Genomic DNA, 57145 nt, shown 5'->3' on the forward strand with positions numbered 1-57145 from the left:
CTGTGCCGTAACGCTTCAGCCGGCGCTCTGTTCCTCGGCCAGGATGCGGTCCAGGGCCTCGTCGAGGTGCGCGTCGAAGTCGGCGAGTGAGCCCTCCTGGCCGAGCGGCACCAGCTTGTCCGTACGGTCGAGGAAGGCCACCAGCGGGGGTGCGGAGGACCGGAACACGGCCTGGTCACCGCCGACCTGAAGCCGGATCAGCACCTCGCCCAGCACCTCGGAATCGGCGGGCGCGATGTGCACATCACCCTCGCCGCACGGCCGCCCCACCCCGTCGATCAGCAGTTCCCGGCCGAAGGCCCAGGTCACCGGCGCGTCCCCGGGCAGATGAAAGGTGAGTCGCACGGCATAGGGATCACAGGTCTCGTAGCGCAACTCCACGGGGATGCGGAAGGAGAGCTCCTCGGAGACGAGAAAGCTCATCATGACTTCTGCTTGTACGGACTCGCGCATTGCCTACCCCGTCATATGACACCGACTGGCCGGGTTTTATCCCTTTGATGGTGGTCAAATCTTGCTGAAAGTACACGAGAGATCACAAGGAGTGAGTTTTCAGATACTGATAGCGATGGCCAGGGATCCCAGATGGCGCCCCACCTCGGCCTGCAACTGCCGGACGGCGGGCAGCAGCCGGTCGGCCTGGTGGAGAGGGAGGGAGATGGCGATCGTGGCGGCCGTGGTGCCGACGGTGAGGGGGATCGCCGCGCACACCGTCCCCAGCGCGTACTCCTGGCGCTCCACCACCGGCTCCATCCGCCGCGTCCGTTCCAGCCGTCGCAGCAGGGTCTGGTCGTCACGGACCGTGTACGGGGTGAGGGGCCGCACAGGGTGACGGCCGAGGTGGTCGCGGCGGGCGTCCTCGTCCAGCTGGGAGAGGAGACACTGGCCGATGGCGTGCGCATGTCCGGTCTCGCGGAAGCCGGCCCACTCCTCCACCGCCGGGGTACCCGGGGAGTCGGACACGCACATGACTTCGATCTCGCCGTCCCGGTACATGGCGTAGTACACCGGGACACCGATCGAATCCCGCCAGTGGGCAAGGGTGTCGACGACGGCGCTGCGACGTTTCTGCTGCGCTCCGCTGCTGCTCAGCCGCTCCGCCGCCTCACCGAGGAAGAACAGTCCCTTGTCGCGGCGCAGGTAGCCCTCGTGGACCAGGGTGCGCAGCAGATGGTAGGCGGTGGGCAGGGCGAGGCCGGTCTCCCGGGCCAGTTGTTTGGCGGGTGCGCCGTGTGCGTGTCCGGCGACGCACTCCAGCAGGCGCATGGCGCGCTGGACAGAGCCGATGAGGGTGGCCGGGTGCGGTGGTGCGGGGTCGGCCGGGGTGGCCGGCCGCTGCACGGGGGGTGTGCTGGAACGGCGTTGGACGGGGGGTGCTGGATGTTCCGTGGGTGCGGGGGCGGCGTCAAGCGTGGCCAAGGGTCACTCCCGGAGCGCGAGGGGGTCAGCGACTCTAACCGTCCGCCACCGCTCCCGGTCCGCCTGTGCGGGAAACTTCCCTCCCCCGAGGGAACCGGTGATTCCTGTTACCGGCCACCGATTCCCACGGTCCTCACCAGTCGCTCTTCGACGAGGAGTTCGACATGAACTTCCGCACGATGTAGATCAGTCCGCCGACCAGCGCCACGAAGATCAGCAACTTGAAGAGCAGGAAGACCACCCAGCTGATCACGGCCGTGATCAGACCGCCGAACACCACCAGCGCGATGACCGGCACCGCGATCCACTTCACCCACCACGGCAGACCTGTGAAGATCTCTCGCATTGCCCTGTCCTCCGCTTTCTCGTGCGTTCCGGCACGTACGGTCTCGTGCGTCCCGCACGATGCGATGTCCTGCATCCGATGCTAGAGCCGCGAGGGGGGCGTGCGGGGGTCCTGGATCCCTTGTCCTCCCCTGACCCTTCCCCTAGGGAACCCCGAGGACCGGGGTCAGGCCTCGGGGGGAGAGAAGACGACCAGAACCCTCAGATCCTCGCTGATGTGATGGAACTTGTGGGCCACCCCGGCCGGCACGTACACCACGCTGCCCCGCGCCACCTGCGTGGTCTCCAGGCCGACGGTGATCGCGGCGCGGCCGCTGACGACGAAGTAGACCTCGTCCTGGTGGTGCGGCTGCTGCGGGTCGTGCGAGCCCGCGTCGAGGGCGTAGAGACCGACCGACATGTTCCGCTCCCGCAGGAACTGCAGGTAGGCCCCGTCGTTGGCGGCGCGTTCCGCCTCCAGTTCGTCCAGCCGGAATGCCTTCATCGCCGTTGCCGCCCTCGCCTCACTATTTGCATCCGATCTCTTCTGTCACGATCAGACACATGAAGAATTTCGTAGTCAAGACGATCGCCAACGCGGGCGCTCTGGCGGTCGCCGTGTGGCTGCTCGACAAGATCACCCTGACCGGCGACAACACCGCCAAGAAGGTCTGGACGCTGATCCTGGTGGCCCTGGTCTTCGGTCTGGTGAACTTCCTGGTCAAGCCGATCGTGAAGGTCCTGACCTTCCCGCTGTTCATCCTCACTCTCGGCCTGATCACCCTGGTGGTCAACGCGCTGATGCTGCTGCTGACGTCATGGGTGTGCGACAAGCTGGACCTGAGCTTCCACGTGGAGGGGTTCTGGACCGCCGTCCTGGGCGGCCTGATCATCTCGATCGTGTCCTGGGCCCTCAACATGATCCTTCCCGACACGGACTGAGCATCCGATGACCTACCGCGTCTGCTTCGTCTGCACCGGCAACATCTGCCGTTCCCCGATGGCCGAATCCGTCTTCCGTGCCCGCACGGCCGAGGCCGGCCTCGACGACCGTGTCGAGGCCGACAGCGCCGGCACCGGCGGCTGGCACGAGGGCGACGGCGCCGACCCGCGCACCGTCCGCGTCCTCACGGAACACGGGTACGACGGCGACCACACCGCCCGCCAGTTCCAGGCGTCCTGGTTCGCCCGCCTCGACCTCGTGATCGCCCTCGACTCCGGCCACCTCAAGGCCCTGCGCCGGCTCGCCCCCACCGAGGAGGACGCGCGCAAGGTGCGCCTGCTGCGCTCGTACGACCCTGCGGCGGGCGACGACCTCGACGTACCGGATCCGTACTACGGGGGTCTGGACGGCTTCGAGGAGTGTCTTGAGATGGTGGAGGCGGCGAGCGAGGGGCTGCTCGCCGCGGTACGGACCGAAGTGGAGGGAACGGCGGCATGAGCGAGGCGGCCATGGGCGAGGGCACGCGCGCGGTGCGCGCGGGACTGCCCGAGCCGGTCAAGAACGAGCCGACCCTGCCCGGGCCGGTCTTCGCCGCGCACTTCCATCTGCCGGGCGAGGTGAGCGGGCCGTATGCCTACGGGCGCGACGAGAACCCGACCTGGACCCATCTGGAGCGGGCCATCGGCGAGTTGGAGGCGCCCGGGGAGGAGGTCGAGACCCTGGTGTTCGCCTCCGGTGTGGCGGCCGTCTCGGCGGTGCTCTTCTCCCAGCTGAGCGCCGGGGACGCGGTCGTCCTGCCCTCCGACGGCTACCAGGTGCTGCCCCTGGTCCGCGCCCAGCTGGAGGCGTACGGCATCGAGGTGCGCACCGCACCGACCGCCGGCGACGCCCAGCTCGACGTCCTGGACGGGGCGAAGCTGCTGCTGATCGAGTCTCCGTGCAACCCCGGGCTCGACGTCTGCGACATCCGGCGCCTCGCCGGGGCGGCACACGCGCGTGGCGCCCTCGTCGCCGTCGACAACACCCTCGCCACCCCGCTCGGCCAGCGGCCGCTGGCACTGGGCGCCGACTTCTCCATGGCCAGCGGCACCAAACAGCTCACCGGCCACGGGGACGTGCTGCTGGGGTACGTCGCCGGGCGCGACGCGGCGGCCATGGCCGCCGTACGCCGCTGGCGGAAGATCATCGGGGCGATCTCCGGGCCCATGGAGGCCTGGCTGGCCCATCGCTCCCTCGCCACCCTCCAGTTGCGGGTGGACCGGCAGAACGCGACCGCCCTGCTGCTCGCGGAGGCGCTGCGCGGGCGGCCCGAGGTGACCGCCCTGCGCTACCCGGGTCTGTCCGACGACCCCGCGCACAAGATCGCTTCGCAGCAGATGCGCCGCTACGGCTCGGTGATCTCCTTCACGCTGCCCACGCGCGCGCGTGCCGAGCGTTTCCTCCAGGCGCTGCGGCTGGTCGACGATGCGACGAGCTTCGGCGGGGTGCGTTCCACGGCCGAGCGGCGGCGGCGCTGGGGCGGGGACGACGTTCCAGAGGGCTTCATCCGGCTGTCGGTCGGGGCCGAGGATCCGGAAGATCTGGTGGCCGATGTGCTGCGCGCGCTCGACGAATCGGATCGGTGACCGGATTACGGACATCTCCATGGGTCCGGCTACGCATAACGGACGGTCCGAGCCTCCCCCCTCGTGGCTCGGACCGTCCCGGTTCCCGCGCGCCAAGAACCGCGCGACCAAGGCTAGTTGACTCTGCGTCAGTGTCCAATCACTGTAGCGACAGAGACCTATCGACTTATTTATAGTTGGGGACCTGCCCGGAGGCGGGAAGGGGCGGGGGGAGCGGGAGGGCGTGCGGTGGATCTGACCTTGCTGCGCACCTTCGTCACCGTGCACCGGGCCGGCTCCTTCACCCGCGCCGCCGCCCTGCTCGGCCTCTCACAGCCGGCGGTGACCTCCCAGATCCGGACCCTGGAACGACAGCTGGGCCGCCCGCTCTTCCTGCGCCAGGCCCGTGGGGTGACTCCCACGACCATCGGCGACGAACTCGCCCACAAGGCCGCCCCGCATCTCGACGCTCTCGTGGAGATAGCGGAACGCGGCCTCGACGACGACTCCTCGGTGCGCACCCTGCATCTCGCGGGCCCGCCCGAGTTCACCGCGGAACGCGCTCTTCCCGCCCTCACGGAGCTGGTCGGCGACGACGGCCTGGGCTTCGCACTGCGCGCCTCGTTCGGGAACGCCGAGGAGACCCTGGAGGGGCTCTCCGCCGGTCACCATGACCTGGCCATCAGTACGCTCCGGCCACGCGGCGCCCTGCTCACCGCCACCGCGCTCTGCGACGAGGAGCATGTACTGGTCGCCGCTCCGCGCTGGGCCGAGGAGATCGGCACCGGCGCGGTCCACGGCAAGGGCGCGGCCGCCCTGGAGAACCTGCCGGTCGTCGAGGTCCATGAGTCGCTGCCGTTCGTCTCGCGCTACTGGGGTTCCGTCTTCGACGCCCGGCCGGCCGCCTCGGGCACGGTCGTGGTGCCCGATCTGCGCGCGGTTCTCGCCTGTACGGTCGCAGGTGCCGGCCTCGCGGTACTGCCCCGGTATCTGTGCTCGGCCGCCCTGGAGCGCGGTGAGGTCGCGGCGCTGCACGATCCCGCGGTGCCCCCGCTGCGGACGTACTTCCTCGTGGTGCGCACCGGAACGCTCGCCATGCCGCATGTGGCACGGGCGCACGAGTGGCTCCAGCACGCGGCCGCGGACTGGTGCTGAGCGTGTTCTGCGGAGTTGACGCAATGCGGCCGTGCGGTGGCGCTTCGCGATGTTTCACGTGGAACCAGCTGGGCCACATTTCTTCCATGACCGTCCGACCCGTGGTCAAGCGCACCGCCCGTGCCGTTCTCCTGGACGGCGATGACCTGATTCTGATCAAGCGCACCAAGCCCGGTGTCGATCCCTACTGGCTCACTCCAGGTGGCGGGGTCGAGCCGGAGGACACCACCGTCGTCGAAGCCCTGCACCGCGAGGTGGACGAGGAACTCGGCGCCAAGATCACCGATGTGGTGCCGTGCTTCGTGGACACCGTGGAGCACATCGGCGACAACGGCAGCGCGACCGGCGTGAAGGTGCAGCACTTCTTCGTCTGCCGGCTGGAGTCCATGGACCCGGCCCTGCGGCACGGCCCCGAAGTCGACGAGCCCGCCGGCGAGTACGAGATCGTGCGCGTCCCCTTCACCCGTGTGGGGATCGCCTCCGTGCACCTCGTACCGCTGTCGCTGCGGCACTATCTGGACGGCAACATCGAGGGCGTGCGGGCCATGCACGCCCCGGATCTCGGTTGACGGGTCAGTCGCCGACGACGACCAGTTCCTCGACCGAGTCGTGCCGGATGCGGTGCGCGGGGATGCCGACGTCCCGCAGCGCGGTGATCCCGTTGCGGATCATGCCGGGCGGGCCGGAGAGATAGGCGTCGTACTCGATCCACGGGCCGTACCCGCGGATGGCGTCGGGAAGTTGGAGGTGCGCCTGCTGGTCGACGACCGCACGCACCGTGAGCCAGGGATGGCTCTGCTGGAGCCGGAGCAGCGTGTCGATGTCGTACAGGTCGTGGTCGGTGCGGGCGCCGTAGAACACCTCGACCGGGCGGCGTGAGCCGCGTTCGGCGATGTCCTCGACCATCGCCTTGATGGGTGCGATGCCGGTACCGCCGCCGAGGCAGAGCAGTCCGCTGTCCCTCGTGTGGTCGACGGTCATCGAACCTCCGGGCGGGCCGAGGCGGACGACGTCGCCGGGGCGGGCGCGGTGCACCAGTGAGTTGGAGACCCAGCCTGCCGGGACGGCCTTCACATGGAGCGTGAGCAGGCCGTCCGAGCGGGGCGCGGAGGCGAAGGAGTAGTGCCGCCACACCCGCGGCCACCAGGGTGTCTCGAGACTTGTGTACTGCCCGGCGAGGAAGGGGTACGGCTGGTCCGGACGGAGCGTGAGCACCGCGACGTCCGCGGTCCTGAGGTCGTGGGCGACGACTTCCGCGTGCCACCACGCCGGGGAGCGCAGCTCGTCCGTGGCCGCCGCGTCGATCATCACCTGGGACATCGTCGTGTACACCCGTACCCAGGCCGCCTCCGTCTCGGCATCCCAGATGCCCGTGGCGTACCTGCTCAGCGCGCCGATGAGGCACTCGCCGACGGCCGGGTAGTACTCGGCCCGGGTGCCGTACTTGCGGTGGCCACGACCCAGGTTCTGGAGGTACTCGACCAGGACGGGCGTGTTGTCGATGTGCTCGGCCGCGGTGAGCAGTGCCTTCAGCAGCCGGTCCCGTTGGGTGTCCATGGCCGCCGGGAACAGCGAACGCAGTTCGGGGTGGCGGACGAAGAGGAGTGCGTAGAAGTACGAGGTGACCTTGTCGGCGATCGGACCGACCTCGGCCATGGTGGCGCGGATACGGGTCGCGTCCGGGGAGGCCTGCTGTGTCTGCTGTGTGCTGCGCTGCGGCGGGACGCGCTGCTCGAAAGCGCCGGGTGCGGAGTGCTCGGCCGTGGACTCGAAGGAGCCGGGCGCCGCGTACGGCCCGCCGGGCGGGGCCTCAGCGGCGCCCTGAGCCCGTGGCGGCTCCGTCGACGGCCATATTCGCTCCGGGGGCTGTACGGGCGCGGGAGGGCGACTCTGAGGCGTTTCCTGCCCGCCACCCGGCGCCACGACCGGAGGCTCGGCGGAGGGGTCGAACGCGGGCCTGTCGTGGGGCGTGAACCAGTGGCCTCCACCGGCCCCGCCGTTGCCCGCCGACGTGGTGGTCGGAGCGTCCATGGTGTGCCCTCGCCTCGAACATCTTGCGGTCGGTCTGCGCACTTCACTCGGAAGGTGCTTGCTTTCCCCCGTTGACGGCTAGCTCTCCCCGGTCAGGCCCTGTGGCCGACACGACCACATTCAACCCGCGATTCCCCCGTGTACGGACAAGTAAGGCGAGAGTGTGACATGGGCCGCAATCACTCCGGCAGGAACGTCCGGACCCGGACATGAACCGGAGTCGACCCTACCGGCCGTCGCCATGCGCACAAGTCCCCCCTGTCCCGCCCGTGAAACTGGCAACGGGCGAACCATCGGTTCCCTCAATTACCGGGTGCCACGGGCCAATTCATAGGCATCCCATAGATCCCTGCCCGTGTAGGAGTACGTCGCGAGGCCGGCGAGGTGTCCGTCCGCATTGACCGCCACGGACACCGGAACAGCGGCGAACAAGTCCCTGTCCGACATCGAGTCACCATAGGCGACACAGTCCGCCCGACCGACCCCGAACTGCTCGCACAGGCGGTCCGCGATCGTCACCTTGGCGGCGGCGGTGAGCACTCCTGCCGGGTCCACCGGTTCGACGAACGGCACTGCTGGGAAGCGCGAGCCGAAGGCCGCGTGCACTCCCCAGTCCAGCAGACGTTCCACGAAGAAGGAGGGGGAGAGCGAGACCACCGCGCAGTAGTCCCCCGATCCCCTGATCTCGGCCCAGACGTCCCGGATGCGGGCCAGCCACGGCGCACCGTCGAATGCCGCCGTGACATGCGCCTCGGTCAGTTCGGCCCAGAGCGCGTGCACCCGTGTCGCATACTCCGGCGGATCTATCCGCCCCGCCGAAATCGCCCGGTCAAGCTCCATGGTCTGTGCTTCCAGCCCGAGTTGACGGGATATCTCGACGGGTGCGGAGGTACCGTGCAGCAGAGTGCCGTCAAGATCGAAGAGATGAAGTCTCGCCATGGACCCGAGGCTAACGGGAAGGGTCACACCTCCTCGGTACGGCCACGAACGACTCCCCTACGGCGATGTTTCACGTGAAACGACTCGGGTCTGTACAGGGGCTGTGCTGCGGACTACGACATGGCCAAAAGCGCGTGCGTCTCCCCTGAAACAGGTGGACGGCGGGGGTATCGGTCGGCAAGCCTGACCTGCGTGTCAACTCCTTCCGACGCCGCTCTGCCCATTCGCCGACTCACGCCACGCGATCTCAGCGCCTGCGCCGACTTGTCCGAGGACCGGGGGTGGCCCCGCGAGGAACACAAGTGGCGCTTGCTCCTCACGGCCGGGAAGGGATACGGCGTCGACGACCCCGGCGGAGGCCTGGTCGCCGCCTGTGTCGTCACGGAGTACGGCCCGGGGGAACGTCCGCATCTCGGTGCGGTCGGCATGGTTCTGGTCGCCGAACGGCACGCCCGCCAGGGCATCGGACGCCGGCTGATGCAGCACATCGTGTCGGCGATGGGGACGACTCCCCTGACCCTGTACGCGACGCCCTACGGCCGTCCGCTCTACGAGGAGCTGGGGTTCAAGGTCACGGGACAGTCGGAGATGCTGGCCGGGCCCTTCACTCCGGGCGGACCCGAGCCCCGGGTGGCGACCCGGGCGGCCTCCGCCGAGGATCTCGGTTCCATCCTCCGGCTGGACGAGGAGGTGTTCGGCGCCGACCGCACCCTCCTCATCACGCGGCTGCCCGCGTTCTCGGACCTGCTGCACGTCGCCGTGGACGACGGCCGGATCGTCGGGTACGCGGCCGCCTGGCCCAACATGGACACGCATGTCGTCGGGCCGCTGATCGCCCGTGACACCGAGACGGCGAAGTCCTTGATCTCCTCGCTCGCCGCCCGCACCGATCGCCGGCTCCGTACCGACGTCGACGTCCGCCACGAGGAGCTGCTGGCCTGGGCGAAGGGGCGTGGGATGGCTTCCGTCGCCATGAACTCCGTCATGACCTACGGCATCGCGGAGTCACCGGGGGACTGGACTCGGCGGTTCGCGCCGCTGACGGTCGCGGCGGGCTGAGAAGCCTTCGGCACGGCGAACGCCGGCTCCCTGAGGGGCCGGCGTTCACGTTGAGCGGGATGCGGTCAGGCGAGTGCCTGTACGGCGGCGGAGGCGAAGCCGTGGTCCTGGTCGGGGGCACCGCCGCCGACGCCGACAGCTCCGATGAGGCGGCCGTCCCGCTGGACAGGAACACCGCCCGCGATGAACAGCAGCGGCCGGTCGAGTGCCGTGGGCAGGGTGTGGAAGAGGCCGCCGGGCTGGACGGCGTCGACGAGGTCGGCGGTGGGGGTGTTCAGCTGGAGCGCCGTGTAGGCCTTGCGGGTGCTGGTCTCGCCGGAGATCAGCACGGCGCGGTCGTCCCGGCGGAAGGCCAGCAGATGGCCTCCGGCGTCCAGGACGGTGACGCTGACGGTGGCTCCGGCGGCCTCGGCGGCACGGCCGGCCTCAGCGATCAGGAACTCGGCGTCCTGGATGGTGAGCGGGGCGACGGTGGTGGTGCTCATGGGTCTCCTTGGATGGTGCTGACGTGCGGTGAGAAGCGCGGGCGGTCAGTGGTGGACCGACGCCCGCCGTCCGGCGGGCGTGCCACCGGCGACCACTGCGCTCGGGGCGCTGTCGCGGCGCTCCAGCGCGGCCGACAGGAAGGCGAGGACAAGGGCGGACGCGGCGAGGGCGGCGCCGACCCAGTTGGGGGAGGTGTAGCCGAAGCCGGCGGCGATCACGATGCCGCCGAGCCAGGCGGACAGGGCGTTGCCGAGGTTGAAGGCGCCGATGTTCACAGCCGAGGCCAGGGTGGGGGCACCGTGGGCCTGGTCGAGGACGCGCTTTTGGAGCGGCGGGACGGTGGCGAAGCCCAGGGCGCCGATCAGGGCGACGGTCACGGCGGCCGCGATCTTGCTGTGCGCGGTGAGCGTGAAGAGGGCGAGGACGACGGCCAGGGCGCCCAGGGACACGTACAGCATGGGCATCAGGGCGCGGTCGGCGAACTTGCCGCCGATGAGGTTGCCGCCGACCATGCCGAGGCCGAAGAGGACCAGCAGCCAGGTGACGGAGCCGTCGGCGAAGCCGGTGACGTGAGTCATCATCGGCGCGATGTAGGTGATGGCCGCGAAGACCCCGCCGAAGCCGAGAACGGTCATCGCCATGGCTAGCAGGACCTGGGTGTTCTTGAACGCGGCCAGCTCGTGCCGCAGGTGCACGCCCTGTGGCCTGGGCAGCTCGGGGACCAGCTTGGCGATACCGGCCAGGCCGACGACACCGAGGACGGCGACGATGCCGAAGGTGACGCGCCAGCCGACGTGCTGCCCCACGAGGGTGCCGAGCGGGACGCCGATGACGTTGGCGACGGTGAGGCCGGTGAACATCAGCGCGATGGCCCCGGCCTTCTTGCTCGGGGCGACCAGCTCGGACGCCACGACCGAGCCGATACCGAAGAAGGCGCCGTGGGCGAGGGAGGCGACCACCCGGCCGATCAGCACGACGGCGAAGGCGGGCGCCACGGCGGTGAGCAGATTGCCGGCGATGAAGAGGCCCATCAGCAGCATCAGCATCCGCTTGCGGGGGACCTTTGTGCCCAGCACGGTCATCAGCGGGGCGCCGATCACCACGCCGAGTGCGTAACCGGTGACGAGCAGGCCGGCGGTCGGGATGGAGACCCCGAAGTCTCCCGCGACCTCGGGCAGCAAGCCCATGATCACGAATTCGGTCGTTCCGATTCCGAAGGCCCCGATCGCGAGGGCCAGAAGCGCGAGAGGCATGGAGGTACGGCCTTCCCAGACGATTGCAGGTGCGCTTTGCGTGCGTTCACAATAGTTGCAGACGCGGGCTATGTGCAAGCGGGGGATATTGCATGCTTGCTCTATCCTGGGTTCAGCGGCTCCCGGACGGAGGAAAACGCCCATGACAGCGACGGACCCCGCGCTCACCGCCCTCGCCCAGGGCTGGTGCGCCCTCTCACTGCTGCACGGGAGGATCGAGGCGCATATCGAGCGCGCCCTTCAGGTCAAGCACGACCTGAGCGTGCGCGAGTACTCACTGCTCGACGTCCTCAGCCGACAGCACGACGGCGAAGGGGGCCATCTCCAGATGAAGCAGGTCGCCGACGCGGTCGTCCTCAGCCAGAGCGCCACCACCCGGCTGGTCACCCGCCTGGAGGACCGCGGCCTCCTGGAGCGCTACCTCTGCCCGACCGACCGCCGCGGTATCTACACGAACGTCACCGAGGCAGGGCTGCGACTGCTGGAAGAGGCACGTCCCACCAACGACAAGGCGCTGCGCGAGGCCCTCGACGAGGCGGCCAGGAACCCGGAACTGGCCCCCCTGGTCCGGGCCGTGGAGTCGTTGCACGTGCCCGCATAGGCTGCGGGTATGGGAGATCTTGAGATACGCGCCGCGGTCGCCGACGACATCCCGGCCATCGTCGGGATGCTCGCCGACGACCCGCTGGGCGCCCGACGGGAATCACCGGACGACCTGGCGCCCTATCTGAGCGCCCTGGAACGGCTCAGCGCGGATCCCAACCAGCACTTGGTCGTCGCCGTCCGCGAAGGCCGGGTCGTCGGCACCCTTCAGCTCACGGTCATTCCCGGGCTGTCGAGGCGCGGGGCCACCCGGTCGATCATCGAAGGCGTGCGTGTCCACGCCGACGAGCGCGGCAGCGGACTGGGCACCCGGTTCATCGAGTGGGCCATCGACGAATCCCGCCGCCAGGGCTGCCGGTTGGTCCAGCTGACCTCGGACGCGTCACGGATCGACGCCCATCGCTTCTACGAGCGGCTCGGTTTCGCCGCCTCGCATGTGGGCTTCAAGCTCGAAATCTGAACCTGAGCGGCTCACAGCCGGGCGAAGCTATCGCCCGGGGGGGTGTTTCACGTGAAACACCGCCCCCGCCTTCGAGTCCGCTAGCCGATCCCCCGCCATCCCTCGGGGTCCACCCCACCGGGGACGGGAGCCGTCTCGTCGTACGGCCGGCGCGTAAACATGAACGATCCGAGGTCCAGGTGGCTCAGGGTGCCGTCCGCCCGCCGTACGGGCCGCAGCAGCTCTCCGGCGTAGTAGCCCTCCATGCCGGTCCAGGTGCCGTCGCCGTTGGAGCGGAAACGGGCTCGGCGGCCGGCGCCCGTCAGCGGCCCCAGTGAGACGAGCCCGTCGGCCGTCACCCGCAGCACGAAGGCATGAGTGCCCCAGTACCACGGTCCCGCCAGCTCCAGCACGGACGGCTCGACTTGGGTCAGGGGGCGCCATGGCTCGGGAATGCGCGGCTCGGCCTCCGCGACGATACCGACGAGGTCGGCACCGGTGGCGGACAGCAGCGGGCCGGAGGTGCAGTTCGCCAGCACCACGGCCGCCACGTCGTCGGCCACGCTGATCGTGAGGTTGGCCAGGAAGCCGGGCAGCGAACCGGAGTGCCCGACGAGCAGCCTGCCCGCACGGCGCTGGATCTGCAGGCCGAGGCCGTAGGTAGCGCCGTCCAGTACGTCGGCTGACTCGGCGGGGGCGGCCGGGGTGCGCATCTCCCGCACCGACTCGGCACTCAGCACCCGGTCGTCCCCGGCCGCCAGGAACACGGCGAAGCGGGCCAGGTCGCCGGTGGTCGACCAGAGCTGCCCGGCCGGTGCCATCCGGCCGAGGTCCTCCGACGGCTCCGGGAGCATGGCGTCGGCCCAGGGGTGCACCGCCCAGCCGCCGGCGTGCGGAGCCTGCGGCTGGGCGCTCGTGCGGCCGAGGCCCAGCGGTTCGAGAACCTCCTGCCGTAGTACCTCTTCCCAGGGGGCACCGCGGAGTTCCTCGACCAGCGCGCCGAGCAGGGTGTAGCCGGGGTTGGAGTAGTGGTGGCGGCGGCCGACGGGGTGCAGCAGGGGCTGCTCGCCGAGGACGTCGCTCAGCTCCGGCCGCAGCGAGCCCGGGGTGCGCTCCCACCAGGGAGCCGGCGACTCTGCCGCCAGCCCGCCGGTGTGCGCGAGGAGTTCGGCGATGGTCGCCTCCCCCGCGCCGGTGCCCGGCAGGTGCTTCTCCAGTGGATCACCGAGATCGAGCAGCCCCTCGTCACGCAGCCTGAGCACCAGAACGGCCGTGAACGTCTTGGTGATCGAGCCGATCCGGTACTGCACATTCTCGTCCGGCCCGTGCCCGTCCACCGAGGTCCGCGCCCCGTGCCAGATGGCCCGCCCGCCTCGCACGACCGCCGCCACCAGTGACGGCGCCCGGCCTTCGGACTGGGCCAGTGCGATCCGGTGCAGCAGCGCCCGCCGGGTGGTGGGGAGCAGCTCTTCCTGGAGTGTCGTCATGTGCTCAGTCCACCTGGTGGGCGGACCGGCGTCGAGTACATTTCGGCGGCACTGGCCAGGTCAGCGCCGTTCTCCGGCACGGGTCAGGTCTGTGCCATGTCCACGAAGCGGGAGTAGTGGCCCTGGAAGGCCACGGTGATCGTCGCTGTCGGGCCGTTTCGGTGCTTGCCGACGATGATGTCCGCCTCGCCGGCGCGCGGGGATTCCTTCTCGTAGGCGTCCTCGCGGTGGAGCAGGATCACCATGTCGGCGTCCTGCTCGATGGAGCCGGACTCACGCAGGTCGGACACCATGGGCTTCTTGTCCGTGCGCTGTTCGGGACCACGGTTGAGCTGCGAGAGCGCGATCACCGGAACCTCCAGCTCCTTCGCCAGCAGCTTGAGGTTTCGCGACATGTCCGACACCTCCTGCTGGCGGCTCTCGGAGCGTTTGCCGCCGGACTGCATCAGCTGGAGATAGTCGATGATCACGAGCTTGATGTCGTTGCGCTGCTTGAGCCGACGGCACTTGGCGCGGATCTCCATCATCGATAGGTTCGGGGAGTCGTCGATGTAGAGCGGCGCGGCCGACACGTCGGGCATCCGGCGGGCCAGCCGGGTCCAGTCATCGTCGGTCATCGTGCCGGACCGCATGTGGTGCAGGGCGACCCGGGCCTCGGCGGACAGCAGACGCATCGCGATCTCGTTGCGGCCCATTTCGAGGGAGAAGATGACGCTGGGCAGGTTGTTCTTGATGGACGCGGCGCGGGCGAAGTCCAGGGCGAGGGTCGACTTGCCCATGGCGGGACGGGCCGCGATGACGATCATCTGGCCCGGGTGCAGGCCGTTGGTGAGCGAGTCCAGGTCGGTGAAGCCGGTGGGGACGCCGGTCATCTCGCCGGTGCGGGAGCCGATCGCCTCGATCTCGTCGAGGGCGCCCTCCATGATGTCGCCGAGCGGGAGGTAGTCCTCGCTGGTCCGCTGCTCGGTGACGGCGTAGATCTCGGCCTGGGCGCTGTTGACGATCTCGTCGATGTCACCGTCGGCCGCGTATCCCATCTGTGTGATGCGCGTGCCCGCCTCGACCAGCCGGCGCAGCACCGCCCGCTCGTGGACGATCTCCGCGTAGTACTCGGCGTTCGCCGCCGTCGGCACCGTCTGGACGAGGGTGTGCAGATAGGAAGCGCCGCCGACCTTGTTGATCTCGCCGCGTTTGGTGAGCTCGGCGGCGATGGTGATGGGGTCGGCCGGTTCGCCCTTCGCGTAGACGTCGAGGATCGCCTGGTAGATCGTCTCGTGGGCGGGCTTGTAGAAGTCGTGGCCCTTGAGGATCTCGACGACGTCGGCGATGGCGTCCTTGGAGAGCAGCATGCCGCCGAGCACGGACTGCTCGGCGTCCAGGTCCTGTGGGGGAACCCGCTCGAAGGTGGCACCCCCGCCGTCCCACTCCCCGCTGTCCCGGCCCCGGTCGTGCCGGTCGTCCCGGCCGCGGCCACCCTCGCCCCGTCGGCGGGAGGCGGGCAGACGATCACCGGGACCGGCATCGGCCCACGGATCGTCCAAGGGCTCGGAAATGCTCACCGAGCCACCTCCTCCCGTCCGCACCGCGGACCTCGCCATGCCCTCTTTTCTACGGCACGGCACTGACAACTAGGACGCCCCATTCCGGTTCTGGTCGCGTCGGTTTTGTGAGGTTTCCGAGGCCGTGACAAGGAGCGGGTGCCGCACCACGGTAGGCCCGCGGGCACCGTCAGCCAATCTGGTTATCCACAGGCCATGTGGACGACCGCCCGTATGCTGTGGAGAACCCGCCAAAACCTGTGCACGACGCGGTGGACAGCCCTGTGAACAAGCCCTCGATCTCTCTCCACAACAGCCTCTGACCTGCAACTTTCCCATCCACTGGCTGTGCAGAAGAAAAACTTTCCCAGTCGGACCAAGATCCCCTCGAACAGTGCGCGAGAGCGTGGCGCTAGCAACTATCGGTAATGGTCACATCCCGATTGCATCTCTTACCTGTGGACGATTAGATTAGCGCCCATGTCACAGGCTCCCGCGATCCCCAAGGCCACCCGGCGCCGGCACGACCGGGAGATCGTCGCACTGGCCGTCCCGGCCTTCGGTGCACTGGTCGCCGAGCCGCTTTTCGTCATGGCCGACAGCGCGATCGTCGGCCATCTCGGCACCGCACAGCTCGCCGGTCTCGGAGTCGCCTCCGCCCTTCTCACCACCGCCGTGAGCGTCTTCGTCTTCCTCGCCTACGCCACCACGGCCGCCGTCGCCCGCCGGGTCGGCGCCGGCGATCTCCAGGAGGCCGTCCGCCAAGGCATGGACGGCATCTGGCTGGCACTGCTGCTCGGTGCCGCGGTCATCGCCGTCGTCCTTCCTCTCGCCCCCGGCATCGTGGACGTCTTCGGCGCCTCGCACACCGCGGCTCCCTACGCGACCACCTATCTGAGAATCTCCTCTCTCGGCATCCCGGCCATGCTGGTCGTACTCGCCGCCACCGGCGTGCTACGCGGCCTCCAGGACACCCGGACGCCGCTGTATGTCGCCGTGGCGGGATTCATCACCAACGCCGGGCTCAATGCGGCGCTTGTCTACGGTGCCGGACTGGGCATCGCCGGCTCCGCCTGGGGCACGGTCATCGCCCAGTGCGGGATGGCGGCGGTCTATCTGACCGTCGTAGTGCGCGGTGCCCGCAGGCACGGAGCGTCACTGCGCCCCGACGTCGCCGGAATACGGGCCTCGGCGCAGGCCGGCGCACCGCTGCTCGTCCGGACGCTCTCGCTGCGGGCCGTCCTCATGATCGCCACCGCCGTGGCGGCCCGGCTGGGTGATGCGGACATCGCCGCCCATCAGATCGTGCTGTCCCTGTGGAGTCTGCTGGCCTTCGCCCTGGACGCGATCGCGATCGCCGGGCAGGCCGTCATTGGCCGCTATCTCGGGGCGGATGACCCGGTCGGCGCCCGCGAGGCCTGTCGTCGTATGGTCCAGTGGGGCATCGCCACCGGAGTGGTCCTGGGCCTGCTCGTGATCGCCGCCCGGCCACTCTTCCTTCCGCTGTTCACCGGCGACCCCGCCGTGAAGGACATCGCCCTGCCCGCGCTGCTCATCGTGGCGTTCTCCCAGCCGATCTCCGGCGTGGTCTTCGTCCTCGACGGCGTGCTGATGGGCGCCGGAGACGGGCCGTATCTCGCAGGGGCCATGGTTCTGACCCTGGCGGTCTTCACGCCGGTGGCGCTGCTCGTGCCCGCCCTCGGCGGCGGGCTCACGGCGCTCTGGGGAGCCATGACGCTGATGATGGCCACGCGGATGCTCACTCTCTGGCTGCGTGCCCGCTCCGGCCGGTGGATCGTGACCGGCGCGACGCGTTGACCGATGCGGCAGACCGCCGGTTTCACGTGAAACATCGCGGGCTGTCACGTTTCACGTGAAACACGCATGGCTCCGCATCCTCGTCGGCACAGCAAAAGGGGCCGCACCCTTCACGGGTGCAGCCCCTTTCCGCTACTGCTCAAGCCGAGCGCAGCGTCAGGCCGCGACGACCTCGATGTTGACCTTGGCGGCAACCTCGGGGTGCAGACGCACGGACGTCTCGTGGGCGCCCAGGGTCTTGATCGCCGAAGCGACCTCGATGCGGCGCTTGTCGACCTCGGGGCCACCGGCAGCCTTGATCGCCGAAGCGATGTCGGCCTGGGTGACGGAACCGAAGAGGCGACCGGCGTCGCCGGCACGGACGGCCAGACGGACCTTGACGCCCTCGAGCTGGGCCTTCACCTGGTTGGCCTGCTCGATGGTCTGGATCTCGTGGATCTTGCGAGCACGACGAATCTGCTCGACGTCCTTCTCGCCACCCTTGGTCCAGCGGATCGCGAACTTCCGCGGGATCAGGTAGTTGCGGGCGTAGCCGTCCTTGACGTCGACGACGTCGCCGGCGGCGCCGAGGCCAGAGACCTCGTGGGTGAGGATGATCTTCATGTTTCGGTCACCCTTCCCTTAGCGCGCAGTGGAGGTGTAGGGCAGCAGCGCCATCTCACGGCTGTTCTTGACGGCCGTGGCGACGTCACGCTGGTGCTGCGTGCAGTTGCCGGTCACGCGGCGGGCACGGATCTTGCCGCGGTCGGAAATGAACTTCCGCAGCATGTTCGTGTCCTTGTAGTCCACGTACGTGACCTTGTCCTTGCAGAAAGCGCAGACCTTCTTCTTAGGCTTGCGCACAGGCGGCTTCGCCATGGTGTTTCTCCTGTGTGATCAAGAAGTGGGGATGCGAGCCCTTGGCCCTTAGAAGGGGGGCTCGTCCGAGTAGCCGCCGCCACCACCGCTGCCGCCGGAGCCACCGCCCCAGCCGCCGCCACCCTGGTTGCCGCCACCGGCGGGAGCGCCGGAAGCCCAGGGGTCGTCGTTGGGAGCGCCGCCCTGGTTGCCGCCGCCGGAGCCACCGCCCCAGCCGCCGCCACCCTGGCCGCCACCGCCGCCGTAACCGCCCTGGCCACCGCGGCCGCCACCACCGGCGGTCTTGGTGACCTTGGCCGTGGCGCTCCGCAGGCTGGCGCCGACTTCCTCGACGTCCAGTTCGTAGACCGTGCGCTTGACACCCTCACGGTCCTCGTAGGACCGCTGCTTCAGCCGGCCCTGCACGATGACGCGCATGCCTCGCTGGAGCGACTCGGCGACGTTCTCCGCCGCCTGCCGCCAGACCGAGCAGGTGAGGAAGAGGCTTTCGCCGTCCTTCCACTCGTTCGTCTGGCGGTCGAAGGTGCGGGGAGTGGACGCGACGCGGAACTTCGCGACCGCCGCACCGGACGGGGTGAAGCGCAGCTCGGGGTCATCGACAAGATTGCCGACGACCGTGATGACGGTCTCGCCTGCCATGGGGGAACCTCTCGGCGGGTTTGCTGCTGGCTGCTTGCTGCTACTCGATGCCCGAGATCAGCTGAGCGGGAAGCTCAGTGGGTCTCGGGGCGGAGGACCTTGGTCCGGAGGACCGACTCGTTCAGGTTCATCTGGCGGTCGAGCTCCTTCACGACCGCAGGCTCGGCCTGCAGGTCGATGACCGAGTAGATGCCCTCAGGCTTCTTCTTGATCTCGTACGAGAGACGACGACGGCCCCAGGTGTCGACCTTCTCCACCTTGCCGTTGCCCTCGCGGACGACGGAGAGGAAGTTCTCGATCAGGGGGGAGACAGCGCGCTCCTCCAGATCGGGGTCGAGGATGACCATCACCTCGTAGTGACGCATGTGGAACCCACCTCCTTTGGACTCAGCGGCCACGGTCGTTCCGTGGCAGGAGGGTTGTGATGCGTACGCAACGGTATCGGCCGCCACTGACAATCGGGGCTCCCGCCGGGAGCCCCTGCCGCGGCCTGGGCAGACACCGGTGCAGACGGTACAGAGTACCCGCACACCTGCTTCCGGTTGAAATCCGGCCGCCCTGACCGTCAATCTGTACACATCGGGTGTGTACGGCGCTACGATGCGCCGCCTTCCGCAGGAGGTGCCCTATGGCACAGGCATTGCGACCCAACACCGCCGGATCCCTGTTCGCCACGGACGGCAAGACCCATGCGCTCCAGGACTCACTGATGGCAGTGACCCTGGCGCTCGGGTTGATCGCCTTCATCACGTCGTTCTTCCACGGCCTGCACCTGCTCAGCTCCTGGACCGGCCTGATCGGCCTCTTCACCGGCCTGTACGGGCAGTGGATCTCGATCACCACGCGCGAGCGCTTCGGTCTGATCCTGGGTCTCGGTGCCTCTGGCATCGGCTTCTTCATCGGCATGGCGAACGGCGGCCTGTTCGGCTGAGCCCGGCCCCCATCACCGTGGAACGCCCCGGCCGGACAGGTGCCGGGGCGTAGGTGCCGTACGCCCAGTCAGGCCGTGGGCAAGGCGCAGTAGGCTTCGGCGCGAGAGCCGGAGCCCCTGTACCCATGGGGACACACCAGCCCGAGGAGCGCCCCGACATGAGCCTGACCCTGCGGACCATCAGCCGCGAACAGCATCTGGCGTACATCCAGAGCCTGCCGGCGGCCAGCCACATGCAGGTGCCGGCCTGGGCCGATGTCAAGGCGGAGTGGCGTTCGGAGAGCCTCGGCTGGTTCGACGACCGCACCGGCGAGATGGTCGGCGCGGGCCTGGTGCTGTACCGCCAGCTGCCCAAGATCAAGCGTTACCTGGCCTACCTTCCCGAGGGCCCGGTCATCAACTGGTTCTCGCCGAATCTCGACGAGTGGATCCAGCCGATGCTGGCGCACCTCAAGCAGCAGGGCGCGTTCTCGGTGAAGATGGGCCCGCCGGTGATCATCCGGCGCTGGGAGGCCAACTCCATCAAGCAGGGCATCCAGAACCCGGACGTGAAGCGGCTGCGCGACATCGAGCCCGACTTCATCGAGCCGCGTGCCTTCGAGGTGGCCGACAAGCTGCGCCGGATGGGCTGGCAGCAGGGCGAGGACGGCGGCGCCGGCTTCGGCGATGTGCAGCCCCGCTACGTCTTCCAGGTGCCGCTGGCCAACCGCTCCCTGGAAGAGGTCCACAAGAACTTCAACCAGTTGTGGCGACGCAACATCAAGAAGGCCGAGAAGGCCGGCGTCGAGGTCGTCCAGGGGGGCTACCAGGACCTGGCGGAGTGGCAGCGGCTGTACGAGATCACGGCCGTGCGCGACCACTTCCGGCCGCGCCCGCTGTCGTACTTCCAGCGCATGTGGACGGCCCTCAACACCGAGGACCCCAACCGGATGCGGCTGTACTTCGCCCGCCACAACGGGGTCAACCTCTCCGCGGCGACCATGCTGATCGTCGGCGGGCACGTCTGGTACTCCTACGGCGCCTCGGACAACATCGGCCGCGAGGTGCGGCCCTCGAACGCCATGCAGTGGCGGATGCTGCGCGACGCCTACGCGCTCGGCGCCACCGTCTACGACCTGCGCGGCATCTCCGACTCGCTGGACGAGACGGACCACCTCTTCGGCCTGATCCAGTTCAAGGTGGGCACCGGCGGTGAGGCCGCCGAGTACCTCGGCGAGTGGGACTTCCCGCTGAACAAGCTGCTCCACAAGGCGCTCGACATCTACATGTCGCGCCGCTGACGTCACGCTCCGTGCTTCTATAGCCCTGACACACCGCACTCCTCTGGCACACCCCAGCCATTCAGAAAGGTCCCAGGTCCGGCCATGGCGCTCACGCTCTACGTCGACACCGCGCGCTGGCGTGCGCACCACAAGCGCGTGCAGGAGCAGTTCCCGGGCCTGGTCCCGGTCTGCAAGGGCAACGGCTACGGCTTCGGGCACGAACGGCTGGCGGAGGAGGCCACGCGACTCGGCTCGGACATCCTGGCCGTCGGCACGACGTACGAAGCCGCGCGCATCAAGGACTGGTTCGGCGGCGACCTGCTGGTCCTGACGCCGTACCGGCGCGGCGAGGAACCGGTTCCGCTGCCCGACCGGGTCATCCGCTCCGTGTCGTCCATCGACGGCGTGTACGGCCTGGTGGGCGCCCGCGTGGTCATCGAGGTCATGTCCTCGATGAAGCGGCACGGCATCAGCGAGCAGGACCTGCCGCAGCTGCACTCGGCCATAGAGAACGTCCGGCTGGAGGGCTTCGCCATCCATCTGCCGCTGGACCGCACCGACGGCTCGGATGCCGTCGAGGAGGTCATCGGCTGGATGGACCGGCTGCGTGCGGCCCGGCTGCCGCTGCACACGATGTTCGTCAGCCACCTCAAGGCCGACGAACTCGCCCGGCTGCAGCAGCAGTTCCCGCAGACCCGGTTCCGGGCCCGGATCGGCACCCGGCTGTGGCTGGGGGACCACGACGCCACCGAGTACCGCGGAGCGGTCCTGGACGTCACCCGCGTCGCCAAGGGCGACCGGTTCGGCTACCGGCAGCAGAAGGCGGCCTCGGACGGGTTCCTGGTGGTCGTGGCGGGCGGTACGTCGCACGGGGTGGGCCTGGAGGCCCCGAAGGCCCTGCACGGCGTCATGCCGCGCGCCAAGGGCGTCGCACGGGCCGGCCTGGCCACGGTGAACCGGAACCTCGCTCCGTTCGTCTGGGGCGGCAAGCAGCGCTGGTTCGCGGAGCCTCCGCACATGCAGGTGTCGATCCTCTTCGTGCCCTCGGACGCCCCGGAACCGAAGGTCGGCGAGGAGCTGGTGGCCCATCTGCGGCACACCACCACCCAGTTCGACCGTCTCGTGGACCGCTGACCGGCCGCGGGACGCGGAAGCGCACCGCCCGACCGCTCGCAGGACAGGGAAAAGGGCCGCACACGGAGTCCGTGTGCGGCCCTTTTCACGTCCAGGACCTGGGGTGTTCGCTCAGAGCGAACCGTCCTCGGAGGATCGGCTTCCCCATTCCACCTGCGGCCCCTCGAAGTGGACGGCATGGCGCGGGGGATGGGCCGCGGCGCCGAGCACGAAGACGTCCTCCGCACCGTCCAGCACCCCGCCCGAGGGATCGTCCTCCCCGGTGCGGCGCACCACGTCCCGCTCGGGCATGAGGATGTCGCGCACGACCATGGCGCACAGGTAGAGCGTGCCCAGCAGGTGCACGGCGATGGCCCAGTGATAGCCGTCGGTCGGCAGGCCCTTGTGGGCGTCTCCGCTGGTCGTGTACGCGAGGTACAGCCAGATCCCCAGGAAGTACGCCACCTCGCACGCCTGCCAGATCAGGAAGTCCCGCCACTTGGGCCGGGCGAGGACGGCCAGTGGCACCAGCCACAGCACGTACTGCGGGGAGTAGACCTTGTTGGTGAGGATGAAGGCCGCCACCACCAGGAAGGCCAGCTGGGCGAAGCGCGGCCGGCGCGGGGCGGTGAGGGCCAGAGCGGCGATGCCCAGGAAGCAGAGCAGCACCAGGACTGTGGCCGCGGTGTTCACGAACCCGGTGCTGGGCGGGGTGGTCGTGTTCTGCGCCCAGATCAGCCAGAAGGAACCGAAGTCGACGCCCCGCGACTGGCTGAACGTGTAGAACTTCGACCAGCCGTCGAAGGCGAAGATCATCACCGGCAGGTTCACGACGAGCCAGGCGGCCACCGCACCGCCCGTGGCGATGAAGAACTCCCGCCATTTGCCCGCGCGCCAGCACAGCAGGAACAGCGGCCCCAGCAGGAACACGGGATACAGCTTGGCGGCCGTGGCAAGCCCCAGGAGGACACCGAAGGCGAGGGGACGGCTCCGGGACCACATCAGCATCGCCGCGGCCGTCAGAGCGACGGCCAGAAGGTCCCAGTTGATGGTGGCGGTCAGAGCGAAGGCGGGTGCCAGGGCGACCAGCAGGCCGTCCCAGGGGCGCCGGCGGTGGGTACGGACCACGCACACCGCGATGACGGCGGCGCACAGCATCAGCATCCCGGCGTTGACGAACCAGTACACCTGCTCCTGGAGCATGATGCTGCCGCTGCCCGGCGTGAGCCATGCGGCCACCTCCATGAACACACCGGTCAGCACCGGGTATTCGAGGTAGTCCATGTCGCCCGGGAGCTTGTCGAAGTACGGCACCAGGCCGTCGGCGAAACCGCGCCCCTGATAGAGGTGCGGAATGTCCGAATAGCAGGCGTGGGTGTACTGGGTACTGGCGCCGAAGAACCAGCCGCTGTCGTAGCAGGGCAGCTTCTGCACCATGCCAAGGGCGAACATCCCGACCGCCACGATGACGACCACCCGTAGCGGCGTCCACCAGGACGTCCCGAGCAGGGCACGCCGCCCGATGGGGCCGCCGATCAGCTCACTACCGGCCGCGGCGACCTCGTCTTCCCTGGTCGGCCGCACCGGCTCCGGCTCGCGCACGCCCGCGGGCGTCGTCTCTGCACTGGGCATGGGGGCCATCCTGCCGTACCTCTCTAGGAATACGCCGAGGGCCGCCGCACCTCGCCGGGTGCGACGGCCCATGTTTCACGTGAAACAGACTTCGGCGGGTGAAATAGTCACCAACCGGTCAGGTACCGGCTAACCGGTTGCCCCACCGAAGAAGTTTCCACCGTTCTGGTTGCCTCTGGTGTCCTCTTCACCCGTACTTTCCGTCGCCGTGGGCGAGGACGTCGTACCCGAGGTGCTGCCGGTGTCTCCGCCGTCGGTCGAGCAGTTGAAGGCGAACTGGCAGGTCTCCGTCGCCGTGGGCGACGGGACGGTGGCCGTCTCGCTGGGCGTGGCGCTCGGCGTCTCGCTGGGCGTCTCACTCGGCGTGATGCTGACGGTCGGCGTCGGGGAGGGCGCCCCCGCCTCGTCGGCGATCTCGCCGACCTTGGTGGCGTCCGGGAAGCCCGGGTCGTTCTTGCCCTTCAGCGCGGACTTCATGTACTCGGTCCACACCGAGGTCGGGATGTCACCACCGTGGATGGACGCCACGCCGGCGGTGCCGTTCATGGAGAGCAGCTCGGCGTCCTTCGGGTTCTCGCGGAACATCGCCACCGAGGTCGCCAGCTGCTGGGTGTAGCCGACGAACCAGGCCGACTTGTTGCTGTCGGTGGTACCGGTCTTGCCCGCCGCCGTACGGCCCAGGGCCTTGGCGTTGGTACCCGTACCGTTCTGGATGACGTTCTCCAGGGTGTCCGTGACGTTGTTCGCGATGTTCTCGGGCATCGCCGTGGTCGCCTTCGGCTTGCCGAAGCCCTGCAGGTCGGTTCCGTCCTGCTTGACCTCGGTCACCGAGTACGGGTCCGTGTGCTGGCCGGACGCGGCGAACGTCGCGTAGGCGTCGGCCATGCGGATCGCGCTCGGAGTCGACGTACCGAGAGCGAAGGACGGGTTCAGACCCTGCAGCATGCTCTCCCGCAGGATTCCGGACGCCTGGGCGACATCCCTCACCTTCGACATACCGACGTCCCAGCCGAGCTGCACGTACGGCGTGTTGATCGACTGCTCCATCGCCTTGCGCAGGGTGATGTAGCCCCAGGGATAGGCGCTCTCGTTCCTCTGGTGGAAGACCGAGTTGTCCTTGTTGAGGACGAAGCTGCCGTCCTCGTTTCTGACCTTGAGGTTGTCGTCGCCGTTGTACTTGCTCAGCGGCGAGACCCCATCGGGAGCGGTCTTGTACGTGCCGTACTCCATGGCGGCGGCCAGGACGAAGGGCTTCCACGTCGAACCGACGGGGACACCGGAGGTGTCGGCGTTGTTGGTGAAGTGGTTGTTCTCGTAGCCGGCACCGCCGTACAGGGCGACGATCGCGCCGTCGTTGGGCACCACCGACGCGGCACCGAACTGGACGTACTTGTCCTTCTCACGGTTCTTCGGGTCCAGGCGCGCCTTCTGCACCTTCTCCACGGCCGCGCTCAGCGCGTTGACCTTGTCCTTCTGGAAGGTCGTGTAGATCTGGAAGCCGCCCTGGTCGAACTGCGTCTCCGTGATGTTGGAGTGCGCGAGGACGTACTTCTTGGCCGTGTCGGCGAGGTAGCTGATCTGACCGGTCATGCCCTTGACCGCCTTGCGGCCCTGGGGCATCGGGTACTTCTTGACGGCCGTCTGGTACTCGGCGTCGGTCAGGTGGTTGTCCTTGTGCATCTCCTCGAGGATCCACGCCCAGCGGTCGTGCGAGCGCTGGTAATTGGCCTTCTGGGAGGCCGCGAGGTCGATGTCCGGGTTGCCCGCGGGGTCGTAGTACGTCGCACCCTTGAGCAGAGCCGCCAGGACGGCACACTGGCTCGGGGTGAGGTCCTTCGCGTCCACGCCGTAGTAGGTCTGGGCGGCGGCCTGGATGCCGTACGCGCCACGGCCGAAGTAGGAGGTGTTCAGGTAGCCCTGGAGGATCTGCGGCTTGCTGAACTTGGTGCCCACCTTGATGGAGATGAACATCTCCTTGAACTTGCGGGTGAGCGTCTGGTCCTGGCTGAGGTAGGTGTTCTTGACGAACTGCTGGGTGATCGTCGAACCACCCTGCGTCTCACCGCCCTTGGCCATGTTGACGAGCGCGCGGGCGATGCCCTTGAAGTCGACGCCCGGGTCCGTGTAGAAGCTCTTGTTCTCCGCCGAGATCACGGCGTTCTGCATGGCTTCGGGGATCTGGGCGATGTTGACGTTCTGGCGGTTGACGCCGGTGCCCGTCGCGACCATCTGCTTGCCGTCGGCCCAGTAGTAGACGTTGTTCTGGGACTGGGCCGCCGTGTTCTCGTTCGGGACGCCCACCATGGCATAGCTGACGCCGACCAGCGCCACCAGGCTGCCGAAGAAGGTGATACACAGTCCGGAGACGAGCTTCCAGGAGGGCACCCAGCGGCGCCAGCCGAATCTGTTCGCCCTGGGGTAGTCGATGAGGCGCTTCTTACCGGGCGCCGTCGACGCCCGGCCTCTGCCACGCCCGGGCCCGGCAGGACCACCCGGACCGCGACTGCCGTTGTCGGCCGCTCTGCGGCGGCTGCCACCCGTGCTTCTCTGCGCCGCCCGGCGTGCCTCGGCACGGCTTCCGAACGGACGCTCCTCACCTCCCGAGCCCGAGTCCGACCCATAGGAACTGGACCCATAGGAGTCGGAAAGTGACCCGGTGGCGCCTCGCGGTGCCGCACGGCGGCCGGAGGACGGTTCGGACTGGCCGCGTCGGGCCGCGGCACGTCCGCCTCCCTGCGGCGGCGGCGGTTTGCGACGGTGCTCGCTCATCGAACGATTACTCCTCGGGCAGGCGCACCCGTGCGCGCCTGGAAACGGCGGCTGGTTTCCGGTCCCCCCGAAGTACGGATGTGGTCGGTCCTGCATTCACCCGTACTGCACCGAGGACGTCGACGCTCCCCAGGCGTCACTTGGTTCCCGGTGTTCTGCATGCCGCACAGACTACGCACCACCAAAACCCACCGAGCCCCGAAGTTCACCCCAAATCAGGCAAGTTGCCTCCAACGAATCGGTGATGTGATCCCGTTCACCGCCGTTCCTCTTGTCGCACGCGGAAGGCCGATCTATCGTCGGGATGTATCGAGTCGATACATCAGAGCGAGATAAGCAAGCTGCGGACGAGAGGAGGCGACCATGAGCCGGCGCTCCGGCATCCTTGAGTTCGCCGTCCTCGGCCTGCTCCGCGAGTCCCCGATGCACGGCTATGAGCTGCGGAAACGGCTCAACACGTCGCTCGGCGTCTTCCGTGCGTTCAGCTACGGGACGCTCTACCCCTGCCTCAAGACGCTGGTCGCCAGCGGCTGGTTGATCGAGGAGCCGGGGAACACCACCGAGGACGCTCTCGCCGCCCCGCTCGCCGGCCGCCGCGCCAAGATCGTCTACCGGTTGACAGCCGAAGGTAAGGAGCACTTCGAGGAGCTCCTGTCCCAGACCGGACCCGACGCGTACGAGGACGAGCACTTCGCGGCTCGGTTCGCCTTCTTCGGGCAGACCTCACGCGATGTGCGGATGCGCGTACTGGAGGGCCGACGCAGCCGGCTGGAGGAGCGCCTGGAGAAGATGCGCGCCTCGCTGGCACGCACCCGGGAGCGCCTCGACGACTACACGCTTGAGCTCCAGCGCCACGGAATGGAGTCCGTGGAGCGCGAAGTGCGCTGGCTGAACGAGCTCATCGAGAGCGAGCGGGCCGGACGGGACCTGAAAGGTCCTGTCTCAGGGGGGTCCGCTCAGCAGAACACCACCAATGGAGCGCCGGGCGTCCTGCCCCGGTCCGGGGACACCCCCCGGCCGGATTCGCCCGACGACACCGCCACGTGAGACCCGCTCAGGGCCTCACTCGTACACACAGGGAGCAACCGGAATGGGTTCGGTTCGCGTAGCCGTCGTCGGCGTGGGCAACTGCGCCGCGTCGCTGGTGCAGGGAGTCGAGTACTACAAGGACGCCGACCCGGCGTCCAAGGTCCCCGGACTGATGCACGTGCAGTTCGGCGAGTACCACGTCAAGGACATCGAGTTCGTCGCCGCGTTCGACGTGGACGCCAAGAAGGTCGGTCTCGACCTGGCGGACGCCATCGGCGCCTCCGAGAACAACACCATCAAGATCTGCGACGTGCCCAACACCGGGGTGACCGTCCAGCGCGGCCACACCCTCGACGGTCTCGGCAAGTACTACCGCCTGACCATCGAGGAGTCCGAGGCCGAGCCGGTCGACGTCGTCCAGATCCTCAAGGACAAGCAGGTCGACGTCCTCGTCTGCTACCTGCCCGTCGGCTCCGAGGACGCGGCGAAGTTCTACGCCCAGTGCGCCATCGACGCCAAGGTCGCCTTCGTCAACGCTCTCCCGGTCTTCATCGCCGGCACCAAGGAGTGGGCGGACAAGTTCACCGAGGCAGGTGTGCCGATCGTCGGTGACGACATCAAGTCGCAGGTCGGCGCCACCATCACGCACCGCGTCATGGCGAAGCTGTTCGAGGACCGGGGCGTCGTCCTGGACCGCACGATGCAGCTGAACGTCGGCGGCAACATGGACTTCAAGAACATGCTCGAGCGCGACCGCCTCGAGTCCAAGAAGATCTCCAAGACGCAGGCCGTCACCTCCCAGATCCCCGACCGGGACCTCGGCGAGAAGAACGTCCACATCGGCCCGTCCGACTACGTCGCATGGCTCGACGACCGCAAGTGGGCCTACGTCCGTCTGGAGGGCCGTGCCTTCGGTGACGTCCCGCTGAACCTGGAGTACAAGCTCGAGGTCTGGGACTCCCCGAACTCCGCGGGTGTCATCATCGACGCCCTGCGTGCGGCGAAGATCGCCAAGGACCGCGGTATCGGCGGCCCGATCCTCTCCGCGTCCAGCTACTTCATGAAGTCCCCGCCGGTCCAGTACTTCGACGACGAGGCCCGCGAGAACGTGGAGAAGTTCATCCGCGGCGACGTCGAGCGCTGACCCGGCGCATCGCCGGGCGCTGAGGCTCCCTAGTTCAAGCTCGCCAAAAATCGCTCCTGCCAGGGCTCAGAGGGTCCCCGGGTCATCCGATCCGGGGACCCTTCTCCTGTGCGCGGCCCCATATGTGAGGCTGTGCCCCATGTCCGTCGTCCGCGACCTGCGTGTCCTGCTGCGCCTGCGGAACTTCCGCCGTCTCCTCGTCATACGCCTGCTCTCCCAGGGAGCCGACGGCGTCTACCAGGTCGCCCTCGCCGCCTACGTCGTCTTCTCCCCGGAGAAGCAGACCTCGCCGGGCGCGATCGCCTCGGCCATGGCCGTCCTGCTCCTCCCCTACTCCCTCGTGGGCCCCTTCGCCGGCGTCCTCCTTGACCGCTGGCGCCGGCGCCAGATCTTCCTCTACGGCAATCTGGTACGCGCGCTGCTGGCGGCGGCCACCGCCGTCCTCATGGTCAGCCAGGTCCCCGACTGGCTCTTCTACGGTTCCGCTCTGTGCGTGACGGCCGTCAACCGCTTCGTCCTTTCGGGTCTGTCCGCGGCACTGCCACGGGTGGTCGACACCGACCGGCTGGTGCTCGCCAACTCCCTGTCCCCGACCGCCGGCACCCTTGCCGCGACCGCCGGCGGCGGCCTCGCCTTCGGCGTACGGCTGGTGGCCTCGGATTCCGATGCCGCGGTGGTGCTGTTGGGCGCCACGCTGTACCTGTGCGCGGCCCTCGCCTCCCTGACCATGGCCCCCGACCTCCTGGGCCCGGACCGGCATCCGGCACAGCCGAGCCTGAGAATCGCCGTGATCACCACCGCACGCGACCTGCGGGAGGCAATTCGGCATCTCGCCGCACCGCGACGCCGCGAGGCGGCCTGGGCGCTGATCAGCATGACGGCGATGCGCTTCTGCTACGGCGCGCTGCTCGTCCTGGTGCTGATGCTGTGCCGGTACGCCCTCTCCTCCGACCCCGACGCCGGACTGGGGCTACTGGGGCTGGCCCTGGGGATCTCCGGCGCAGGATTCTTCGCCGCGGCCGTGGTGACGCCGTGGGCCGCCGGGCGACTCGGTCCTGGCCGCTGGATCGTCGTGTGCGCCGCGTCCGCCGCCGTACTGGAGCCCGCCCTGGGTCTCCCGTTCACGACCGTCCCCATGTTGGTCGCCGCCTTCGTCCTGGGGCTCATCACCCAGGGCGCGAAAATCGCCACGGACACCATCGTGCAGTCGTCCGTCGACGACGGTTTCCGCGGCCGGATCTTCTCCGTGTACGACGTGCTCTTCAACGTCGCCTTCGTCGGGGCCGCCGCGGTAGCCGCGCTGATGCTCCCGCCGGACGGCCGCTCCGCGACCCTCGTCATCACGGTCGCCATCGTCTATACAGCGGTTGCTGCGGCCATGGCCCGTTTCGAGCGTGACCGCCGGCTACAGCCGGATCACCCAGGCCCGAAATGACGAGGGGCGATGTTTCACGTGAAACATCGCCCCTCGTCGCGTTCCGGCGCCGTCATGTTTCACGTGAAACATGACCCCGTTGCACTCTTCAGCCCTGCTCGGCCCACCACACCTTGAGCGCGGCCACCGCCGCGTCATACCCCATCGGTCCGTTCTCCAGCCGCAGCTCCAGCAGGTGCTTGTAGGCCTTGCCGACCTCCGGGCCGGGGCGGATACCCAGAATCTCCATGATCTGGTTGCCATCGAGGTCCGGGCGGATCGCGTCGAGCTCCTCCTTCTCCTGGAGCTCGGCGATGCGCTGCTCCAGGCCGTCATAGGCACGGGAGAGCGCCACAGCCTTCCGCTTGTTGCGGGTGGTGCAGTCGGACCGGGTGAGCTTGTGCAGCCGGTTCAGCAACGGGCCAGCGTCGCGGACGTAGCGGCGGACCGCCGAGTCCGTCCACTCCCCGGTGCCGTAGCCGTGGAAGCGCAAGTGCAGTTCGACCAGCTGCGAGACGTCCTTCACCAGTTCGTTGGAGTACTTCAACGACGTCATGCGCTTCTTGGTCATCTTCGCTCCGACCACCTCGTGGTGGTGGAACGAGACCCGGCCGTCCTTCTCGAAGCGACGGGTGCGCGGCTTCCCGATGTCATGGAGCAGCGCGGCGAGGCGGAGGGTGAGGTCGGGGCCGTTCTCCTCCAAGGCCATGGCCTGCTCCACGACGATCAGTGTGTGGTCGTAGACGTCCTTGTGCCGGTGGTGCTCGTCACTCTCCAGGCGCAGGGCCGGCAGCTCGGGCAGGACGTGGTCGGCGAGCCCCGTGTCGACGAGCAGGGTCAGCCCCTTGCGCGGGTGGGCGGAGAGGACCAGCTTGTTCAGCTCGTCCCGTACCCGCTCGGCCGAAACGATCTCCAGACGGCCGGCCATGTCCTTCATCGCCGCGACGACCTCGGGGGCCACCTCGAAGTCGAGCTGTGCGGCGAAGCGGGCGGCACGCATCATCCGCAGCGGGTCGTCCGAGAAGGAGTCCTCGGGAGTTCCCGGGGTACGCAGGACTCCCCGCGCCAGGTCTTCGAGGCCGCCGTGCGGGTCGATGAACTCCTTCTCCGGCAGTGCCACCGCCATCGCGTTGACCGTGAAGTCCCGGCGGACGAGGTCCTCCTCGATGGAGTCCCCGTACGACACCTCGGGCTTGCGCGAGGTGCGGTCGTAGGCCTCGGACCGGTAGGTGGTCACCTCGATCTGAAAGGACCTGACAGCGTCTCCGACGCGGGCGTCCTTCTGTACGCCGACGGTGCCGAAGGCGATCCCGACCTCCCAGACGGCGTCCGCCCAGGGCCGGACGATCTTGAGTACGTCCTCGGGGCGGGCGTCGGTCGTGAAGTCCAGGTCGTTGCCGAGCCGGCCCAGCAGCGCGTCCCGGACCGAGCCGCCGACCAGGGCAAGCGAGAACCCGGCCTCCTGGAATCGGCGGGCGAGGTCGTCGGCGACGGGCGCCACCCGCAGCAGTTCGCTCACCGCGCGCTGCTGCGCCTGGCTCAGGGCAGAGGAAGTGTCTTCATTGGCGTTCGGCACAACAGAACAGAGTACGTGCCCCAGACGGTCCGAAGCGCCTCCATATTCCGGCAGCGCCCCACGTAAAGCCCCTCTGCAGGGAGGGTGTGACATCTCACTCTTTAACCGAACAAGCGCCTCTATCGCCGTTTGACAGAACTTCCAGACGATGCTGGATATAGGGGACAGGACGATCTCGTCTTCCGATCTTGTGAAGCAGACCGCGGCACTTCCGTTCAGCGCACCTCGTTACCATGCGTGGACGCACATTCCGACGACCACTGACGATGACGAGGGACGGACGAGCGCGTGGCCGAGGCGGCAGACTTCCAGGGGACGCCCTCACCTGCCCGCCGCTGGCTGCGGCGCACCGGGGCACTGCTCGCGGGTGCGCCCCTGCTGGCCGGACTGATGCAGCTGCCCACGGCGGCACCGGCGCAGGCAGCGGGCTCGGACACCGTGTCCGTCGCCCTGGACTCGCTGAGTCCCAGCGCCCCCAGCGACGGCGACACGCTGACGGTCTCCGGCACGGTGACCAACAACGGCAAGCAGGCCGTCACGGACGCGCATGTGGACCTGCGAGTGGGTTCCCTGCTCGGCACACGCTCCGAGATCGACACGGCCGCCCGGCACTCCGACGACCTCCAGTCGAACCTGGGCACCGAGGTCGGCGACAAGTACACCGAGGACTTCGACTCGCTCGGCTCAGGGGTCGCCGAGCACTTCAGCATCTCCGTGCCGGTCGACAAGCTCGACCTCGGCCAGGACGGCGTGTACCAGTTCGGCGTCTCACTGTCCGGCAAGACCTCCGCTCAGCCGTGGGACCAGGTCCTCGGCATCCAGCGGACATTCCTGCCGTGGCAGTCCTCCGAGGCCGACACGAAGACCAGGACGACGTATCTGTGGCCGCTGATCTCCACCGTCCATGTGACGGCGAAGACGGGCGCGGGCGAATTGCAGACGCCCGTCTTCCAGAATGACGACCTCGCCGATGAGATCTCGCCAGGCGGCCGGCTGGCCCAGATGCTGTCCCTCGGCAAGGACCTGGACGTCACATGGGTGATCGACCCGGATCTGCTGGCCTCCGTGGACGCGATGACCCGCAACTACCGGGTCCAGGGCACCGACGGCACCACCACGGCCGGCACCCATCAGGCGGTGGCCAAGCAGTTCCTGGCCGACCTCCAGGACGCGGTGGCGGACAGGGAAGTGGTGGCCCTCCCCTTCGCCGACCCGGACCTGGCCTCCCTTGCCCACAACGGCACCAGCGTGACCGGTTCGCTGAGCCACCTCAAGGACGCCACCGACGTCGCCACCACCACCGTAGAGACTGTGCTCCACATCACACCGAGCACCGACTTCGCATGGCCCGTGGACGGTGCCGTCGATCCTTCGATCATCAAGGTCGCCACCTCTGCGGGTGCCGACAAGGTGATCGCCCGCAGCGACAGCCTCCAGGAGACCGGCGGGCTGACCTACACGCCTTCGGCGGCGCGACCGATCGGCGGCGGCACGACGGCGGTCGTCGCCGACGCGCGGCTGTCCACCGCGTTCGAGGGCGATCTGACGAAGGCCGACTCGGCCACGCTCGCGGTGCAGCAGTTCCTTGCCCAGAGCCTGGCGCTGAACACCCAGACGGGCAAGCAGCGCAGTATCGTCGTCGCTCCGCAGCGGATGCCCTCGCCGAGCCAGGCCCAGGCCATGGCGACGGCGCTCACCGCGCTGCAGGACAGCAACTGGTCGCAGTCCCAGGACCTCGAGGCAGCCGCCAAGGCCAAGCCCGACCCCGGTGCGACCACCAGGATCCCCTCGACGTCCGCGTACCCGTCCTCGTTGCGCAAGCAGGAGCTGCCCCGGACGGCCTTCGAACAGATCGCCCGTACCCAGGACAAGCTCGACAACTTCCAGGTGATCCTCGCCGACAAGTCCCGGGTCGTGACCCCCTTCGGGCGGGCCATAAACCGCGAGATGTCCACCTCGTGGCGGGGCCACGGCAGTGAGGCCGACAGCTTCCGCACGAGCGTGGAGTCCTGGCTCGACAATCTGATCAGCCAGGTCAAGCTGATCGACAAGTCCGAGACCAAGCTCTCCGGACGCAGCGCCACGATCCCGGTGACCGTCCAGAACAACCTGGTCCAGGGCGTCGGCCACCTCTTCCTGCGCCTCACCTCGACCATGCCGACCCGCTTGGAGATCAGCGGCAAGCCCTACTACGAGCAGCCCGTCGAGGTCTCCGGCGGCCACACCCAGTCCGTGAAGTTCTCCACCTCGGCCAACGCCAACGGCCGGGTGGAGGTCACCGCCCAGCTCTACACCGAGGACGGCCAGGAGTACGGCGCGCCCGTCAGCTTCTACGTGAAGGTCACCGAGGTCACGCCGACGGTGATGCTGGTGATCGGCGGCGGTGTGCTGCTGCTGGTGCTCGCCGGCTTCCGGATGTACACCCAGCGCAAGCGGGCGGCCGCCCGGCGGGCCGAGGAGGACGACGGCCCCGACGAGGCGGAGGAGGCGGAGGAGGACACCCCGGACGCTCCCGGCAGCCCGGAGACTCCCGGCACCCCGGATGACCCGGATGCCTCGGAGCCCGGCAGCCCGGGGGACACCGATGGGCCGGGGAACCCCGATCCCCATGGGGATCGTCTCCGGGAGGAGTCCGCCGCCCGGTCCCGGGCAGACGACCCGGAGCAGCCGAGTGACCCGACACCGGACACCGCACCGGAAAGCGCCGACCCGTCCGAGACGGGTGAGAGAGTGGACCGTTGAGCGATGTCGTGGCCGGTGGGCCCGGGACGATGAGGTGGGGTAACCATGAACGCGCCGTACGACGGTGAACGCGGCCAGGGCGCGGCCGGTTCGGGCTACCCCGAGCCACCGCCGGAGCCCGGCCAGGTCCCGCCGCAGCACGCGGCTGACATGTACCTCCAGGACGCCTACGACCAGGACCCCTACCGGGCCCGCGATCTCTCCGCCCAGGACCCGGTCGCCGAGGCGCTCTACGACCGTGCCGCGCACCCCCCGCCGGCTCCCGGCACCTACCCTCAGCAGCCGTTGTACGGACAGCCCGCCCAGTCTCCGTACGCCCCCGACCCGAACGTGTGGGCCCAGACCCCGGCGCCGGAGCCGGACGGTGCGAGCCAGTACCTGCCGTACGGCGACGACCCGCGCACGACCCAGTTCGTGGGCGTGGACGACCTGGTCTCGCACTCCGGTGAGGAGCGCCACGAGCCGGACGCCTTCGCGCATCTCTTCCGCGACCAGCAGCAGAGCGGCTACCGGGATCCGCAGCAGGGTGGCGGTCAGCTGCCGCCGGAGCCTCCGTCGGTGCCGGGCCCGACGGTCGCCCCGGGAGGACCGGCCCAGGTGCCGCAGTACCAGGTACCGACCGCTCCGGCTGCTGCCACCGCCGCGGCCGACCAGACGCTGAACCTCGGTGCCGTACCCGCCTCGGCCTCGGCGCCCGCCCCCGCGAAGAAGGGCGGGAAGGCCACGGGCCTGCTCAAGTCGAGCGCCGTGATGGCGGCGGGCACGATGGTCTCCCGCCTCACCGGCTTCGTGCGCTCGGCGCTGATCGTCTCCGCGCTCGGCGTCGGCCTGCTCGGCGACACCTTCCAGGTCGCCTACCAGCTGCCGACGATGATCTACATCCTGACCGTCGGCGGCGGCCTCAACTCGGTCTTCGTGCCGCAGCTGGTACGCGCCATGAAGGACGACGACGACGGCGGCGAGGCGTTCGCGAACCGTCTGCTGACCCTGGTGATGGTGGCGCTGGGCCTGCTCACCGCGGCCACCATCGCGGCCGCGCCCCTCCTCATCCGCCTCCTGTCCGACCCGGTCGCCAGCGACCCGGCGGCCAATGAGGTCGGCATCACCTTCGTCCGCTACTTCCTGCCCTCGATCTTCTTCATGGGCATCCACGTGGTGATGGGTCAGATCCTCAACGCGCGGGGCAAGTTCGGCGCGATGATGTGGACACCGGTCCTCAACAACATCGTCATCATCGTCACCCTCGGCCTGTTCATCTGGGTGTACGGCACCGCCGCGCACTCCGGCATGAAGGTCACCACGATCCCGCCGGAGGGCCAGCGGCTGCTGGGCCTCGGCGTGCTGCTCGGCCTCGTGGTCCAGGCCCTGGCGATGATCCCCTATCTGCGCGAGACCGGGTTCCGGCTGCGGCTGCGCTTCGACTGGAAGGGACACGGCCTCGGCAAGGCCGCCACGCTCGCCAAGTGGACCGTGCTGTTCGTCCTCGCCAACCAGGCGGGCGCGATTGTCGTCTCCCAGCTGTCGACCTCGGCGATCAAGAGGTCCCACATCGACGGCACCGGTTTCGCCGCCTACGCCAACGCGCAGCTGATCTGGGGCCTGCCGCAGGCCATCATCACGGTCTCCCTGATGGCCGCCCTGCTGCCGCGGATCTCCCGCTCGGCCGCCGAGAACGACACGGGTGCCGTCCGCGACGACATCTCCCAGGGCCTTCGGACGACCGCCGTCGCGATCGTCCCCATCTCCTTCGGGTTCCTGGCCCTCGGCATCCCGATGTGCACCCTGATCTTCGGCTCCTCGGGCACCGGCTCGGCCACCAACATGGGATACATGCTGATGGCCTTCGCCCTCGGCCTGATCCCCTACTCGGTGCAGTACGTCGTCCTGCGCGCCTTCTACGCGTACGAAGACACCCGCACGCCGTTCTACAACACGGTCATCGTCGCCGCGGTCAACGCAGGCGCCTCGCTGGCCTGTTACATGCTGCTCCCGGCCCGCTGGGCGGTGGCCGGCATGGCCGCCTCCTACGGCCTGGCTTACGCGATCGGCGTGGGTGTCGCCTGGCGGCGGCTGCGCAAGCGGCTCGGCGGCGACCTGGACGGCTCCCGGGTCACCCGCACCTACGCAAGGCTCTGCATCGCCTCCGTACCGGCCGCACTGCTCAGTGGTGCAACCTGCTACGGCATCGGCCACACTCTGGGGCAGGGTGTGATCGGTTCCCTCGCCGCACTGATGGCCGGCGGAGCCGTCCTGCTCGGCGTCTTCTACGTCGCCGCGCGCCGCATGCGCATCGAGGAGCTCAACTCCCTCGTGGGTATGGTGCGCGGGCGTCTGGGTCGCTGAGGCAGGGGTAAGCGCACAACCATCGTTCGCCGCCGCGTGTCGTGCATAGCGGGGGACTGTGGGCACAATTGGATTCGGCGTCGGACAGCGTGCAACGGATGGGGAGGCAGGGAACGACGGTGGCGGAACGGAGCACGGCTGCCGTCGACGTGGCAGACAACAGCGGTGACAAGCCGCTGGCCGCCAAGGCGGAGCAGTCCACGGCCGACGGGGTGGCCCAGAACCCGGAGCGGGACACGGACAGCGACCAGGGACAGGGAAGCGGCACAGCCGCGGGTGCTGAGAAGAAGGCCTCACCCCCGGAACTGCACAGCGGACACAAGCTGGCCAGACGCTACCGACTTGAGGAGTGCGTCACCCGTCTGGACGGATTCAGCAGTTGGCGTGCTGTGGACGAGAAACTCCGGCGTGCCGTCGGCGTCCACATCCTGCCCGCCGACCATGCGCGCACCCGGGCGGTGCTGGCCGCCGCCCGCTCCGCCGCGCTGCTCGGCGATCCCCGGTTCGTACAGGTCCTGGACGCCGTCGAGGAGAACGACCTCGCCTACGTCGTGCACGAGTGGCTCCCTGACGCCACCGAACTGACCGCGCTGCTCGCGGCCGGACCGCTGGAGCCGCACGACGCCTACCAGATGGTCAGTCAGATCGCCTCCGCCATGGCGGCCGCGCACCGCGAGGGACTGGCCCACCTCCGCCTCAACCCGAACGCCGTGCTGCGTACCTCCACCGGCCAGTGGCGCATCCGCGGTCTCGCGGTGAACGCGGCGCTGCGCGGCATCAGTTCCGACACTCCGCAGCGCGCCGACACCGAGGCGATCGGCGCCCTGCTGTACGCGGCGCTGACCCAGCGCTGGCCGTACGAGAGCGATGCCTACGGTCTGGCCGGTCTACCCAAGGACGTCGGCCTGATCGCCCCCGACCAGGTGCGTGCCGGTGTCCACCGGGGCCTGTCCGAGCTTTCCATGCGGGCTCTGGTCAACGACGGCGCGACCGCCTCCCGCCACGAGTCCGCGTGCACCACGCCGGAGGAGCTGGTGAAGGCGATCGGCGAGATGCCCCGCATCCGTCCGCCGGAGCCGGCGTTCACGGCACCGCCCGAGTACCAGCGCACCACCTACCAGCAGGGCACCTACGGCCGTCCCACGCCGCCCGGCCTGACGCAGCCGCTCCAGGCGCCGCCGCCCCCGCTCCAGAGCCGCACCGGCAAGGCCCTCAAGTGGGCGGTCTCCGCCCTCCTGATCGCCGCGCTGGGGCTGGGCAGCTGGCAGCTGGCGGAGGCCCTGATGGACCAGGGTGACAAGTCCGGCGACACCAACAACAACCAGCCTTCGGACGACGGGGACAAGAGCAGCGCAAGCCCCGCGCCCGCCGCCGCGATAAAGATCGAGAACGCTCAGGAGTACGTCGCCGGCGGCGGTGCCCAGCATCCGAACGACGTGAAGCTGACCTACGACAGCGACACCTCGACGTACTGGAAGACCAAGAGCTTCACAGGCGGTCCCGAGCTGGCCCCCTACAAGCCCGGCGTGGGCATCGTCTACGACCTCGGCTCCGCCAAGGAACTCGCCACGGGAACCGTCTCCCTTCGCTACGCTGGCGATCACACAACGGTTGACCTGTACGCGGCCGACTCGCTGTCCCCGGGGTCGATCAGCTCGATGACGAAGATCGGCAGCATCACCACCACCGGAAACACCGCCACGGTGAAGGTCAGCAAGAAGGTGAAGAGCCAGTACGTCCTCGTGTGGCTCACCGCCGTGCCGTACTCGGGCAACGACTCGGCCGCGTATGCCGGACCCGGCTTCAAGCAGGCCATCACCGAAGTGAAGTTCACCGGCTGACGTCTCACCGGCAGCACCGAAGGCGGAGGGGGCAGATGGCGGAAGGCGCCGGATACGGCGGAGTGAGCGACCAGGATCTGCTCGCCCGCCATGTGGAAGGCGACCCCGATGCCTTCGGTGAGATCGTGCGACGGCACCGGGACCGGCTCTGGGCGGTCGCCCTGCGGACCCTGGGGGACCGCGAGGAGGCCGCTGACGCCGTCCAGGACGCCCTGGTCTCCGCCTACCGGGCCGCCCACACCTTCCGGGGCCAGTCGGCCGTCACAACGTGGCTGCACCGGATCACGGTGAACGCGTGCCTCGACCGCGCCCGCAAGGCCGCCTCCCGCAAGACCTCCCCCGTCGATGACACCGAGCGGCTGGAGCAGCTGCTGGAGCCGCATGAATCGGCCTCCGCTCCGGCCGAGCGGAACGATCTGCACCGCCAGCTCCTGGAAGCCCTCGGCACCCTGCCCCACGACCAGCGGGCCGCGCTCGTCCTGGTCGACATGCAGGGCTACCCGGTCGCCGAGGCGGCCCGGATCCTCGATGTGCCCACAGGAACGGTGAAGAGCCGCTGCGCTCGCGGCAGAGCCAGACTCCTGCCGCTACTCACCCATCTGCGGCCGGAAAACAGCGGTGACGAAAACAACCCGGACCCGGCACGGAACCGGGCGGAGGGGACATCCGTCCCACCTGCAGCGGGGCCTCAGGCCGGGGGCCCGCAGAACACCGGGCCGAGTGATTCAGCCCCAGTGAAGGGCGGAGGTGGGCGAGCGTGACTTCGACGACAGACACGACCGGGCACCCGGACGTCGCGGAGATCTCCGACCTCACCGAGGACCTGCTGCCACCCGCCCGGACCGCGGAAGTACGACGGCACCTGGAAGAGTGTGAGCTCTGCGCCGACGTCCACGCCTCGCTGGCGGAGATCAGGGGCCTGCTCGGCGAGGTGCCGAGCCCGACGGCTATGCCGGCCGATGTCGCGGGCCGGATCGACGCGGCCCTCGCCGCCGAGGCTCTGCTGAACGCCACGGCACCTGAGGCACATGTTTCACGTGAAACATCGCCCCGCCAAGCTTCCGTCACGGAGGACCGTCCCGCCGGACGGCCGGGCTCCTCGACCGGTCCCGGCCGAAAGGACCGCAAGGACCGTGGCCGTGGTCGGCGCCGCCGGACCGTCGTCCTGGGGACTGTCTTCACCGCCGCCGTCCTGGGCGCCGGTTCGTTCTTCCTCCAGTCCCTCGGAGGCAACGGAACGACGACAGCACAGGGCAAGCCGACAAGCGCCGCCGGGACCTTCTCCAAGAGCACCCTCCAGAGCCAGGTGAAGGATCTCCTCGACACGAAGAACACCATGCAGCGGGGCTCTCAGAAGCCCTTCGGTGTCGAGTCACAGCCCTCCTCGGAAACGGGCTCCATGAAGACCCCGTACACCACCCGGATCCAGCCCTCGGTGTCGGTACCGACGTGTGTCCGCACGGGCATCAGCCAGACCGGCGATGTCATCGGCGCGAAGGAGGGGACGTACGAGGGGAAGCACGCCTTCCTGGTCGTCCTCCCCGACGCCACCGACGCCTCCCGGGTGACGGCCTTCATCGTCGACGCCACCTGCGACGGCGAGGCCTCCGCGTCTCCCGGCAAGGTCCTGCTGACGGAGTCCCTGGCTCGCCCCTGAGCGTCATCCCTGAGCGTCATCCCTGAGCGTCTTCCCTGAGCGTCCTCCGGCACGGCTCTCGGGCGGAGACGCATCTCCTGTCCCGGCGTGGAAATCCGTACGGTGTGGGATGCCCGTGTGCCCGGACACACCGGGAATGCGCGCCCCTTAGGATCCGTTGGGTGGGGTGAGAGCCTCTGAGAGAGGCTCCCACCGGTCGAATGACGTAGACCAGAGACGAGGAATCAAGCCGTGAGCGACGTCCGTAACGTGATCATCATCGGCTCCGGGCCCGCCGGCTACACGGCGGCGCTCTACACGGCGCGCGCGTCGCTGAAGCCCCTGGTGTTCGAGGGGGCCGTTACCGCAGGCGGTGCCCTGATGAACACCACCGAGGTGGAGAACTTCCCGGGCTTCCGCGACGGCATCATGGGCCCCGACCTCATGGACAACATGCGCGCCCAGGCCGAGCGCTTCGGTGCCGAGCTCGTTCCGGACGACATCGTCTCCGTCGACCTGACCGGTGAGATCAAGACCGTCACCGACACCTCCGGCACGGTCCACAAGGCGAAGGCCGTCATCGTCACCACCGGCTCCCAGCACCGCAAGCTGGGCCTGCCGAACGAGGACGCCCTCTCCGGACGCGGTGTCTCCTGGTGTGCCACCTGTGACGGGTTCTTCTTCAAGGACCAGGACATCGCCGTGATCGGCGGCGGCGACACCGCGATGGAGGAGGCGACCTTCCTCTCCCGGTTCGCCAAGTCCGTGACGATCGTCCACCGCCGGGACACCCTGCGTGCCTCCAAGGCGATGCAGGAGCGCGCCTTCGCCGACCCGAAGATCAAGTTCGCCTGGGACAGCGAGATCGCCGAGGTCCAGGGCGAGCAGAAGCTGGCCGGTCTGAAGCTGCGCAACGTCAAGACCGGCGAGCTCTCCGACCTCCCGGTCACCGGGCTGTTCATCGCGATCGGCCACGACCCGCGCACCGAGCTCTTCAAGGGCCAGCTGGACCTCGACGAGGAGGGCTACCTCAAGGTCGCCTCGCCGTCGACGCACACCAACGTGACGGGGGTGTTCGCCGCCGGTGACGTGGTGGACCACACCTACCGCCAGGCGATCACCGCAGCCGGCACCGGCTGCTCCGCCGCTCTCGACGCCGAGCGTTTCCTCTCCGCCCTCGCGGACGAGGAGAAGGCCGAGCCCGAGAAGACCTCCGTCTGACCTTTCCCCTTCCGCCCCACCGCACGATCAAGTAAAGGAGCCCGCCGTGGCCGGCACCCTGAAGCATGTGACCGACGACAACTTCGAAGAGGTCGTCCTCAAGAGCGACAAGCCCGTCCTGGTGGACTTCTGGGCTGAGTGGTGCGGCCCGTGCCGTCAGATCGCTCCGTCGCTCGAGGCGATCGCCGCCGAGCACGGCGAGAAGATCGAGATCGTCAAGCTGAACATCGACGAGAACCCGACCACGGCGGCCAAGTACGGCGTCATGTCGATCCCCACCCTCAACGTCTACCAGGGTGGCGAGGTCGCCAAGACCATCGTCGGTGCCAAGCCGAAGGCCGCGCTTGTCCGCGACCTTGAGGACTTCATCGCCGAGTGATGTTTCACGTGAAACACGAATGGGCCAACCCCCTGGGGGTTGGCCCATTTCGCTTTGCGGCACTCACAGCGGCCGCAGCGCCGGTTCCTTCTGTACGGCTCCCAGAAGCCGGTCGAGCGCCAGCTCCACGTCTTCCTTCCAGGAGAGCGTCGTCCGCAGCTCCAGCCGCAGCCGGGGGTGCGAGGGGTGCTGTCGTACCGTCTTGAAGCCCACGGCCAGCAGGTGCTCGGCGGGCAGCAGACAGGCGGGTTCCTTGTAGCGGACATCACCGAACGCCTCGATCGCCTTGAAGCCCCGCCGCAGCAGATCCTTGGCGACCGTCTGCACCATGACCCGTCCCAGCCCCTGCCCCTGATAGCCGGGCATGATGAAGCTGGTCATGAGCTGCACCGCGTCGGGTGAGACCGGGCTCGTGGGGAACGCCGTGGAGCGCGGGACGTAGGCGGGCGGAGCGTAGAGCACATAACCCACCGGCACGTCGTCGACATAGACCACTCGGCCGCACGACCCCCAGTCGAGCAGGACGGCAGAGATCCAGGACTCCTTCTCCACCGCGGCTGTGCCGGCTCTCACCGCTGCTTCGCCGCTGACGGGGTCCAGCTCCCAGAAGACACACGAGCGACAGCGCTGGGGAAGGTCCTGAAGGTTGTCCAGCGTGAGCGGTACGAGCCGACGCCCCATGAAGGCTGTTCCTCGCTTCCTTCGCCCGCAGCATCGCGAGCGGCTGTCAGAGCGCTGCGTTCCCTGAGCAGACTGCCGAAGAATCCGACGGTCGCGCCCAGTCCCAGACCCGCGCTCACCAGTCCGGTGCGGCTCATCGATCGCATGGCCCCCGCCTCTCTCAGAGGTGCTGCCAGCTGCCAGGTGATGCGCCATACCGTTCGCATCGTATCCACACAGCGATTCCATCGATACCGCCTGAAAGCAAAGAGCGGACCGCTTTCCGATACACACCGGACACGGTCCGCTCTCTGAGCGACAAAGCATCGACCGGACGGGAAACACCCGGTCCCGAGAAGGTCAGTCCACGAACTCCTCGGATTCGTCCGAGGCCGAGGAGTCACCGTCGTGGATGCCCTGGTGGAGGACCGGCCCCTCGCCCGGGGCGAGCGTGCCCAGGATCCGCTCCAGGTCCTCCATCGACGCGAACTCGACGGTGATCTTGCCCTTCTTCTGGCCCAGGTCGACCTTCACCCGCGTCTCGAAGCGGTCCGAGAGCCGGGTCGCGAGATCACTCAGCGCCGGGGAGACCCGGGCGCCGGCCCGTGGCCCCTTGGCTCGGGTCGTCGTCTGGGGCCGCGAGCCCATGAGGGTCACGATCTCCTCGACGGCCCGCACCGACAGTCCCTCGGCGACGATCCGGTGGGCCAGCCGGTCCTGCTCCTCCGAGTCGTCGACGGAGAGCAGCGCCCGGGCGTGCCCGGCCGACAGGACTCCGGCGGCCACCCGCCGCTGAACCGCCGGGGAGAGCTTCAGCAGCCGCAGGGTGTTGGAGACCTGCGGGCGGGAGCGCCCGATGCGGTCGGCCAGCTGGTCGTGCGTGCAGTTGAAGTCCTTCAGGAGCTGGTCGTAGGCGGCGGCCTCTTCCAGCGGGTTCAGCTGGGCGCGGTGCAGGTTCTCCAGCAACGCGTCCAGGAGGAGCTTCTCGTCGTCCGTCGCCCGGACGATCGCCGGGATCGCCTCCAGGCCGGCCTCACGGCAGGCCCGCCAGCGCCGCTCGCCCATGATGAGCTCGTAGTGGGACGGACCCAACTGGCGCACGACGACAGGCTGGAGAAGGCCGACTTCCTGGATGGAGGTGACCAGCTCCTGGAGGGCGTCCTCGTCGAAGACCTCACGCGGCTGACGCGGGTTGGGCACGATGTCGTCGAGAGGGATCTCGGCGAAGTGGGCGCCCATCGGAGGACCAGGCGTCTCCACGCCGGCTCCGACTCCGAACACCGACGGTTCCTCGGTTTCATGTGAAACAGCCGGCAGCGTCGTCACCTTCGCCGCGGCGACCCCACGCTCGGTCGTCAGCACCGGACCCGCGGCGGGGGACGGCGCTACCGTTCCCCCCACGGCCGTCTGGGCCGGGTTCTTCTCGGTCGGGGCAGCTGGGATCAGTGCACCGAGCCCACGACCCAGCCCCCTCCGTCGCTCGCTCACTGGATCCCCTCCACCATGCTCGGGTTGGTCTGAGCGCCGATGTGGGCCTGTGTCGGGTCGTAACTGACACCGGCGCCCTTCAGCGCGATTTCTCGGGCCGCCTCAAGGTAGGAGAGGGCACCGCTCGATCCAGGATCGTAGGTCAATACCGTCTGCCCGTAGCTCGGCGCCTCGGAGATACGGACCGAGCGGGGAATGCTCGTCCGCAGCACCTCGTCGCCGAAGTGGCTGCGCACCTCGTCCGCGACCTGGGAGGCGAGACGCGTCCGGCCGTCGTACATGGTGAGCAGGATGGTCGACACGTGCAGGTCGGGGTTGAGGTGCCCCCGCACCAGGTCGACGTTGCGCAGCAGCTGGCCGAGGCCCTCCAGTGCGTAGTACTCGCACTGGATCGGGATGAGCACCTCAGCGCCCGCGACAAGCGCGTTGACCGTCAGCAGGCCCAGGGAGGGCGGGCAGTCGATGAGGATGTAGTCCAGCGGCTGCTCGTACGCCTGGATCGCCCGCTGCAGTCGGCTCTCCCGCGCCACCAGGGACACCAGCTCGATCTCCGCACCGGCGAGATCGATCGTGGCGGGGGCACAGAAGAGGCCTTCGACGTCCACCACCGGCTGGACGACCTCGGCCAGCGGCTTGCTCTCGACCAACACGTCATAGATGGACGGAACTTCGGCGTGATGGTCGATACCCAGCGCAGTGGATGCATTGCCCTGTGGGTCGAGGTCGATCACCAGGACGCGCCCGCCGTGCAGGGCCAGGGAGGCGGCAAGGTTGACCGTTGTGGTCGTCTTGCCGACGCCGCCCTTCTGGTTGGCGACCACCATGACTCTGGTCTGCTCCGGACGTGGCAGACCTTCGCCGGCGCGGCCCAGAGCCTCCACAGCGAGTTGGGCAGCACGACCGATGGGAGTGTCGTCCATCGGAGGCGGTGTTTCACGTGAAACATCCGCCCCCATCGACTCGGTACGGGGACCGGGGACCGGATCGGTCATCGGTCCCGCGATGTTGGCGTCGGACCGCAAGGATTCACTCTCCTCGACTTCAGGCTCGCAATGAACAGAGCCTCCCATGTCTTCGGGGTCGTGAACCAGTGAGGCCTGGTGTTCTGTGGAGAAATCCACCTCTGTGGACAACTCCGCGCCCCGCAGGGAGGACGGAGTGTCACCAGACGCCCCCTCTCTGAGAGAACCGAGGGGCTTTCGGTCGCGCGGTTCGGCCGCGGCGCGGCCCCGGCCGATGATGCCGTGTAGCAGTGAGCGACGTTTCACGTGAAACACGATGCACAGCCAGCAGTACCGAAAAGCCGCGACACTCCGTCATGCGTAGGTTTGGCAGCTTGTGTGGAGTACGTCCAGTCGTCAGGACGGGTCAGCGGCGCCTACGAACCCTCCCCGTACGGGCCGCCTTCGCCCGCTTGGCCGCGAAGCGCACGCCACCGGGGCTCTCCCCGACCTCCACACGGACGACGGTCGACAGCGGATCAACCACGCCCTCACCCACATGCAGGATGGATGTGGACACCGCACCCAGCTTCGTCAGCGCGGTGGTCGCGGCCTTCAGCTCCTCCTCCGCCGTGTCCCCCTTGAGGGCAAGCATCTCCCCGTAGGGACGCAGCAGCGGGATACCCCAGGTGGCCAGCCGGTCCAGTGGGGCCACGGCACGGGCCGTCACCACATGCACCGGAGGCAGCTTGCCCATGACCTCCTCCGCGCGGCCACGGACCACGGTCACATGGTCCAGGCCGAGAAGCTCGACAACCTCGGTCAGGAAGTTGGTGCGCCGCAGCAGTGGCTCCAGAAGGGTGATGTTGAGGTCCTCCCGCACCAGCGCCAGCGGAATGCCCGGCAGGCCGGCTCCGGAGCCCACGTCGCACACGGTCACCCCCTCAGGAACTGCCTCCGAGAGCACCGCACAGTTCAGCAGGTGCCGCTCCCACAGGCGGGGCACTTCCCGTGGGCCGATCAGACCACGCTGCACGCCTGCCTCGGCGAGCAGCTCCGCGTAGCGGACCGCATCGGCGAAGCGCTCGCCGAACACTTCCCGCGCCTGTTCGGGCGCCGGGGGGAGCTCCGCAGCCTCCGTCACGGGGACCGTCCTTCCGTACCGCGCCGGTGCTCCGCGCACCGGCCACCAGAACTACCAGGCTGACAAAGTTCGGCCCCGCCTGCTCAACAGACGGGGCCGGTAAAACGGGGGGACCGCTCAGGCGGGCAGCACGACGACGAACCGCTGCGGCTCCTCGCCCTCCGACTCGCTGCGCAGTCCGGCGGACTTGACCGCGTCGTGCACGACCTTGCGCTCGAACGGGGTCATCGGCTTGAGCTTCACGGGCTCGCCGGTGTTCTTCACCTCGGCGGCGGCCTTGGCGCCCAGCTCGGAGAGCTCGGCACGCTTCTTGGCGCGGTAGCCCGCGATGTCGAGCATCAGCCGGCTGCGGTCACCGGTCTCCCGGTGCACGGCGAGGCGGGTCAGCTCCTGGAGCGCCTCCAGCACCTCCCCGTCGCGGCCGACCAGCTTCTGGAGGTCGCGGGTGCCCGAGTCGCTGATGATCGACACGGAGGCGCGGTCGGCCTCGACATCCATGTCGATGTCGCCGTCGAGGTCGGCGATGTCCAGCAGACCTTCGAGGTAGTCCGCCGCGATCTCGCCCTCCTGCTCCAGGCGGGTCAGGGTGTCTGCACCCTCGGCAGCGGCGGAGGTGGTGCCTTCCGTCACGGGATGGGCTCCTTCTTACTTCTTGGACGGGGACTTGGGGCGCTGCGGACCCTTGCGCTGACCGGACTGGGCCCTGCTGCGGCCGTTGGAGCCGCCCTTCGGGGCCTGCTGGGCGGTCGGCTTGGCGTCCTGCGGCTCGTCGGACTTCTCCAGCGAGGTCGTCGCGTCCGCCGAATCAGCCGAAGCCGACGAGTCCGAAGCCGACGAGTCCGAAGAAGCCGACGTGGAGTCGCCGGCCTTCGTTCCGCCGGACTGCCGCTGGGCCTTGCTCTGGCGCTTGGGCTGCTGCCGCTTGGCGGCACCGGTGGCCGTGACGCCGTCCTCGGTCTGTGCGACGGCCTGGGCCTCGCCCTTCACCACGGTGCCGTCGGCCTGGGCCGTGAGGCCGGCCTTGGTCAGCGCGTTGATGAACGAGCGCTCGAACTCGTTGCGGTCCCGGCCCTTGGCGACGATCGCCTTGACGATGGTCTTCTCGCTGCGCCGACGGGTCTTGCCGTGGTGCGTGACGTGCTTGGTGAGGCGCTCCAGGTAGGCGGCCTGGGCCTTGGAACCCGGGGTCGGGTTGTTGCGGATGACGTACATCTGCTGGCCCATGGTCCACACGTTGGTGGTCAGCCAGTAGACGAGGACACCGACCGGGAAGTTGATGCCGAAGATGGCGAACATGACCGGGAAGACGTACATCAGCATCTTCTGCTGCTGCATGAACGGCGTCTTCACGGTGGTGTCGACGTTCTTCGTCATCAGCTGGCGCTGCGTGTAGAACTGCGACGCCGACATCAGGACGATCATGATCGCGGTGACGACCCGGACATCGGTGAGAGTGGCGCCGAGCGCCTCCACCTTCGACGAGCTGTCCGTGAACTTCGCGGCGAGCGGGGCCCCGAAGATGTGGGCCTTACGGGCGCTGGCGAGCAGCGACTCGTTGATGACACCGATCGTGGAGCCCGTCGCGATGCCGTTGAGCACGTGGTACAGGGCGAAGAAGAACGGTGACTGCGCCAGGATGGGAAGGCACGAGGAGAGCGGGTTGGTACCCGACTCCTTGTACAGCTTCATCATCTCTTCGGACTGGCGCTGCTTGTCGTTCTTGTAGCGCTCCTGGATCTTCTTCATCTCGGGCTGCAGCGTCTGCATGGCCCGGGTCGCCTTGATCTGCTTCACGAAGAGCGGGATCAGGCAGATGCGGATCAGGATCACCAGGGACACGATGGACAAGCCCCAGGCCCAGCCCGTGTCGGGACCGAAGATCTTCCCGTACACCGAGTGGAACTGGACGATGACCCATGAGACGGGTGTCGTGATGAAGCTGAACAGGCTGGCAATCGTGTCCACTAATCATGCTCCTTGGGCATGGGACGAAGTCTCTGCGGCCGGGCTCGAAGGAAGCTCGGAAAGAGGCTTCTCCTCGGTGGCCGGTTCGGCGGCGGAGGGCCCGCCCCTGCGTGCACGCCAGGCGCCACGCAGCATTTCGTGCCACCGCGGGCGCTTGCGCGGCGGAACATGGTCCACACCGCCGAGCGACCACGGATTGCACCGCAGGATGCGCCAGGCCGTGAGTGCCGTGCCCTTGATCGCACCGTGCCGGTCGATGGCCGTGTAGCCGTAGTGGGAGCACGACGGGTAGTACTTGCACACCGGCCCCAGCAGCGGACTGATCGTCCACTGGTACAGCTTGATCAGAGCCAGCAGCGGGTACTTCATCGCGCGCCCCCTCCCAGCAGCCGCTCGATGGCGGCATCCAGGTCTCGGGCCAGCTGTGCATGGTCGGCGTCGCCCGCTCCGGGCAGCGCTCGTACGACTACCAGGCTACCGGGGGGAAACAGGGCTACTCGCTCACGCATCAGATGACGCAGTCTGCGCTTCACTGTGTTGCGCACAACGGCACCACCCACGGCCTTGCTCACGACGAAACCCGCACGCGTCGGGGGAGCGCTCTCCCCAGGCGCGTGCGGGTCCGTGGCACCGCTACGAAGGTGGACGACGAGGGTCGGGCGACCAGCCCGGCGACCCCGTCGTACCGCGGTCGCGAAGTCCTCGCGCCGCCTCAGCCGATGCTCGGTAGGCAGCACGACGTCATGACCTGATCGGGATCAGGCGGACAGGCTGGCGCGACCCTTGGCACGACGGTTCGCGAGAATCGCGCGGCCGGCACGGGTACGCATCCGCAGGCGGAAGCCGTGGGTCTTCGCGCGACGACGGTTGTTCGGCTGGAAGGTGCGCTTGCTCACTCGGGGGCTCCAGAAATCAAATCGGTGGTGGCGGGTGCCGTCCTGGCTGTCACCGTGCGCCCACGAGTAGCTCGCATCACGCCCGAGTGCACCGCTTCCCGATCACCTTCAGCGATCTGTGCCCATCGGAGGCAGGCGGCAGCAGCCATCGACAACTCGACCTGGTCACGGTACGCGGGGCTACGCCATTCGGTCAAACCAGCAGTCACCGAGAGACACTATCCACAGGCTGGGGACAACAACTTGAACCGCACCCGCCACGCTGACTACCGTGGCGGAACTCCGATTCGTTCCTTTATCCCCGCCCGACCTGATATTCATCCCAACCCGTCCTCGAACCACACGTTCGTGGGACCTGTGAGAGAGCGTGCCCTGTGGCTGACGTACCTGCCGATCTTGCCGCAGTGTGGCCACGAGTACTGGAGCAGCTCCTCGGTGAGGGCCGCGGTCAGGGTGTGGAGGTGAAGGACGAGCACTGGATCCGCCGCTGCCAGCCGCTTGCGCTGGTCGCGGACACCGCCCTGCTCGCCGTACCGAACGAATTCGCGAAGAACGTACTGGAGGGCCGTCTCGCACCGATCGTCAGCGAGACCCTGAGCCGCGAGTGCGGGCGGCCGATCCGGATCGCGATCACCGTGGACGAGTCCGCGGGCGAGCCCCCGACCCCGCCGGCACCCCCCGTACAGAAACAGCGTTACGACGAGCCCGAGCTCCCGTCGTCGCAGTACGGCGGAGGCTACGGCCGGCACCGCGCCGACCAGCTGCCGGACCAGGGCGGCCGCGACGGCCGCGACGAGGGCGGCCGCGACCAGCTTCCGACCGCCCGCCCCGCCTACCCCTCCGAGTACCAGCGCCCCGAGCCCGGCGCCTGGCCGCGCCCCGGACAGGACGAGTACGGCTGGCAGCAGCCGCGGCTCGGCTTTCCCGAACGCGACCCCTATGCCTCGCCGTCCCAGGACCCGTACCGCTCGGACGGCTACGGCGGCCAGGACTCGTACGCCCAGGAGTACCGCCCGCAGCAGCAGCCGCCGGCGCGGCCGTCGTACGAGCAGCAGCGCGCGGAGTACGAACCGCCGCGCCCCGACTACGACCGGTCGGACTACGAGCGCCCCGAGTACGACCGGTCCGACTACGACCGGGACTCCGGGCGCCGTGAGCTGCCCGAGCCCTCGGGCGGCCCGGGCCAGGGACACCGGGGCGGTCCCGGACGGCCGGACCTGCCGAGCGCCGGCGGGTCCGGGGCACTCGGCGCGAAGCCCGCGCCGGCCGGCGGCCCCGGTGAGCCGACCGCCCGCCTGAACCCGAAGTACCTCTTCGACACGTTCGTCATCGGCGCGTCCAACCGCTTCGCGCACGCGGCCGCGGTCGCCGTCGCCGAGGCCCCCGCGAAGGCGTACAACCCCCTTTTCATCTACGGGGAGTCGGGACTCGGCAAGACGCATCTGCTGCACGCGATCGGGCACTACGCGCGGAGCCTCTACCCGGGCACGCGCGTGCGGTACGTGAGCTCGGAGGAGTTCACCAACGAGTTCATCAACTCGATCCGCGACGGCAAGGGCGACAGCTTCCGCAAGCGCTACCGCGAGATGGACATCCTGCTCGTCGACGACATCCAGTTCCTCGCGGACAAGGAGTCGACGCAGGAGGAGTTCTTCCACACCTTCAACACGCTCCACAACGCGAACAAGCAGATCGTGCTCTCCAGCGACCGGCCGCCCAAGCAGCTGGTCACGCTGGAGGACCGGCTGCGCAACCGGTTCGAGTGGGGTCTGATCACCGACGTCCAGCCGCCGGAACTGGAGACGCGGATCGCGATCCTCCGCAAGAAGGCGGTGCAGGAGCAGCTGAACGCACCGCCGGAGGTCCTGGAGTTCATCGCCTCCCGCATCTCGCGCAACATCCGTGAGCTGGAGGGCGCGCTGATCCGGGTGACGGCGTTCGCGTCGCTCAACCGGCAGCCGGTCGATCTCGGCCTGACCGAGATCGTGTTGAAGGACCTGATCCCCGGGGGCCAGGACTCCACGCCGGAGATCAGCGCGACGGCGATCATGGCGGCGACCGCGGACTACTTCGGGCTGACCGTCGAGGACCTGTGCGGGAGCTCGCGCGGCCGGCAGCTGGTCACGGCGCGGCAGATCGCGATGTACCTGTGCCGGGAGCTGACGGATCTGTCGCTGCCGAAGATCGGGGCGCAGTTCGGGAACCGGGACCACACGACCGTGATGCACGCCGACCGGAAGATCCGGGCGCTGATGGCGGAGCGACGGTCGATCTACAACCAGGTGACGGAGCTGACGAACCGCATCAAGAACGGGTAGCGGTTCGGCCGACGGCTCTACGGCGTTCAGGGCGCCCTTGGGAGAGATCCCGGGGGCGCCCTTTGGCGTCCTGGGTGGCTCGGGAAGTGGTCTGCTGCCGGCCCGGTGGGGGCTTGTCGCGCAGTTCCCCGTGCCCCTGAAGGGGCGCGCTGCCCTCACGGAGTCAGAAGGAAACGTCCCCCGCTGTTCGATTACCTGCCTGGTTACGGGCGTCCTCCACAGATTTGCCGACTTTCTTGCGTCCACACCCTGGGGACTGTGAAGTTGTCCCGAACGTCGTCCACAGGCTGGGGGTTGAAAGAGCATCGGGGCAGCTCAGGTGCCTGTGGAATCGTGGACAACGGATCTCCACAGGTTGTGGACCGCCAAATGATCCACAGGCTGTGCATGAAGTTGTCCACCGGTACCCCACAGGCTGAGGGGCGGTTGTCCCCAGCAATCCCCAGGTTCTCCACACCGCTGTCCACTGTTCGGCAACACGACGCGCCCGCTCACCGAGTCGAGTGAAAGGCGTCACACGAAGCTGCCAGGTTGGGCTGTGGGAAAGGTGGGTAAAGCTGGGGACGGCGTTGGGGAGAACTCCCCTCAGGCTGTGCACGGCGTGTGCAGAACTTTCTGTTCTCCACAGAGACGCCTAGTTGTCCACCGGCTCCACCCACAGGGGCAGTGGACAAAATCTCGCCCCTGAGCTGGGCAAACGAGGTTATCCACGGTATCCACAGCCCCTACTACTACTGACAACTAGAGAGAGCTCGGAATCCGTTTCGAAGAGGGCCCTGTGCACAACTCGCTCTCCGGCCTCTGACCGCGCCTCGTCACGACTTGACCCCGAGGGGCACCAGCTGTCAGTGCGGTGCGTCAGACTGGTCCCCGGTGTTCTTCCCCTCCCCGGGGCCGACGACACCGAGACAGACGACGAAGACGCAGCAGGGCGAGAAGCCCCGGCAACAGCAGGAGGCGGGCTTACGGTGAAGATCCGGGTGGAACGCGACGTACTCGCGGAGGCAGTGGCCTGGGCGGCACGCAGCCTCCCGGCCCGTCCGCCGGCGCCGGTCCTCGCCGGCCTGCTCCTGAAGGCCGAGGACGGCCAGCTGAGCCTGTCCAGCTTCGACTACGAGGTCTCCGCGCGGGTCAGCGTCGAGACCGAGGTCGAGGAGGAGGGCACGGTCCTCGTCTCCGGCCGGCTGCTCGCCGACATCTGCCGTGCGCTCCCCAACCGGCCGGTGGAGATTTCCACAGACGGTGTACGGGCCACGGTGGTCTGTGGATCGTCCCGGTTCACGCTGCACACCCTGCCGGTGGAGGAGTACCCGTCCCTGCCGCAGATGCCGAACGCGACGGGCACGGTCCCGGGCGAGGTCTTCGCCTCCGCGGTCTCCCAGGTGGCCATCGCCGCCGGACGTGACGACACGCTGCCGGTGCTGACCGGTGTGCGCATCGAGATCGAGGGCGACACGGTCACCCTGGCCTCCACCGACCGGTACCGCTTCGCGGTCCGTGAGTTCCTGTGGAAGCCGGAGAACCCCGAGGCGTCCGCGGTGGCCCTGGTGCCCGCCAAGACGCTCCTGGACACCGCCAAGGCCCTCACGAGCGGCGACAGCGTGATCCTGGCCCTGTCCGGCTCCGGCGCGGGCGAGGGGCTCATCGGTTTCGAGGGCGCGGGCCGGCGGACGACCACGCGGCTGCTCGAAGGCGACCTGCCGAAGTACCGCTCGCTGTTCCCGACCGAGTTCAACTCCGTCGCGGTGATCGAGACCGCCCCCTTCGTGGAGGCCGTCAAGCGCGTCGCCCTGGTGGCCGAGCGGAACACCCCGGTGCGGCTCAGCTTCGAGCAGGGCGTGCTGATCCTGGAGGCCGGTTCCAGCGACGACGCACAGGCTGTGGAAAGGGTCGACGCGCAGCTGGAGGGCGACGACGTCTCGATCGCCTTCAACCCGACCTTCCTGCTCGACGGTCTGAGCGCGATCGACTCGCCGGTGGCCCAGCTGTCGTTCACGACGTCCACCAAGCCCGCGCTGCTCAGCGGCAAGCCGGCGCTGGACGCGGAGGCGGACGAGGCCTACAAGTACCTGATCATGCCGGTGCGCCTCAGCGGCTGAGTTGTCCACAGCTGTGCACGGTGCCGGGTGTCCCCTGTGGGTACCCGGCACCGAGGTCCGGTGGGTTTCCCCAGGTGAGCGGCTATGCCCACAACTGTGCGCAACGGGCCGGGATTAGGCTCGGACACGGGTACGAACGTGCCTCTCCTGCCACACCGCAACCTAAGGAACCAACTGATGGAGCTCGGTCTCGTCGGCCTCGGCAAGATGGGCGGCAACATGCGCGAGCGGATCCGCCGCGCAGGCCACACCGTCGTCGGATACGACCGCAACCCGGACCTCGCCGATGTCCACAGCCTGGAAGAGCTTGTGGGCAAGCTCAGCGGGCCGCGCGTGGTGTGGGTGATGGTCCCGGCCGGGGCGCCGACGCAGTCCACGATCGACGAGCTGGCCGAGCTGCTCGAACCCGGTGACGTGGTCGTCGACGGCGGCAACTCCCGCTGGACGGACGACGAGCGGCACGCCGAGGAGCTGGCCGCCAAGGGCATCGGCTTCGTCGACTGCGGGGTCTCCGGCGGCGTCTGGGGCCTGGCGAACGGCTACGCGCTGATGTACGGCGGCGACGCCGAGCACGTCGAGAAGGTCCGGCCGGTCTTCGACGCACTCAAGCCCGAGGGCGACTTCGGTTCGGTGCACGCCGGCAAGGTCGGTGCGGGCCACTTCGCGAAGATGGTCCACAACGGCATCGAGTACGCCATGATGCAGGCCTACGCTGAGGGCTGGGAGCTCTTGGAGAAGGTCGACTCCGTCACGGACGTGCGCGAGGTCTTCCGCTCCTGGCAGGAAGGGACGGTCATCCGTTCCTGGCTGCTCGACCTCGCGGTGAACGCCCTCCGTGAGGACGAGCACCTGGACAAGCTGAAGGGTTATGCACAGGACTCCGGCGAGGGCCGGTGGACTGTGGAGGCCGCCATAGACAACGCGGTGCCGCTGCCCGCGATCACCGCCTCGCTGTTCGCGCGGTTCGCCTCCCGGCAGGACGACTCGCCGCAGATGAAGATGATCGCCGCGCTGCGCAACCAGTTCGGCGGCCATGCCGTGGAAGCGAAGTAGCAGAGCAGCAGTAGAGCAGTAGCAGAGACGAAGTAGCAGGTCACGGGGAGGTCGGCGAAACACCCATGCACGTCACGCATCTGTCGCTGGCCGACTTCCGCTCCTACGCCCGGGTCGAGGTCCCGCTCGATCCGGGCGTCACCGCCTTCGTCGGCCCCAACGGCCAGGGCAAGACCAATCTCGTCGAGGCCGTCGGCTATCTCGCCACCCTCGGCAGCCACCGGGTCGCCTCCGACGCTCCCCTGGTCCGCATGGGCGCCGACCGGGCGATCATCCGGGCGCAGGTCCGGCAGGGCGACCGGCAGCAGCTGGTCGAGCTGGAGCTCAACCCCGGCAAGTCCAACCGCGCCCGCATCAACAGGTCCTCGCAGGTCAAGCCACGTGACGTCCTGGGGATCGTACGGACCGTGCTGTTCGCGCCCGAGGACCTCGCGCTGGTGAAGGGCGATCCCGGTGAGCGGCGCCGCTTCCTGGACGAGCTGATCACCGCGCGGTCACCGCGGATGGCCGGCGTGCGGTCCGACTACGAGCGGGTGCTGAAGCAGCGCAACACCCTGCTGAAGTCCGCGGCCCTGGCCCGGCGGCACGGCGGCCGCTCCATGGACCTGTCCACGCTCGACGTGTGGGACCAGCACCTGGCGCGCGCGGGCGCCGAAGTGCTCGCTCAGCGGCTCGACCTGGTCGCCGCGATCCAGCCCCTTGCGGACAAGGCGTACGAGCAACTGGCGCCGGGCGGCGGTCCCGTCGCGCTGGAGTACAAGCCGTCGGCGCCCGGCGAGGCCCACACCCGCGAGGACCTGTACACCCAGCTGATGGCGGCCCTGGCGGACGCCCGCAAGCAGGAGATCGAGCGGGGCGTGACGCTGGTCGGTCCGCACCGCGACGACCTGGTCCTCAAGCTGGGGCAGCTGCCGGCCAAGGGGTACGCCTCGCACGGCGAGTCCTGGTCGTACGCGCTGGCGCTGCGGCTCGCGTCGTACGACCTGCTGCGGGCCGAGGGGAACGAGCCGGTGCTGGTGCTCGACGACGTGTTCGCCGAGCTGGACGCCCGGCGCCGGGAGCGGCTGGCGGAGCTGGTCGCGCCCGGCGAGCAGGTGCTGGTCACGGCCGCGGTGGACGACGACGTACCGCACATCCTCACGGGTACGCGTTACGCGGTGGCCGACGGGACGGTGGAGCGGGCATGAGCACCGACGGACCGGTCCCCGGGAAGGAACCCTCGGGTGTCGACCTGGCGCGCGTGGCGCTCAGGGCGGCGAAAGAGGCGGCACGCGCGCGTGGGGACGCGGCGCAGCAGAAGAAGCAGGCGCGCCGCGGTGGTCTGCGCTCCGGTGCGCGCGCCGACGGCCGTGACCCCATGGCGCTGGGTTCCGCGATCAACCGGCTGATCACCGAGCGCGGCTGGGAGACGCCGGCCGCGGTGGGCGGGGTGATGGGCCGCTGGCCGGAGATCGTCGGCGAGGATCTCGCCAAGCACTGTGTGCCGCAGCGCTACGACGAGGACGAGCGGGTGCTGGTCGTGCAGTGCGACTCGACGGCCTGGGCGACCCAGCTGCGCCACCTCGCCCCCGCGCTGGTCGCACGCCTGAACGAGGACCTGGGGCACGGCACCGTACGCATGATCAAGGTGCTCAATCCGGGGGGTCCGGCCCGGCGCTACGGCCCGTTGCGGGCCCCCGGGAGCACCGGGCCCGGCGATACCTACGGGTGACTTACGTCACGCCATGAGCCGGGTGCGGAGCCGTCGTACGGCCGCCCCGGCCGGTCGTCGTGCGACCGCACGCGGTTGCGAATCGCGACCTGACCCCGGAGTAGTCAAGGGTTGACAGCCGGAAGCGCTGAGTGCCTCCGTGAGCCTCTTGGAGCCCCCATCCGCATATCGGGAGTCGGCAGAGGCGGGTTCAGGGCGGCACATGCGGACTCAGGTACCGGCAAACCCCCATCACTGTCGGCGCTACCGGTAGACTGGAAGACAATCCCGCCCCGAACGTGGGGACCGCCCGGGAAAAGCTGAGCAACGCTGATCAAGGCTTACCAACGCAACATGCCGCAGCCGCTCCGGCAACCCGCCGACGAGCCTGGCTCGTGCTGTGCCAGAAAGGGCGCTTCGTGGCCGATTCCGGCAACCCCAACGAGAACATCCCGTCCACCGACGCCGGCGCGAACGGTGAGGTCACCGCCTCTTACGACGCCAGCGCCATCACCGTCCTCGAAGGGCTGGACGCGGTCCGCAAGCGACCCGGTATGTACATCGGCTCGACCGGCGAGCGCGGCCTGCACCACCTTGTGTACGAGGTCGTGGACAACTCCGTCGACGAGGCTCTGGCGGGCCACGCGGACACGATCGACGTGACGATCCTGGCCGACGGCGGCGTGCGCGTCGTCGACAACGGCCGTGGCATCCCCGTCGGCATCGTGGCGTCCGAGGGCAAGCCGGCCGTCGAGGTCGTGCTGACCGTGCTGCACGCGGGCGGCAAGTTCGGCGGTGGCGGTTACGCGGTCTCCGGCGGTCTGCACGGTGTGGGTGTGTCCGTCGTGAACGCGCTGTCGTCCAGGGTGTCCGTCGAGATCAAGACCGACGGCCACCGCTGGACGCAGGACTACAAGCTCGGCGTCCCCACGGCTCCGCTGGCCAAGCACGAGGAGACCGACGAGACCGGTACCTCGGTCACGTTCTGGGCGGACCCGGACATCTTCGAGACCACCGAGTACTCCTTCGAGACGCTGTCGCGGCGCTTCCAGGAGATGGCGTTCCTCAACAAGGGCCTGACGATCAAGCTCACCGACGAGCGCGAGTCGGCGAAGGCGGTGGCCGGGGCGGACGAGGCCGGCGCCGACGAGAAGGCCGAGGTCAAGACTGTCACGTACCACTACGAGGGCGGCATCGTCGACTTCGTGAAGTACCTCAACTCCCGCAAGGGCGACGTGGTGCACCCGACGGTGATCGACCTGGA

The 57145-nt window shown here is 68.7% G+C and carries 54 protein-coding genes (1 of these 54 running past the window's edge); 28 read left to right on the forward strand and 26 right to left on the reverse strand.

Annotated features, from left to right (window positions below; all coding sequences use genetic code 11):
- Window positions 1-15 precede the first annotated feature (15 nt).
- The 4 genes from ACWGKQ_RS17485 to ACWGKQ_RS17500 form a co-directional block, all read right to left on the reverse strand.
- Complete coding sequence (locus tag ACWGKQ_RS17485) at window positions 16-453, reverse strand: SsgA family sporulation/cell division regulator (RefSeq protein WP_189262811.1); 438 nt, start codon at window positions 451-453, stop codon at window positions 16-18.
- 99 nt (window positions 454-552) lie between these two features.
- Window positions 553-1341 (reverse strand): IclR family transcriptional regulator, encoded by a 789-nt coding sequence (locus tag ACWGKQ_RS17490; RefSeq protein WP_453292798.1) that lies wholly within the window; start codon window positions 1339-1341, stop codon window positions 553-555.
- Between the two features lie 211 nt (window positions 1342-1552).
- Window positions 1553-1765 carry a DUF5326 family protein gene (locus ACWGKQ_RS17495; protein ID WP_089100495.1) on the reverse strand — a complete coding sequence of 71 codons (213 nt, stop codon included), beginning with the start codon at window positions 1763-1765 and terminating at the stop codon, window positions 1553-1555.
- A 165-nt stretch (window positions 1766-1930) separates the two neighbouring features.
- Window positions 1931-2248: a cupin domain-containing protein gene (locus ACWGKQ_RS17500; RefSeq protein WP_453292799.1), complete on the reverse strand. Its 318-nt coding sequence runs from the start codon at window positions 2246-2248 to the stop codon at window positions 1931-1933.
- 59 nt (window positions 2249-2307) lie between these two features.
- Here ACWGKQ_RS17500 and ACWGKQ_RS17505 point away from each other — a divergent pair, with 59 nt between their 5' ends.
- The 5 genes from ACWGKQ_RS17505 (at window position 2308) to ACWGKQ_RS17525 (ending at window position 6014) form a co-directional block, all read left to right on the forward strand.
- Window positions 2308-2685: a phage holin family protein gene (locus ACWGKQ_RS17505; protein ID WP_453292800.1), complete on the forward strand. Its 378-nt coding sequence runs from the start codon at window positions 2308-2310 to the stop codon at window positions 2683-2685.
- 7 nt (window positions 2686-2692) lie between these two features.
- Window positions 2693-3184, forward strand: a complete 492-nt coding sequence (locus tag ACWGKQ_RS17510; RefSeq protein ID WP_453292801.1) for a low molecular weight protein-tyrosine-phosphatase — start codon at window positions 2693-2695, stop codon at window positions 3182-3184.
- Window positions 3181-4311: a cystathionine gamma-lyase gene (locus tag ACWGKQ_RS17515; protein WP_453292802.1), complete on the forward strand. Its 1131-nt coding sequence runs from the start codon at window positions 3181-3183 to the stop codon at window positions 4309-4311. Before ACWGKQ_RS17510 ends, ACWGKQ_RS17515 begins: the two co-directional genes overlap by 4 nt.
- Window positions 4312-4539: 228 nt before the next feature.
- Window positions 4540-5445 (forward strand): LysR family transcriptional regulator, encoded by a 906-nt coding sequence (locus ACWGKQ_RS17520; protein WP_453292803.1) that lies wholly within the window; start codon window positions 4540-4542, stop codon window positions 5443-5445.
- Between the two features lie 86 nt (window positions 5446-5531).
- Entirely contained in the window at window positions 5532-6014 is a 483-nt protein-coding gene (locus ACWGKQ_RS17525) for an NUDIX domain-containing protein (protein ID WP_453292804.1), read from the forward strand.
- Window positions 6015-6018: 4 nt separating this feature from the next.
- On the opposite strand, the gene ACWGKQ_RS17530 is transcribed toward ACWGKQ_RS17525, so the two are convergent.
- Both ACWGKQ_RS17530 and ACWGKQ_RS17535 read right to left on the reverse strand, forming a co-directional pair.
- Window positions 6019-7113 carry a globin domain-containing protein gene (locus ACWGKQ_RS17530; protein WP_453292870.1) on the reverse strand — a complete coding sequence of 365 codons (1095 nt, stop codon included), beginning with the start codon at window positions 7111-7113 and terminating at the stop codon, window positions 6019-6021.
- A 669-nt stretch (window positions 7114-7782) separates the two neighbouring features.
- Entirely contained in the window at window positions 7783-8415 is a 633-nt protein-coding gene (locus tag ACWGKQ_RS17535; RefSeq protein ID WP_453292805.1) for an HAD family hydrolase, read from the reverse strand.
- Window positions 8416-8607: 192 nt separating this feature from the next.
- Here ACWGKQ_RS17535 and ACWGKQ_RS17540 point away from each other — a divergent pair, with 192 nt between their 5' ends.
- The gene (locus ACWGKQ_RS17540; RefSeq protein WP_453292806.1) at window positions 8608-9474 is read left to right on the forward strand and encodes a GNAT family N-acetyltransferase; all 867 of its coding nucleotides are present in this window, start codon (window positions 8608-8610) and stop codon (window positions 9472-9474) included.
- Window positions 9475-9539: 65 nt separating this feature from the next.
- Here the strand turns inward: ACWGKQ_RS17540 and ACWGKQ_RS17545 are convergent, their stop codons facing one another.
- Window positions 9540-9959 (reverse strand): GlcG/HbpS family heme-binding protein, encoded by a 420-nt coding sequence (locus ACWGKQ_RS17545; protein ID WP_453292807.1) that lies wholly within the window; start codon window positions 9957-9959, stop codon window positions 9540-9542.
- A 45-nt stretch (window positions 9960-10004) separates the two neighbouring features.
- On the reverse strand, window positions 10005-11213 hold the full coding sequence (locus tag ACWGKQ_RS17550) for an MFS transporter (RefSeq protein ID WP_453292808.1): 1209 nt from the start codon (window positions 11211-11213) through the stop codon (window positions 10005-10007).
- A 142-nt stretch (window positions 11214-11355) separates the two neighbouring features.
- Here ACWGKQ_RS17550 and ACWGKQ_RS17555 point away from each other — a divergent pair, with 142 nt between their 5' ends.
- Window positions 11356-11814, forward strand: coding sequence for a MarR family winged helix-turn-helix transcriptional regulator (locus ACWGKQ_RS17555; protein ID WP_453292809.1), 459 nt, complete (start codon window positions 11356-11358; stop codon window positions 11812-11814).
- Window positions 11815-11823: 9 nt separating this feature from the next.
- Window positions 11824-12276: an N-acetyltransferase family protein gene (locus tag ACWGKQ_RS17560; protein ID WP_453292810.1), complete on the forward strand. Its 453-nt coding sequence runs from the start codon at window positions 11824-11826 to the stop codon at window positions 12274-12276.
- A gap of 80 nt (window positions 12277-12356) precedes the next feature.
- On the opposite strand, the gene ACWGKQ_RS17565 is transcribed toward ACWGKQ_RS17560, so the two are convergent.
- Together ACWGKQ_RS17565 and dnaB are read right to left on the reverse strand one after the other, a co-directional pair.
- A complete protein-coding gene (locus tag ACWGKQ_RS17565; protein ID WP_453292811.1) occupies window positions 12357-13742 on the reverse strand; it encodes a serine hydrolase domain-containing protein in 1386 nt (461 codons plus the stop codon).
- Window positions 13743-13825: 83 nt separating this feature from the next.
- Window positions 13826-15301 (reverse strand): replicative DNA helicase, encoded by a 1476-nt coding sequence (gene dnaB, locus ACWGKQ_RS17570; protein WP_453292812.1) that lies wholly within the window; start codon window positions 15299-15301, stop codon window positions 13826-13828.
- Between the two features lie 459 nt (window positions 15302-15760).
- On the opposite strand from dnaB, the gene ACWGKQ_RS17575 reads away from it, so the two are divergent.
- Window positions 15761-17098 carry an MATE family efflux transporter gene (locus ACWGKQ_RS17575; RefSeq protein WP_453292813.1) on the forward strand — a complete coding sequence of 446 codons (1338 nt, stop codon included), beginning with the start codon at window positions 15761-15763 and terminating at the stop codon, window positions 17096-17098.
- Between the two features lie 156 nt (window positions 17099-17254).
- On the opposite strand, the gene rplI is transcribed toward ACWGKQ_RS17575, so the two are convergent.
- From rplI to rpsF, 4 genes are all read right to left on the reverse strand, one after another.
- Entirely contained in the window at window positions 17255-17701 is a 447-nt protein-coding gene (gene rplI / locus ACWGKQ_RS17580) for a 50S ribosomal protein L9 (protein WP_046727591.1), read from the reverse strand.
- Window positions 17702-17719: 18 nt separating this feature from the next.
- Window positions 17720-17956, reverse strand: coding sequence for a 30S ribosomal protein S18 (rpsR, locus tag ACWGKQ_RS17585; RefSeq protein WP_003949403.1), 237 nt, complete (start codon window positions 17954-17956; stop codon window positions 17720-17722).
- Between the two features lie 48 nt (window positions 17957-18004).
- Entirely contained in the window at window positions 18005-18595 is a 591-nt protein-coding gene (locus ACWGKQ_RS17590; protein WP_453292814.1) for a single-stranded DNA-binding protein, read from the reverse strand.
- A 74-nt stretch (window positions 18596-18669) separates the two neighbouring features.
- On the reverse strand, window positions 18670-18960 hold the full coding sequence (rpsF, locus tag ACWGKQ_RS17595) for a 30S ribosomal protein S6 (RefSeq protein WP_006604399.1): 291 nt from the start codon (window positions 18958-18960) through the stop codon (window positions 18670-18672).
- Window positions 18961-19223: 263 nt separating this feature from the next.
- On the opposite strand from rpsF, the gene ACWGKQ_RS17600 reads away from it, so the two are divergent.
- From ACWGKQ_RS17600 to ACWGKQ_RS17610, 3 genes are all read left to right on the forward strand, one after another.
- Window positions 19224-19526: a hypothetical protein gene (locus ACWGKQ_RS17600; RefSeq protein WP_453292815.1), complete on the forward strand. Its 303-nt coding sequence runs from the start codon at window positions 19224-19226 to the stop codon at window positions 19524-19526.
- A gap of 158 nt (window positions 19527-19684) precedes the next feature.
- On the forward strand, window positions 19685-20806 hold the full coding sequence (gene femX / locus ACWGKQ_RS17605; protein ID WP_453292816.1) for a peptidoglycan bridge formation glycyltransferase FemX: 1122 nt from the start codon (window positions 19685-19687) through the stop codon (window positions 20804-20806).
- Between the two features lie 84 nt (window positions 20807-20890).
- Window positions 20891-21922 (forward strand): alanine racemase, encoded by a 1032-nt coding sequence (locus ACWGKQ_RS17610; protein WP_453292817.1) that lies wholly within the window; start codon window positions 20891-20893, stop codon window positions 21920-21922.
- Between the two features lie 111 nt (window positions 21923-22033).
- Here the strand turns inward: ACWGKQ_RS17610 and ACWGKQ_RS17615 are convergent, their stop codons facing one another.
- On the reverse strand, window positions 22034-23542 hold the full coding sequence (locus ACWGKQ_RS17615; protein WP_453292818.1) for a glycosyltransferase family 87 protein: 1509 nt from the start codon (window positions 23540-23542) through the stop codon (window positions 22034-22036).
- A 120-nt stretch (window positions 23543-23662) separates the two neighbouring features.
- A complete protein-coding gene (locus tag ACWGKQ_RS17620; RefSeq protein ID WP_453292819.1) occupies window positions 23663-25918 on the reverse strand; it encodes a transglycosylase domain-containing protein in 2256 nt (751 codons plus the stop codon).
- Between the two features lie 747 nt (window positions 25919-26665).
- Between ACWGKQ_RS17620 and ACWGKQ_RS17625 the strand changes: the two genes are divergently transcribed.
- The 3 genes from ACWGKQ_RS17625 (at window position 26666) to ACWGKQ_RS17635 (ending at window position 29910) form a co-directional block, all read left to right on the forward strand.
- Complete coding sequence (locus ACWGKQ_RS17625; protein ID WP_453292820.1) at window positions 26666-27349, forward strand: helix-turn-helix transcriptional regulator; 684 nt, start codon at window positions 26666-26668, stop codon at window positions 27347-27349.
- 43 nt (window positions 27350-27392) lie between these two features.
- Window positions 27393-28475 carry an inositol-3-phosphate synthase gene (locus tag ACWGKQ_RS17630; RefSeq protein ID WP_361285230.1) on the forward strand — a complete coding sequence of 361 codons (1083 nt, stop codon included), beginning with the start codon at window positions 27393-27395 and terminating at the stop codon, window positions 28473-28475.
- Between the two features lie 139 nt (window positions 28476-28614).
- Entirely contained in the window at window positions 28615-29910 is a 1296-nt protein-coding gene (locus tag ACWGKQ_RS17635; RefSeq protein WP_453292821.1) for an MFS transporter, read from the forward strand.
- Window positions 29911-29998: 88 nt separating this feature from the next.
- Here the strand turns inward: ACWGKQ_RS17635 and ACWGKQ_RS17640 are convergent, their stop codons facing one another.
- Entirely contained in the window at window positions 29999-31465 is a 1467-nt protein-coding gene (locus tag ACWGKQ_RS17640) for a CCA tRNA nucleotidyltransferase (protein ID WP_453292822.1), read from the reverse strand.
- Between the two features lie 288 nt (window positions 31466-31753).
- Between ACWGKQ_RS17640 and ACWGKQ_RS17645 the strand changes: the two genes are divergently transcribed.
- The 7 genes from ACWGKQ_RS17645 to trxA all read left to right on the forward strand — a co-directional run bounded on the left by ACWGKQ_RS17645 (window position 31754) and on the right by trxA (window position 41627).
- Window positions 31754-34207 carry a DUF6049 family protein gene (locus ACWGKQ_RS17645; protein WP_453292823.1) on the forward strand — a complete coding sequence of 818 codons (2454 nt, stop codon included), beginning with the start codon at window positions 31754-31756 and terminating at the stop codon, window positions 34205-34207.
- A 45-nt stretch (window positions 34208-34252) separates the two neighbouring features.
- Window positions 34253-36550: a murein biosynthesis integral membrane protein MurJ gene (murJ, locus tag ACWGKQ_RS17650; protein ID WP_453292824.1), complete on the forward strand. Its 2298-nt coding sequence runs from the start codon at window positions 34253-34255 to the stop codon at window positions 36548-36550.
- A gap of 119 nt (window positions 36551-36669) precedes the next feature.
- Complete coding sequence (locus ACWGKQ_RS17655) at window positions 36670-38391, forward strand: protein kinase family protein (protein ID WP_453292825.1); 1722 nt, start codon at window positions 36670-36672, stop codon at window positions 38389-38391.
- 35 nt (window positions 38392-38426) lie between these two features.
- Window positions 38427-39152, forward strand: a complete 726-nt coding sequence (sigM, locus tag ACWGKQ_RS17660) for an RNA polymerase sigma factor SigM (RefSeq protein WP_453292826.1) — start codon at window positions 38427-38429, stop codon at window positions 39150-39152.
- Entirely contained in the window at window positions 39149-40048 is a 900-nt protein-coding gene (locus ACWGKQ_RS17665; RefSeq protein WP_453292827.1) for an anti-sigma factor family protein, read from the forward strand. The genes sigM and ACWGKQ_RS17665 overlap by 4 nt, the downstream gene beginning before the upstream one ends.
- A gap of 231 nt (window positions 40049-40279) precedes the next feature.
- A complete protein-coding gene (gene trxB / locus ACWGKQ_RS17670; RefSeq protein WP_453292828.1) occupies window positions 40280-41248 on the forward strand; it encodes a thioredoxin-disulfide reductase in 969 nt (322 codons plus the stop codon).
- A gap of 46 nt (window positions 41249-41294) precedes the next feature.
- Complete coding sequence (gene trxA, locus ACWGKQ_RS17675) at window positions 41295-41627, forward strand: thioredoxin (RefSeq protein ID WP_453292829.1); 333 nt, start codon at window positions 41295-41297, stop codon at window positions 41625-41627.
- A 63-nt stretch (window positions 41628-41690) separates the two neighbouring features.
- Here the strand turns inward: trxA and ACWGKQ_RS17680 are convergent, their stop codons facing one another.
- From ACWGKQ_RS17680 to rpmH, 9 genes are all read right to left on the reverse strand, one after another.
- Window positions 41691-42308 (reverse strand): GNAT family N-acetyltransferase, encoded by a 618-nt coding sequence (locus ACWGKQ_RS17680; protein ID WP_453292830.1) that lies wholly within the window; start codon window positions 42306-42308, stop codon window positions 41691-41693.
- A gap of 339 nt (window positions 42309-42647) precedes the next feature.
- Window positions 42648-43775 (reverse strand): ParB/RepB/Spo0J family partition protein, encoded by a 1128-nt coding sequence (locus ACWGKQ_RS17685; protein ID WP_453292831.1) that lies wholly within the window; start codon window positions 43773-43775, stop codon window positions 42648-42650.
- The gene (locus ACWGKQ_RS17690) at window positions 43772-44845 is read right to left on the reverse strand and encodes a ParA family protein (RefSeq protein WP_453292871.1); all 1074 of its coding nucleotides are present in this window, start codon (window positions 44843-44845) and stop codon (window positions 43772-43774) included. Before ACWGKQ_RS17690 ends, ACWGKQ_RS17685 begins: the two co-directional genes overlap by 4 nt.
- Before the next feature lie 298 nt (window positions 44846-45143).
- Window positions 45144-45860 carry a 16S rRNA (guanine(527)-N(7))-methyltransferase RsmG gene (rsmG, locus tag ACWGKQ_RS17695; RefSeq protein WP_453292832.1) on the reverse strand — a complete coding sequence of 239 codons (717 nt, stop codon included), beginning with the start codon at window positions 45858-45860 and terminating at the stop codon, window positions 45144-45146.
- Window positions 45861-45977: 117 nt separating this feature from the next.
- Window positions 45978-46490 carry a Jag family protein gene (locus ACWGKQ_RS17700; RefSeq protein WP_189262847.1) on the reverse strand — a complete coding sequence of 171 codons (513 nt, stop codon included), beginning with the start codon at window positions 46488-46490 and terminating at the stop codon, window positions 45978-45980.
- 15 nt (window positions 46491-46505) lie between these two features.
- Window positions 46506-47825, reverse strand: a complete 1320-nt coding sequence (gene yidC / locus ACWGKQ_RS17705) for a membrane protein insertase YidC (protein ID WP_453292833.1) — start codon at window positions 47823-47825, stop codon at window positions 46506-46508.
- A 3-nt stretch (window positions 47826-47828) separates the two neighbouring features.
- On the reverse strand, window positions 47829-48194 hold the full coding sequence (gene yidD, locus ACWGKQ_RS17710; protein ID WP_453292834.1) for a membrane protein insertion efficiency factor YidD: 366 nt from the start codon (window positions 48192-48194) through the stop codon (window positions 47829-47831).
- Window positions 48191-48562 (reverse strand): ribonuclease P protein component, encoded by a 372-nt coding sequence (gene rnpA, locus ACWGKQ_RS17715; RefSeq protein ID WP_352355774.1) that lies wholly within the window; start codon window positions 48560-48562, stop codon window positions 48191-48193. Before rnpA ends, yidD begins: the two co-directional genes overlap by 4 nt.
- Before the next feature lie 21 nt (window positions 48563-48583).
- Window positions 48584-48721: a 50S ribosomal protein L34 gene (rpmH, locus tag ACWGKQ_RS17720; RefSeq protein WP_015659252.1), complete on the reverse strand. Its 138-nt coding sequence runs from the start codon at window positions 48719-48721 to the stop codon at window positions 48584-48586.
- Between the two features lie 374 nt (window positions 48722-49095).
- Between rpmH and dnaA the strand changes: the two genes are divergently transcribed.
- The 6 genes from dnaA to gyrB form a co-directional block, all read left to right on the forward strand.
- On the forward strand, window positions 49096-51039 hold the full coding sequence (gene dnaA, locus ACWGKQ_RS17725; protein ID WP_453292835.1) for a chromosomal replication initiator protein DnaA: 1944 nt from the start codon (window positions 49096-49098) through the stop codon (window positions 51037-51039).
- A gap of 968 nt (window positions 51040-52007) precedes the next feature.
- The gene (gene dnaN / locus ACWGKQ_RS17730) at window positions 52008-53138 is read left to right on the forward strand and encodes a DNA polymerase III subunit beta (protein ID WP_351695869.1); all 1131 of its coding nucleotides are present in this window, start codon (window positions 52008-52010) and stop codon (window positions 53136-53138) included.
- Between the two features lie 177 nt (window positions 53139-53315).
- The gene (gene gnd / locus ACWGKQ_RS17735; RefSeq protein ID WP_453292836.1) at window positions 53316-54191 is read left to right on the forward strand and encodes a phosphogluconate dehydrogenase (NAD(+)-dependent, decarboxylating); all 876 of its coding nucleotides are present in this window, start codon (window positions 53316-53318) and stop codon (window positions 54189-54191) included.
- A gap of 65 nt (window positions 54192-54256) precedes the next feature.
- A complete protein-coding gene (gene recF / locus ACWGKQ_RS17740; RefSeq protein ID WP_453292837.1) occupies window positions 54257-55378 on the forward strand; it encodes a DNA replication/repair protein RecF in 1122 nt (373 codons plus the stop codon).
- The gene (locus ACWGKQ_RS17745; protein WP_453292838.1) at window positions 55375-55902 is read left to right on the forward strand and encodes a DUF721 domain-containing protein; all 528 of its coding nucleotides are present in this window, start codon (window positions 55375-55377) and stop codon (window positions 55900-55902) included. Before recF ends, ACWGKQ_RS17745 begins: the two co-directional genes overlap by 4 nt.
- 374 nt (window positions 55903-56276) lie before the next feature.
- Window positions 56277-57145, forward strand: partial view of a DNA topoisomerase (ATP-hydrolyzing) subunit B gene (gene gyrB, locus ACWGKQ_RS17750; protein ID WP_453292839.1) — the beginning only. The gene runs 1195 nt beyond the window's last position; 869 of the gene's 2064 nt are visible here — the first part of the coding sequence; its start codon is at window positions 56277-56279; its stop codon lies beyond the right edge, outside the window.

Source organism: Streptomyces sp. NPDC054770, assembly GCF_053611985.1.

What these genes read in the sequence shown, in the direction of transcription:
- ACWGKQ_RS17485 (WP_189262811.1), bottom strand. Translation starts at nt 453, where the DNA reads ATGCGCGAGTCCGTACAAGCAGAAGTCATGATGAGCTTTCTCGTCTCC.
- ACWGKQ_RS17495 (WP_089100495.1), bottom strand. Translation starts at nt 1,765, where the DNA reads ATGCGAGAGATCTTCACAGGTCTGCCGTGGTGGGTGAAGTGGATCGCG.
- ACWGKQ_RS17500 (WP_453292799.1), bottom strand. Translation starts at nt 2,248, where the DNA reads ATGAAGGCATTCCGGCTGGACGAACTGGAGGCGGAACGCGCCGCCAAC.
- ACWGKQ_RS17505 (WP_453292800.1), top strand. Translation starts at nt 2,308, where the DNA reads ATGAAGAATTTCGTAGTCAAGACGATCGCCAACGCGGGCGCTCTGGCG.
- ACWGKQ_RS17510 (WP_453292801.1), top strand. Translation starts at nt 2,693, where the DNA reads ATGACCTACCGCGTCTGCTTCGTCTGCACCGGCAACATCTGCCGTTCC.
- ACWGKQ_RS17515 (WP_453292802.1), top strand. Translation starts at nt 3,181, where the DNA reads ATGAGCGAGGCGGCCATGGGCGAGGGCACGCGCGCGGTGCGCGCGGGA.
- ACWGKQ_RS17525 (WP_453292804.1), top strand. Translation starts at nt 5,532, where the DNA reads ATGACCGTCCGACCCGTGGTCAAGCGCACCGCCCGTGCCGTTCTCCTG.
- ACWGKQ_RS17535 (WP_453292805.1), bottom strand. Translation starts at nt 8,415, where the DNA reads ATGGCGAGACTTCATCTCTTCGATCTTGACGGCACTCTGCTGCACGGT.
- ACWGKQ_RS17545 (WP_453292807.1), bottom strand. Translation starts at nt 9,959, where the DNA reads ATGAGCACCACCACCGTCGCCCCGCTCACCATCCAGGACGCCGAGTTC.
- ACWGKQ_RS17550 (WP_453292808.1), bottom strand. Translation starts at nt 11,213, where the DNA reads ATGCCTCTCGCGCTTCTGGCCCTCGCGATCGGGGCCTTCGGAATCGGA.
- ACWGKQ_RS17555 (WP_453292809.1), top strand. Translation starts at nt 11,356, where the DNA reads ATGACAGCGACGGACCCCGCGCTCACCGCCCTCGCCCAGGGCTGGTGC.
- ACWGKQ_RS17560 (WP_453292810.1), top strand. Translation starts at nt 11,824, where the DNA reads ATGGGAGATCTTGAGATACGCGCCGCGGTCGCCGACGACATCCCGGCC.
- ACWGKQ_RS17565 (WP_453292811.1), bottom strand. Translation starts at nt 13,742, where the DNA reads ATGACGACACTCCAGGAAGAGCTGCTCCCCACCACCCGGCGGGCGCTG.
- ACWGKQ_RS17575 (WP_453292813.1), top strand. Translation starts at nt 15,761, where the DNA reads ATGTCACAGGCTCCCGCGATCCCCAAGGCCACCCGGCGCCGGCACGAC.
- rplI (WP_046727591.1), bottom strand. Translation starts at nt 17,701, where the DNA reads ATGAAGATCATCCTCACCCACGAGGTCTCTGGCCTCGGCGCCGCCGGC.
- rpsR (WP_003949403.1), bottom strand. Translation starts at nt 17,956, where the DNA reads ATGGCGAAGCCGCCTGTGCGCAAGCCTAAGAAGAAGGTCTGCGCTTTC.
- ACWGKQ_RS17590 (WP_453292814.1), bottom strand. Translation starts at nt 18,595, where the DNA reads ATGGCAGGCGAGACCGTCATCACGGTCGTCGGCAATCTTGTCGATGAC.
- rpsF (WP_006604399.1), bottom strand. Translation starts at nt 18,960, where the DNA reads ATGCGTCACTACGAGGTGATGGTCATCCTCGACCCCGATCTGGAGGAG.
- ACWGKQ_RS17600 (WP_453292815.1), top strand. Translation starts at nt 19,224, where the DNA reads ATGGCACAGGCATTGCGACCCAACACCGCCGGATCCCTGTTCGCCACG.
- femX (WP_453292816.1), top strand. Translation starts at nt 19,685, where the DNA reads ATGAGCCTGACCCTGCGGACCATCAGCCGCGAACAGCATCTGGCGTAC.
- ACWGKQ_RS17610 (WP_453292817.1), top strand. Translation starts at nt 20,891, where the DNA reads ATGGCGCTCACGCTCTACGTCGACACCGCGCGCTGGCGTGCGCACCAC.
- ACWGKQ_RS17615 (WP_453292818.1), bottom strand. Translation starts at nt 23,542, where the DNA reads ATGGCCCCCATGCCCAGTGCAGAGACGACGCCCGCGGGCGTGCGCGAG.
- ACWGKQ_RS17625 (WP_453292820.1), top strand. Translation starts at nt 26,666, where the DNA reads ATGAGCCGGCGCTCCGGCATCCTTGAGTTCGCCGTCCTCGGCCTGCTC.
- ACWGKQ_RS17630 (WP_361285230.1), top strand. Translation starts at nt 27,393, where the DNA reads ATGGGTTCGGTTCGCGTAGCCGTCGTCGGCGTGGGCAACTGCGCCGCG.
- ACWGKQ_RS17635 (WP_453292821.1), top strand. Translation starts at nt 28,615, where the DNA reads ATGTCCGTCGTCCGCGACCTGCGTGTCCTGCTGCGCCTGCGGAACTTC.
- murJ (WP_453292824.1), top strand. Translation starts at nt 34,253, where the DNA reads ATGAACGCGCCGTACGACGGTGAACGCGGCCAGGGCGCGGCCGGTTCG.
- sigM (WP_453292826.1), top strand. Translation starts at nt 38,427, where the DNA reads ATGGCGGAAGGCGCCGGATACGGCGGAGTGAGCGACCAGGATCTGCTC.
- ACWGKQ_RS17680 (WP_453292830.1), bottom strand. Translation starts at nt 42,308, where the DNA reads ATGGGGCGTCGGCTCGTACCGCTCACGCTGGACAACCTTCAGGACCTT.
- ACWGKQ_RS17690 (WP_453292871.1), bottom strand. Translation starts at nt 44,845, where the DNA reads ATGGGAGGCTCTGTTCATTGCGAGCCTGAAGTCGAGGAGAGTGAATCC.
- yidD (WP_453292834.1), bottom strand. Translation starts at nt 48,194, where the DNA reads ATGAAGTACCCGCTGCTGGCTCTGATCAAGCTGTACCAGTGGACGATC.
- gnd (WP_453292836.1), top strand. Translation starts at nt 53,316, where the DNA reads ATGGAGCTCGGTCTCGTCGGCCTCGGCAAGATGGGCGGCAACATGCGC.
- recF (WP_453292837.1), top strand. Translation starts at nt 54,257, where the DNA reads ATGCACGTCACGCATCTGTCGCTGGCCGACTTCCGCTCCTACGCCCGG.
- ACWGKQ_RS17745 (WP_453292838.1), top strand. Translation starts at nt 55,375, where the DNA reads ATGAGCACCGACGGACCGGTCCCCGGGAAGGAACCCTCGGGTGTCGAC.